The sequence below is a fragment of the Bacillus sp. AF23 genome (assembly GCF_020861455.1).
Lineage (GTDB): Bacteria > Bacillota > Bacilli > Bacillales > Bacillaceae > Bacillus > Bacillus halotolerans.
Genome location: NZ_JAJHVY010000011.1, coordinates 1 through 56854 on the forward strand (window position 1 = coordinate 1; position 56854 = coordinate 56854).

At 45.1% G+C, this 56854-nt stretch carries 63 protein-coding genes; 53 read left to right on the plus strand and 10 right to left on the minus strand.

Annotated features, from left to right (window positions below):
* Positions 1-73: 73 nt before the first annotated feature.
* Complete coding sequence (locus tag LNN34_RS02935; RefSeq protein WP_024122030.1) at positions 74-454, minus strand: rhodanese-like domain-containing protein; 381 nt, start codon at positions 452-454, stop codon at positions 74-76.
* Positions 455-644: 190 nt separating this feature from the next.
* Between LNN34_RS02935 and lipM the strand changes: the two genes are divergently transcribed.
* The 3 genes from lipM to LNN34_RS02950 all read left to right on the plus strand — a co-directional run bounded on the left by lipM (position 645) and on the right by LNN34_RS02950 (position 3012).
* The gene (gene lipM / locus LNN34_RS02940) at positions 645-1481 is read left to right on the plus strand and encodes an octanoyltransferase LipM (RefSeq protein WP_044154627.1); all 837 of its coding nucleotides are present in this window, start codon (positions 645-647) and stop codon (positions 1479-1481) included.
* A gap of 100 nt (positions 1482-1581) precedes the next feature.
* Positions 1582-2010 carry a transcriptional regulator MntR gene (mntR, locus tag LNN34_RS02945; protein WP_010334908.1) on the plus strand — a complete coding sequence of 143 codons (429 nt, stop codon included), beginning with the start codon at positions 1582-1584 and terminating at the stop codon, positions 2008-2010.
* A gap of 126 nt (positions 2011-2136) precedes the next feature.
* Positions 2137-3012, plus strand: coding sequence for a patatin-like phospholipase family protein (locus LNN34_RS02950; protein ID WP_024122028.1), 876 nt, complete (start codon positions 2137-2139; stop codon positions 3010-3012).
* On the opposite strand, the gene LNN34_RS02955 is transcribed toward LNN34_RS02950, so the two are convergent.
* Positions 3009-3404: an SA1362 family protein gene (locus LNN34_RS02955; protein ID WP_044154629.1), complete on the minus strand. Its 396-nt coding sequence runs from the start codon at positions 3402-3404 to the stop codon at positions 3009-3011. The two genes, LNN34_RS02950 and LNN34_RS02955, sit on opposite strands and share 4 nt — an antisense overlap.
* A gap of 39 nt (positions 3405-3443) precedes the next feature.
* Positions 3444-4397 carry a DUF1385 domain-containing protein gene (locus LNN34_RS02960; RefSeq protein WP_229042683.1) on the minus strand — a complete coding sequence of 318 codons (954 nt, stop codon included), beginning with the start codon at positions 4395-4397 and terminating at the stop codon, positions 3444-3446.
* Between the two features lie 231 nt (positions 4398-4628).
* Here LNN34_RS02960 and LNN34_RS02965 point away from each other — a divergent pair, with 231 nt between their 5' ends.
* The 27 genes from LNN34_RS02965 to spo0A all read left to right on the plus strand — a co-directional run bounded on the left by LNN34_RS02965 (position 4629) and on the right by spo0A (position 27417).
* Positions 4629-5162 (plus strand): YqhR family membrane protein, encoded by a 534-nt coding sequence (locus LNN34_RS02965; protein WP_044154633.1) that lies wholly within the window; start codon positions 4629-4631, stop codon positions 5160-5162.
* A gap of 86 nt (positions 5163-5248) precedes the next feature.
* A complete protein-coding gene (gene aroQ, locus LNN34_RS02970) occupies positions 5249-5689 on the plus strand; it encodes a type II 3-dehydroquinate dehydratase (protein ID WP_024122024.1) in 441 nt (146 codons plus the stop codon).
* Positions 5690-5691: 2 nt separating this feature from the next.
* Positions 5692-6753, plus strand: coding sequence for an aminopeptidase PapA (gene papA, locus LNN34_RS02975; RefSeq protein WP_229042685.1), 1062 nt, complete (start codon positions 5692-5694; stop codon positions 6751-6753).
* 24 nt (positions 6754-6777) lie between these two features.
* A complete protein-coding gene (gene efp / locus LNN34_RS02980) occupies positions 6778-7335 on the plus strand; it encodes an elongation factor P (protein WP_024122022.1) in 558 nt (185 codons plus the stop codon).
* Positions 7336-7478: 143 nt separating this feature from the next.
* A complete protein-coding gene (locus LNN34_RS02985; protein WP_010334901.1) occupies positions 7479-7760 on the plus strand; it encodes a YqhV family protein in 282 nt (93 codons plus the stop codon).
* 75 nt (positions 7761-7835) lie between these two features.
* Positions 7836-8759, plus strand: coding sequence for a stage III sporulation protein AA (spoIIIAA, locus tag LNN34_RS02990; RefSeq protein WP_044154635.1), 924 nt, complete (start codon positions 7836-7838; stop codon positions 8757-8759).
* Entirely contained in the window at positions 8753-9268 is a 516-nt protein-coding gene (spoIIIAB, locus tag LNN34_RS02995) for a stage III sporulation protein SpoIIIAB (RefSeq protein ID WP_024122020.1), read from the plus strand. The genes spoIIIAA and spoIIIAB overlap by 7 nt, the downstream gene beginning before the upstream one ends.
* A 22-nt stretch (positions 9269-9290) precedes the next feature.
* Positions 9291-9497 (plus strand): stage III sporulation protein AC, encoded by a 207-nt coding sequence (gene spoIIIAC / locus LNN34_RS03000; protein ID WP_003153142.1) that lies wholly within the window; start codon positions 9291-9293, stop codon positions 9495-9497.
* A gap of 12 nt (positions 9498-9509) precedes the next feature.
* Complete coding sequence (gene spoIIIAD / locus LNN34_RS03005; protein ID WP_081638335.1) at positions 9510-9905, plus strand: stage III sporulation protein AD; 396 nt, start codon at positions 9510-9512, stop codon at positions 9903-9905.
* Between the two features lie 18 nt (positions 9906-9923).
* Positions 9924-11123, plus strand: a complete 1200-nt coding sequence (gene spoIIIAE / locus LNN34_RS03010) for a stage III sporulation protein AE (protein ID WP_229042689.1) — start codon at positions 9924-9926, stop codon at positions 11121-11123.
* 13 nt (positions 11124-11136) lie between these two features.
* Positions 11137-11757: a stage III sporulation protein AF gene (spoIIIAF, locus tag LNN34_RS03015; protein ID WP_044154638.1), complete on the plus strand. Its 621-nt coding sequence runs from the start codon at positions 11137-11139 to the stop codon at positions 11755-11757.
* Positions 11750-12439 carry a stage III sporulation protein AG gene (gene spoIIIAG / locus LNN34_RS03020; RefSeq protein WP_010334895.1) on the plus strand — a complete coding sequence of 230 codons (690 nt, stop codon included), beginning with the start codon at positions 11750-11752 and terminating at the stop codon, positions 12437-12439. The genes spoIIIAF and spoIIIAG overlap by 8 nt, the downstream gene beginning before the upstream one ends.
* Positions 12440-13090 carry a stage III sporulation ratchet engulfment protein SpoIIIAH gene (gene spoIIIAH / locus LNN34_RS03025; protein ID WP_024122016.1) on the plus strand — a complete coding sequence of 217 codons (651 nt, stop codon included), beginning with the start codon at positions 12440-12442 and terminating at the stop codon, positions 13088-13090.
* Positions 13091-13241: 151 nt separating this feature from the next.
* Complete coding sequence (gene accB, locus LNN34_RS03030) at positions 13242-13724, plus strand: acetyl-CoA carboxylase biotin carboxyl carrier protein (RefSeq protein ID WP_024122015.1); 483 nt, start codon at positions 13242-13244, stop codon at positions 13722-13724.
* Positions 13725-13735: 11 nt separating this feature from the next.
* Positions 13736-15088, plus strand: a complete 1353-nt coding sequence (gene accC / locus LNN34_RS03035; RefSeq protein WP_059293619.1) for an acetyl-CoA carboxylase biotin carboxylase subunit — start codon at positions 13736-13738, stop codon at positions 15086-15088.
* A 20-nt stretch (positions 15089-15108) separates the two neighbouring features.
* Entirely contained in the window at positions 15109-15516 is a 408-nt protein-coding gene (gene yqhY / locus LNN34_RS03040; RefSeq protein WP_059293620.1) for a fatty acid biosynthesis protein YqhY, read from the plus strand.
* A 263-nt stretch (positions 15517-15779) separates the two neighbouring features.
* Complete coding sequence (nusB, locus tag LNN34_RS03045; protein WP_024122013.1) at positions 15780-16175, plus strand: transcription antitermination factor NusB; 396 nt, start codon at positions 15780-15782, stop codon at positions 16173-16175.
* An 11-nt stretch (positions 16176-16186) separates the two neighbouring features.
* Complete coding sequence (folD, locus tag LNN34_RS03050; RefSeq protein ID WP_024122012.1) at positions 16187-17038, plus strand: bifunctional methylenetetrahydrofolate dehydrogenase/methenyltetrahydrofolate cyclohydrolase FolD; 852 nt, start codon at positions 16187-16189, stop codon at positions 17036-17038.
* 138 nt (positions 17039-17176) lie between these two features.
* A complete protein-coding gene (gene xseA, locus LNN34_RS03055; protein WP_059335400.1) occupies positions 17177-18523 on the plus strand; it encodes an exodeoxyribonuclease VII large subunit in 1347 nt (448 codons plus the stop codon).
* Positions 18520-18774 (plus strand): exodeoxyribonuclease VII small subunit, encoded by a 255-nt coding sequence (locus LNN34_RS03060; protein ID WP_024122010.1) that lies wholly within the window; start codon positions 18520-18522, stop codon positions 18772-18774. The genes xseA and LNN34_RS03060 overlap by 4 nt, the downstream gene beginning before the upstream one ends.
* On the plus strand, positions 18764-19654 hold the full coding sequence (locus LNN34_RS03065; RefSeq protein WP_101864516.1) for a polyprenyl synthetase family protein: 891 nt from the start codon (positions 18764-18766) through the stop codon (positions 19652-19654). The genes LNN34_RS03060 and LNN34_RS03065 overlap by 11 nt, the downstream gene beginning before the upstream one ends.
* A gap of 177 nt (positions 19655-19831) precedes the next feature.
* The gene (dxs, locus tag LNN34_RS03070; protein WP_199397957.1) at positions 19832-21733 is read left to right on the plus strand and encodes a 1-deoxy-D-xylulose-5-phosphate synthase; all 1902 of its coding nucleotides are present in this window, start codon (positions 19832-19834) and stop codon (positions 21731-21733) included.
* Complete coding sequence (locus tag LNN34_RS03075; protein WP_229042691.1) at positions 21730-22575, plus strand: TlyA family RNA methyltransferase; 846 nt, start codon at positions 21730-21732, stop codon at positions 22573-22575. The genes dxs and LNN34_RS03075 overlap by 4 nt, the downstream gene beginning before the upstream one ends.
* A gap of 96 nt (positions 22576-22671) precedes the next feature.
* Complete coding sequence (gene argR, locus LNN34_RS03080; protein WP_010334883.1) at positions 22672-23121, plus strand: arginine repressor ArgR; 450 nt, start codon at positions 22672-22674, stop codon at positions 23119-23121.
* Between the two features lie 35 nt (positions 23122-23156).
* Positions 23157-24887: a DNA repair protein RecN gene (gene recN / locus LNN34_RS03085; RefSeq protein WP_229042693.1), complete on the plus strand. Its 1731-nt coding sequence runs from the start codon at positions 23157-23159 to the stop codon at positions 24885-24887.
* A 174-nt stretch (positions 24888-25061) separates the two neighbouring features.
* A complete protein-coding gene (gene spoIVB / locus LNN34_RS03090) occupies positions 25062-26339 on the plus strand; it encodes a SpoIVB peptidase (protein WP_059352386.1) in 1278 nt (425 codons plus the stop codon).
* Positions 26340-26613: 274 nt separating this feature from the next.
* Positions 26614-27417 (plus strand): sporulation transcription factor Spo0A, encoded by an 804-nt coding sequence (gene spo0A, locus LNN34_RS03095; RefSeq protein ID WP_010334880.1) that lies wholly within the window; start codon positions 26614-26616, stop codon positions 27415-27417.
* 579 nt (positions 27418-27996) lie between these two features.
* On the opposite strand, the gene LNN34_RS03100 is transcribed toward spo0A, so the two are convergent.
* Both LNN34_RS03100 and LNN34_RS03105 read right to left on the minus strand, forming a co-directional pair.
* The gene (locus tag LNN34_RS03100) at positions 27997-29115 is read right to left on the minus strand and encodes an NADH-dependent flavin oxidoreductase (RefSeq protein WP_059293833.1); all 1119 of its coding nucleotides are present in this window, start codon (positions 29113-29115) and stop codon (positions 27997-27999) included.
* Between the two features lie 72 nt (positions 29116-29187).
* Entirely contained in the window at positions 29188-29322 is a 135-nt protein-coding gene (locus LNN34_RS03105; protein ID WP_024122000.1) for a hypothetical protein, read from the minus strand.
* Positions 29323-29649: 327 nt separating this feature from the next.
* On the opposite strand from LNN34_RS03105, the gene LNN34_RS03110 reads away from it, so the two are divergent.
* The 9 genes from LNN34_RS03110 (at position 29650) to prpB (ending at position 38295) form a co-directional block, all read left to right on the plus strand.
* A complete protein-coding gene (locus LNN34_RS03110) occupies positions 29650-29943 on the plus strand; it encodes a hypothetical protein (RefSeq protein ID WP_099043402.1) in 294 nt (97 codons plus the stop codon).
* Positions 29944-29965: 22 nt separating this feature from the next.
* Complete coding sequence (locus LNN34_RS03115) at positions 29966-30586, plus strand: N-acetylmuramoyl-L-alanine amidase family protein (RefSeq protein WP_229042695.1); 621 nt, start codon at positions 29966-29968, stop codon at positions 30584-30586.
* An 89-nt stretch (positions 30587-30675) separates the two neighbouring features.
* Positions 30676-31419 (plus strand): glycerophosphodiester phosphodiesterase, encoded by a 744-nt coding sequence (locus LNN34_RS03120; protein ID WP_229042697.1) that lies wholly within the window; start codon positions 30676-30678, stop codon positions 31417-31419.
* 123 nt (positions 31420-31542) lie between these two features.
* Positions 31543-32724, plus strand: coding sequence for an acetyl-CoA C-acetyltransferase (locus tag LNN34_RS03125; protein ID WP_229042700.1), 1182 nt, complete (start codon positions 31543-31545; stop codon positions 32722-32724).
* A gap of 25 nt (positions 32725-32749) precedes the next feature.
* Entirely contained in the window at positions 32750-33616 is an 867-nt protein-coding gene (locus tag LNN34_RS03130; protein ID WP_059293629.1) for a 3-hydroxybutyryl-CoA dehydrogenase, read from the plus strand.
* Between the two features lie 28 nt (positions 33617-33644).
* The gene (locus tag LNN34_RS03135) at positions 33645-34784 is read left to right on the plus strand and encodes an acyl-CoA dehydrogenase (protein WP_044154656.1); all 1140 of its coding nucleotides are present in this window, start codon (positions 33645-33647) and stop codon (positions 34782-34784) included.
* Positions 34785-34815: 31 nt separating this feature from the next.
* The gene (gene mmgD, locus LNN34_RS03140) at positions 34816-35940 is read left to right on the plus strand and encodes a citrate synthase (RefSeq protein ID WP_229042701.1); all 1125 of its coding nucleotides are present in this window, start codon (positions 34816-34818) and stop codon (positions 35938-35940) included.
* Between the two features lie 14 nt (positions 35941-35954).
* On the plus strand, positions 35955-37373 hold the full coding sequence (locus LNN34_RS03145) for a bifunctional 2-methylcitrate dehydratase/aconitate hydratase (protein ID WP_059293632.1): 1419 nt from the start codon (positions 35955-35957) through the stop codon (positions 37371-37373).
* Positions 37374-37389: 16 nt separating this feature from the next.
* Positions 37390-38295, plus strand: coding sequence for a methylisocitrate lyase (prpB, locus tag LNN34_RS03150; protein ID WP_229042703.1), 906 nt, complete (start codon positions 37390-37392; stop codon positions 38293-38295).
* Positions 38296-38330: 35 nt separating this feature from the next.
* Here the strand turns inward: prpB and LNN34_RS03155 are convergent, their stop codons facing one another.
* On the minus strand, positions 38331-38573 hold the full coding sequence (locus LNN34_RS03155) for a DUF2627 domain-containing protein (protein ID WP_024121990.1): 243 nt from the start codon (positions 38571-38573) through the stop codon (positions 38331-38333).
* Positions 38574-38724: 151 nt separating this feature from the next.
* Here LNN34_RS03155 and LNN34_RS03160 point away from each other — a divergent pair, with 151 nt between their 5' ends.
* From LNN34_RS03160 to LNN34_RS03195, 8 genes are all read left to right on the plus strand, one after another.
* Positions 38725-40803, plus strand: a complete 2079-nt coding sequence (locus tag LNN34_RS03160; protein ID WP_044154662.1) for a sigma-54 interaction domain-containing protein — start codon at positions 38725-38727, stop codon at positions 40801-40803.
* Between the two features lie 124 nt (positions 40804-40927).
* Positions 40928-41827 carry a phosphate butyryltransferase gene (yqiS, locus tag LNN34_RS03165; RefSeq protein WP_229042706.1) on the plus strand — a complete coding sequence of 300 codons (900 nt, stop codon included), beginning with the start codon at positions 40928-40930 and terminating at the stop codon, positions 41825-41827.
* An 11-nt stretch (positions 41828-41838) separates the two neighbouring features.
* Positions 41839-42933, plus strand: a complete 1095-nt coding sequence (gene bcd, locus LNN34_RS03170) for a branched-chain amino acid dehydrogenase (RefSeq protein ID WP_044154665.1) — start codon at positions 41839-41841, stop codon at positions 42931-42933.
* Positions 42934-42956: 23 nt separating this feature from the next.
* Complete coding sequence (gene buk, locus LNN34_RS03175) at positions 42957-44042, plus strand: butyrate kinase (RefSeq protein WP_229042707.1); 1086 nt, start codon at positions 42957-42959, stop codon at positions 44040-44042.
* A 19-nt stretch (positions 44043-44061) separates the two neighbouring features.
* Complete coding sequence (gene lpdA, locus LNN34_RS03180; RefSeq protein WP_229042710.1) at positions 44062-45486, plus strand: dihydrolipoyl dehydrogenase; 1425 nt, start codon at positions 44062-44064, stop codon at positions 45484-45486.
* A 21-nt stretch (positions 45487-45507) separates the two neighbouring features.
* Entirely contained in the window at positions 45508-46500 is a 993-nt protein-coding gene (bfmBAA, locus tag LNN34_RS03185; RefSeq protein ID WP_044154670.1) for a 3-methyl-2-oxobutanoate dehydrogenase subunit alpha, read from the plus strand.
* A gap of 13 nt (positions 46501-46513) precedes the next feature.
* Positions 46514-47497, plus strand: a complete 984-nt coding sequence (bfmBAB, locus tag LNN34_RS03190) for a 3-methyl-2-oxobutanoate dehydrogenase subunit beta (RefSeq protein ID WP_024121983.1) — start codon at positions 46514-46516, stop codon at positions 47495-47497.
* Between the two features lie 21 nt (positions 47498-47518).
* Positions 47519-48784, plus strand: a complete 1266-nt coding sequence (locus LNN34_RS03195; RefSeq protein WP_059293637.1) for a dihydrolipoamide acetyltransferase family protein — start codon at positions 47519-47521, stop codon at positions 48782-48784.
* Positions 48785-48845: 61 nt separating this feature from the next.
* Here LNN34_RS03195 and LNN34_RS03200 read toward each other — a convergent pair whose 3' ends face one another.
* The 3 genes from LNN34_RS03200 to LNN34_RS03210 form a co-directional block, all read right to left on the minus strand.
* Positions 48846-49682, minus strand: coding sequence for a MerR family transcriptional regulator (locus LNN34_RS03200; protein ID WP_229042712.1), 837 nt, complete (start codon positions 49680-49682; stop codon positions 48846-48848).
* Between the two features lie 71 nt (positions 49683-49753).
* Positions 49754-50923, minus strand: a complete 1170-nt coding sequence (gene bmr, locus LNN34_RS03205) for a multidrug efflux MFS transporter Bmr (RefSeq protein WP_229042714.1) — start codon at positions 50921-50923, stop codon at positions 49754-49756.
* Positions 50924-51046: 123 nt separating this feature from the next.
* Positions 51047-51940 (minus strand): YegS/Rv2252/BmrU family lipid kinase, encoded by an 894-nt coding sequence (locus tag LNN34_RS03210; RefSeq protein WP_229042715.1) that lies wholly within the window; start codon positions 51938-51940, stop codon positions 51047-51049.
* A 161-nt stretch (positions 51941-52101) separates the two neighbouring features.
* On the opposite strand from LNN34_RS03210, the gene brxB reads away from it, so the two are divergent.
* The 6 genes from brxB (at position 52102) to LNN34_RS03240 (ending at position 56653) form a co-directional block, all read left to right on the plus strand.
* Positions 52102-52539: a bacilliredoxin BrxB gene (brxB, locus tag LNN34_RS03215; protein WP_024121978.1), complete on the plus strand. Its 438-nt coding sequence runs from the start codon at positions 52102-52104 to the stop codon at positions 52537-52539.
* A 269-nt stretch (positions 52540-52808) separates the two neighbouring features.
* Positions 52809-53576: an arginine ABC transporter substrate-binding protein ArtP gene (gene artP, locus LNN34_RS03220; protein ID WP_069487206.1), complete on the plus strand. Its 768-nt coding sequence runs from the start codon at positions 52809-52811 to the stop codon at positions 53574-53576.
* An 80-nt stretch (positions 53577-53656) separates the two neighbouring features.
* A complete protein-coding gene (gene artQ, locus LNN34_RS03225) occupies positions 53657-54316 on the plus strand; it encodes an arginine ABC transporter permease ArtQ (protein WP_014664528.1) in 660 nt (219 codons plus the stop codon).
* A complete protein-coding gene (artR, locus tag LNN34_RS03230; protein WP_024121976.1) occupies positions 54309-55031 on the plus strand; it encodes an arginine ABC transporter ATP-binding protein ArtR in 723 nt (240 codons plus the stop codon). The genes artQ and artR overlap by 8 nt, the downstream gene beginning before the upstream one ends.
* A 71-nt stretch (positions 55032-55102) precedes the next feature.
* Entirely contained in the window at positions 55103-56071 is a 969-nt protein-coding gene (locus LNN34_RS03235) for an aromatic acid exporter family protein (RefSeq protein ID WP_044156725.1), read from the plus strand.
* A gap of 51 nt (positions 56072-56122) precedes the next feature.
* Positions 56123-56653, plus strand: a complete 531-nt coding sequence (locus LNN34_RS03240) for a L,D-transpeptidase (protein ID WP_106293739.1) — start codon at positions 56123-56125, stop codon at positions 56651-56653.
* A 20-nt stretch (positions 56654-56673) separates the two neighbouring features.
* On the opposite strand, the gene prli42 is transcribed toward LNN34_RS03240, so the two are convergent.
* Positions 56674-56766 (minus strand): stressosome-associated protein Prli42, encoded by a 93-nt coding sequence (gene prli42, locus LNN34_RS03245; protein WP_003226489.1) that lies wholly within the window; start codon positions 56764-56766, stop codon positions 56674-56676.
* Between the last annotated feature and the right edge of the window lie 88 nt (positions 56767-56854).

Here is a 56854-nt window from a genome sequence, read left to right on the forward strand (position 1 = left end):
ATTGGCTGTATAAAAGGTGTTTTGATCCCTGTCTCAAAAACGGGGGTCAGTCCCATATCAGACAGCTGTTTTTTTAATTTTTGGCTTTGATTTTTCCGCCCCATTTTTTAAAGCCGCCCTTAAGGTTATAAATCTCAGTGCAGCCGTTTTTGCGCAGGGTTTGTGCCGCGCGTCCGCTGCGGACACTGTTCTGGCAGTACAGATAGACAGGCTTGTCCGGCCGGATTTCATTTTTTCTCTGTTTCAGCTGAGAAAGCGGAATGTTGCGGGCGCCTAAAATATGTCCGCCATCAAATTCATTCGGTTCACGAACGTCGATAAGCTGCGCTTTGCGGTAACCAGCGCGGAATTCTTCTTCCGAAAGTGTTTTCATAATTCGCTGCTGATAGACATATGAAGCAATCATATAGACGATAAACGCAGCAAAAATAATTAAAACGATCATATTAGACAATGTGATTCTACTCCTTTAACGTATAAAATCAAAACCCTGCTTCTTTAAACAAGGGCATAGAGACGTTTTCGACAAATACTATTATAGTAAAGCACGGCGCGATTGTCATCCATAATGGAACTAAAATATTTTTCATTTTCCCGGCAGTTTGTTAAACTGATTCTATTAAAACGGTAAGGAAGGTCTCAAAATGGAAAAAGAAACTTGGCGGTTTATAGACTCAGGAAATGCAAGCCCGGCTTTCAATATGGCGCTTGATGAAGCGCTTTTATATTGGCACAGTGAAAAGAAAATTCCTCCGGTCATCCGTTTTTACGGCTGGAATCCGGCGACGCTTTCTGTAGGTTATTTTCAAAATATTAAAAAGGAAATCAATTTTGAAGCAGTACATAAGTATAATCTTGGATTTGTCAGACGACCGACCGGAGGAAGAGGGGTGCTCCACGATCAGGAATTGACATACAGTGTAATCGTTTCTGAGGATCATCCGGAAATGCCGGCGACTGTAACCGAGGCATATCGGGTTATTTCAGAAGGCATACTCCAAGGCTTTAGAAATCTTGGTCTGGACGCTTATTTTGCCATTCCGAGAACCGAAAAAGAAAAAGAAAGCTTAAAGAACCCGCGCTCTTCCGTTTGTTTTGATGCGCCGTCCTGGTATGAGCTCGTTGTCGAGGGACGCAAGGTGGCGGGAAGCGCGCAAACGAGACAAAAAGGCGTCATTCTTCAGCACGGCTCCATTCTGCTTGATTTGGATGAGGACAAGCTGTTTGATCTGTTTTTGTATCCGAGTGAAAGAGTCAGAGAGCGGATGCAGCGCAATTTTAAAAATAAAGCGGTTGCGATTAATGAACTCACCGATCACCCGGTGACGATGGAGGATGCACGCAAGGCTTTTAAATCCGGATTTGAAACCGGTTTGAATATTCACTTGGAGCCGTACGAATTATCCCAGGAAGAGCTTGATTTTGTTCAGGACTTGGCAGAAACAAAATATGCTTCTGATGAATGGAATTATAAGCGGTAAAAAGGGCTTTTTGGCCTGCAGAGCATCCTTGTTTTTTCAAGTTCATTAGTGTAAACTTGTAATGATTTATAAAGTTAAGGTGCTTTTTGGGAGGGTTTCGATGACGACACCAAGTATGGAAGATTATATTGAACAGATTTATATGCTGATTGAAGAAAAAGGATATGCAAGGGTTTCTGATATCGCGGAAGCATTGGCAGTCCACCCCTCCTCTGTAACAAAAATGGTTCAAAAACTAGATAAAGACGAATATTTAATTTATGAAAAATATCGCGGTCTCGTGCTAACGTCTAAAGGAAAGAAAATAGGCAAACGGCTAGTATACAGACATGAATTGCTTGAGCAGTTTTTAAGAATCATTGGTGTTGATGAAGAGAAAATATATAACGATGTCGAAGGAATCGAGCATCATTTAAGCTGGAACAGCATTGATCGCATCGGTGATCTTGTTCAATATTTTGAAGAAGACGATGCGCGTAAAAAAGAGCTGAAATCAATCCAAAAGAAAACAGAACATCATAATCAGTAAAAAGGCGGGCCTCAAAGGAGGCCGCCTTTTTTTGATGAAATGCGCCCTGCTTCATTCATTGGTCTATTTCTTCGCGTTTTTTCTTAAAATGATAGTAAACCATTGGATGGAGGGGGAGGGTATGGGATGTATATTGACGGTGTGTTTTCTGGCGGAGGGGTAAAAGGCGTGGCGCTTGCCGGCGCTTATGAAGCGCTTGAGGAAAAAGGCTTCCGCTTTGCGCGGCTTGCCGGCACAAGCGCCGGCGCCGTTATTGCCGCTTTTATTGCATCAGGTTATTCAAGCAAGGAAATTCACGCTTTGATTGAAGAAGTGGACGGAGAGAGGCTGCTGGACCAGCGATACTCATTTCTCCCCTTAAAAATGCTCCAATGGGTGTCCATTTACTGGCGTTTGGGCTTGTTTAAAGGAGACACATTAGAAAAGTGGATCGCCGACCTTTTAAGAGCGAAAGGCGTACGCGTCTTTGGCGATTTGAAAAAAGGCTCTTTGCGGCTCATCGCTTCGGATCTGACAAACGGTACAATGATCGTGCTGCCGGATGACTTGGTCCGCTACGGGTTAAATCCGGATATGTTTCCGGTTGCCAGAGCGGTAAGAATGAGCTGCAGCATTCCCTATTTTTTTGAACCAATAAAATTAAAAACAGATACAGGAACTGCCACCGTAGTGGATGGGGGCGTTTTAAGCAATTTTCCCATATGGCTGTTTTCTAAAGAAAGAAAACGACCTGTTATCGGTGTGACGCTTGCGCCGAATGAAAGGGAGCGGCCGAAAAAAAATATCGGAAACGCTTTTGAACTGTTTGGCGCTCTGTTTGAAACGATGAAGGATGCGCATGACGCAAGACATATCGCGTCACGCTATGAGCAAAATATCATTTTTCTTCCGGTTGACAACGTGATGGCGACCGAATTTCATTTAACACAACAAAAAAAACTAGCCCTGATTGAGCTAGGTAAAAGTCGGACAGAGCAGTTTTTAAAGCAGTGGACCTATTAAAAAAGCGCTCTGTTTTTCTTTTTATTTTTTTTGCCTTCTATGACAGTCAGCTGCGTCTGGCTTTTTTTCTTGAGAATCATCGGCTTAGGTTTGCTGGCGCTCGGAACGCTTCGCAGATGGCTCACCCGGCCTTTATGCCCGGCGCGGTGCTTTGCTTTTTGTTCTTTCAGCCGGCGCCTCGATTGTTTGGCCGCTTTTTTAAAAGCCGCTCCTTCACTGCCAGTATTTCGCTTCATTACATATTTCACAATAAAATAAATAATGATACCTGCCAAGATGACGGTTATCGCCATTTTTGCCATTTCTCCGGGATTGGTTACCAGCACATAGAGGAAACCGAACGCTCCCAGCGCAATTAATACAGCAATAATAGGTTGTACACGATGATTCATAACTGTCCACCTCCGAAAGTAATAGCAGGGCAACGGATATTAGATGACGTTGTGAGAGGGCTGCTCTTTTTGTTCAGATCTTTCTTCGAGTCTGAGAAGCTCGTTAAAGCTTTCGATTGCAACTTCTACTTGGTCATCCTTAGGTTCTTTCGTCGTTAACAGCTGAAGCCAGAGGCCCGGGTACCCGAGACATTTCAAACCGGGAATATCACGCACTTTATTTGTCAGCTGCAGCACTTCAAAGGAAATCCCAAGTACAACCGGTATGAGAGCGACACGATCTATAACACGCAACCAAAGCGGATCTGTCGGAACAAGCAAGTATACAAACATACCGACAATAATGGTAAATAAAATAAAGCTGGACCCGCAGCGGTAATGAAGCCGTGATTGATTTTGAACGTTCTCTACAGTAATTGGCAAATTCTGTTCATAACAGTTTATGACCTTATGTTCGGCTCCATGATATTGAAACACTCTTTTAATCAGCGGTGTCATGGATAAAAAATAAATATAACCGAGCAGCAAAATCAGTTTGAATAGACTTTCAACTGCGATTTGCGCTGTGTCCGTTGGAAAAACCGGTCTTGTCAGTTCAGCTAAGAAAACAGGAACCAATGTAAATACGAATTTACTGAACAAAAATGATAAGACGCCGATCACTGCAAGGCTGAGATACATTGACAGCCCCGAGGTTTTTTTTTCTTCCTTAAGCGTCTCGTCCTCAGACGGATCAAGTCCGTAGCGTTCACTCGAGAAATTCAAATGCTTTGTGCCGTTAGCGCTCGCTTCAATAATAGCGGCGATCCCTCTTATAAATGGTATTTTTTTTACCCTGTTCAGCTTCGGATTGTGTTTCCGGGGAAGCTTGAAGAAATCAATGCTTCCGTCTGTTCTTCGTATGGCCGTAACGTAATTGTGTTTTCCGCCAAACATAACGCCTTCCACAACCGCCTGCCCGCCGTAAACGGGCGGAATTTTATGTTTTGACATATTCATCAACCTGCCTATTTCTTTAGGATTGCTAACTATTTCCTTTCACTCTATTGTACAGGAAACAGCGCGAAACCTCTAGATTGACGGGCTGAAAATTTGCCAGAGCCTTGCTTTTTCTACATGCAGTATACCCGTTATTTTCAAATTTTACTCGCTGCTGTCAAAATGTGTGAGCTTTTTTATTGACATTTCATTTTTTGGGCACACTTTAACAAGGAGGTGGCCGTTATGACTAGTGAAAAAAATACAGATCAAAACGAACAAACAAAAGAGAATCAGGGACCGCCTGTGCCAATGGGCGGCAGGGTAGCGGCGACGGGTTTTTGCGGAGGCGTATTATGGAGTTTCGTCGGTTATATCGCCTACTTATTTCATTTTTCCGAAATCAGCCCCAATATGATATTGCAGCCGTTTGTACTCGGAGAGTGGAAAAAACATGGTTTAGGAACGATTATCAGCATCATTGTGATTGGCATCATTTCGATTGGCGGGGCGTTTCTTTATTATCTTCTCTTGAAACGCTTGAAAACGATGTGGCCTGGTATGTTATACGGCTTGCTGCTTTGGCTGCTCGTGTTTTTTGTGTTTAATCCGATTTTCCAGGATGTGCGCGCCGTAACTGAATTGAAATCAGATACGATTATTACAACGATCTGCATCTATCTGCTTTACGGTCTGTTTGTCGGATATTCAATTTCATTTGAATATAATGAGCTGAACTCGGAAAAGCTGGCACGTGCGCTGGGAACACAGAGAGAATAGTGTATTATCCTTTTTTGTTATGATAAAATGTTCACGAGAAGTGAACATTTTTACATGAGAAACCCTCGCGAAAAGGAGAGAGCCATGTGCCTCATTTTTTGATTTTGAACGGCCCGAATGTCAATCGGCTGGGGAAGCGTGAGCCGGATGTATTTGGGCGTCACACACTGACAGATATTGAAACAGATCTTTTTCAATTTGCTGAAGCCTTACATATTCAGCTTACTTTTTTCCAGTCTAATCATGAAGGCGATTTGATAGACGCCATACACGAGGCTGAGGAACAATATGACGGAATTGTTTTGAATCCGGGCGCGCTGAGCCATTACAGCTATGCCATCAGGGATGCTGTTTCAAGCATCAGCCCTCCTGTGGTTGAGGTGCATTTATCAAATTTATACGCCAGAGAAGAATTCAGGCATCAGTCAGTGATCGCTCCTGTTGCGAAAGGGCAGATTGTCGGCCTCGGATCAGAAGGCTACAAGCTTGCTGTTCGCTATTTATTAAGCCGGCAAGGGGGAGAATAAAGATGAAACTTGAGAAATTAAGAAACTTGTTCGAACAGCTGGGGATAGACGGAATGCTGATTACAAGCAGCATCAATTTGCGCTATATGACCGGTTTTACAGGGTCAGCGGGCTTAGCTGTCATATCCGGAGACAGGGCTGCGTTTATTACAGATTTCCGTTATACGGAGCAGGCCAAGGTTCAGGTAAAGGGCTTTGAAATCATTGAGCACGGCGGCAGCCTGATTCAAACCACTGCCGACACAATTGAAAAGTTCGGCATCAAACGCCTCGGTTTTGAACAAAACAGTATGACCTACGGCACATACGCGTCTTACAACGCGGTTATCAGTGAGGCTGAATTAGTGCCTGTGGCTGAATCCGTGGAAAAGTTGCGCTTGATTAAGTCTAATGAAGAGATTAAGATATTAGAGGAAGCTGCGAAGATTGCAGATGATGCTTTCAGCCATATCTTGACGTTTATGAAACCCGGCATTTCTGAAATAGCTGTTGCCAATGAATTGGAGTTTTATATGAGAAGCCAAGGAGCGGACAGCTCTTCTTTTGATATGATTGTCGCCTCGGGCCTTCGGTCAAGCCTTCCCCATGGAGTGGCAAGTGACAAACTGATTGAAAGCGGGGATCTTGTTACGCTGGATTTTGGCGCTTACTATAAAGGATATTGTTCTGACATTACCCGAACGGTCGCTGTAGGCCAGCCTAGTGATCAATTGAAAGAAATTTATCAGGTCGTATTTGATGCTCAGGCACTCGGCGTCGAACATATTAAGCCGGGCATGACAGGCAAAGAGGCTGACGCCCTGACAAGGGATCATATCGCTGCAAAAGGCTACGGCGAGTACTTCGGCCATTCAACCGGGCATGGGCTCGGCATGGAAGTTCATGAGTCGCCGGGGCTGTCCGTCAGATCTTCAGCTACCCTTGAACCGGGCATGGTGGTTACAGTGGAGCCGGGCATTTACATACCAGAAACAGGCGGTGTCCGAATTGAAGATGACATCGTGATGACAGAAAACGGCAACCGGACAATTACCCATTCCCCAAAAGAACTCATTATTTTGTGATTGGAATATAGGAGGACATTAAACATGATTTCAGTAAACGATTTCCGTACAGGATTAACAATCGAAGTGGATGGCGGCATTTGGCGCGTCGTTGACTTCCAGCACGTAAAACCGGGTAAAGGTGCGGCATTTGTCCGTTCTAAACTTCGCAACCTGCGTACTGGCGCGATTCAGGAAAAAACATTCCGTGCTGGTGAAAAAGTGGCAAAAGCGCAAATCGAAACAAAAACAATGCAATACTTATATGCAAACGGAGACCAGCACGTATTCATGGATACAAGTTCATATGAACAGCTTGAACTGAGTGAAACTCAAATTGAAGAGGAATTAAAATATCTGCTTGAAAATATGTCTGTACACATCATGATGTACCAAGATGAAACACTCGGTATCGAACTTCCGAACACGGTTGAGCTGAAAGTGGTAGAGACTGAACCTGGTATTAAAGGTGATACGGCATCAGGCGGTACAAAACCTGCGAAAACCGAAACTGGTCTTGTTGTAAACGTGCCGTTCTTTGTCAATGAAGGCGACACTCTTGTAGTCAACACATCAGATGGTTCTTACGTTTCAAGAGCGTAAGGAGAAAAAAGAGGCCTGTTCCCAATTGGGAGCTGGCTTTTTTTGTGCGCAAAAACAGAATCTTTCTTTTATACGAAAATGGCAAGACTACTTCCGACAGCTAGAGCATATCATATAAAAAAATGGGAGGTTGGGAGAGTGCTATGAAATTTTTTCTTGGAAATATCAATTCTACTGTTTTGACAATGGCCGGATTGCGAGTTTTATCCTCTATGATCGAGCTGACGGCCGCGATTGTGATGCTTGTGACAAATGATGTCCGCAAAGCGGTTGTGGTCAACAGCATTCTTGCTATTGTCGGTCCGCTGATTTTTATCATCACCATGACTGTGGGAATCTACCAAATTGCCGGGCAGCTGTCATATGCAAAACTGATCTTGATTTTTACGGGTGTCGTGTTGATTTTAGCGGGTGTCCACAAATAAAGAGAGCCTTGTCATAAAGTCTGCCTCACATCATACATTTTAAAGAAGCCGATCGGTAGAAAGGAGGAGACTCTGTTGAATGAAATTGCTGACGTTCTCCCTGAATCCATGAAAAACGCCCTTTCTGAAATACCGGAACATCAATGGCTGGAAATCGAAGAAATCAGAATTCGGGTTAACCGCCCTGTTGAACTGATACGAAAAGGACAACCTCTTTTTTTGTCCTATGCGGGCACGGCCGAGGATGCCCACCTGATCCTCAGCCGGCTGAGCAATTATAGTATGTATACGCTAGAAGAAGAGCTGAAGAAAGGGTATGTCACCATCAGGGGCGGCCACAGAGTCGGACTTGCAGGCAGAGTCATTACAGAAAACGGAGGGGTGAAGGGCCTCCGCGACATTGCTTCTTTTAATATACGAATTGCCCGGCAAAAGCTTGGAATTGCAGAACCGCTGCTGCCTTATCTGCATCAAAACGGCTGGCTGAATACATTGATTATCGGTCCGCCCCAAACCGGTAAAACAACGCTGCTTCGGGATCTTGCCAGACTTGCGAGCAGCGGCAAGAACCGGATTCCGCCCGTAAAGACAGGTATTGTCGATGAACGGTCGGAAATTGCCGGGTGCCTGCGCGGCATTCCGCAGCATCAATTCGGACAGAGAATTGACGTGTTAGATGCCTGTCCGAAGGCTGAGGGGCTGATGATGATGATCCGGTCAATGAGTCCCGAGGTGATAATCGTTGATGAAATCGGAAGAACGGAGGATACAGAAGCACTTCTCGAGGCGCTGCATGCCGGTGTTTCGGTCATTGTATCCGCGCATGGCTGGAGTATTTCTGATCTGATGAAGCGGCCTTCATTAAAGCGTCTGTGGGAAGAAAAAGCCTTTGACCGCTATTTGGAATTATCCAGAACGAAGGGACCGGGCACGGTAAGCCGTATTTATGACAAAGACGGAAACGTGCTTTCGGGAACGAGGGACGTGAAAACATGCTGAAGCTGTTAGGCGCTGTATTCATTGTAGCTGCGACAACATGGACAGGTTTCGAGACGGCGAAAATTTATACAGAACGGCCAAGGCAAATCCGTCAGCTGCGTGCCGCGCTCCAATCTCTTGAGGCGGAAATTATGTACGGCCATACACCGCTTCACACCGCTTCGCAGCAGATCGCAAAACAGCTTGCACAGCCTGTTTCGGCTCTGTTTCTCAGTTTTAGCGAACAGCTGGAGAAAGGCAGTGATTCCGCTAAAACGGCATGGGAGCAAAGCTTAAAAAAAGTGTGGGACAACATGTCGCTGAAAAAAGCCGAATATGATGTGCTGAAGCAGTTCGGCGAGACGCTTGGGATTCACGATCGAATCTCACAGCAAAAACATATCAAGCTGGCACTTACACACTTAGAGGCATCGGAAGCGGATGCTGAGCAGGCCCAAGCGAAAAATGAAAAGATGATAAAAAGTTTAGGCTTTTTAGCGGGCTTGTTACTCATTCTTCTATTGATGTAAACGTGAGGGGAGCAAAAATAAAATGGGAGTAGACGTTAATGTCATTTTTCAAATCGCCGGAGTGGGAATCGTGGTCGCTTTTTTACACACGATTTTGGATCAGATGGGAAAAAAAGAATACGCCCAGTGGGTGACGCTGTTAGGTTTTATCTATATTTTATTTATGGTCGCCACTATTGTGGATGACCTCTTTAAAAAGATAAAAGCTGTGTTTTTATTTCAAGGATAGGGGGGCTTACAGATTGACATTGTTCAAATTGTAGGTTTAGGGCTGATCGCCACCTTCCTTTCTTTGATCGTAAAAGAACAAAAGCCGACATTTGCCTTTTTAATTGTCGTCTTTGCCGGATGTGTTATTTTTCTCTATTTGGTAGATCAAATCTACGACATTATCAGAATGATTGAAAAAATAGCCGTTAACGCCAATGTCAACATGGTATATGTTGAAACGATTTTAAAGATTATCGGAATCGCTTATATTGCTGAATTCGGGGCGCAGCTCACCAAGGATGCCGGTCAAGGGGCCATCGCCTCGAAAATAGAATTGGCGGGGAAAATTCTGATTCTCGTTATGGCTGTTCCTATTTTAACCGTGATTATTGAAACGATTCTCGGACTTATACCTTCCATGTCATAACCGAAAGGAGGCGGCAGATTGAAGCGTTTTCGATGGGCGTTGGTTCTTGCGGTGCTGCTCGTATTCGGCTGCACAGAAATTGTACAAGCAGCAGACGATTCGACCCAAACAGAAGAACATACCGAAACGCCGGAGCAATTGGCTGAAAAAACGGCAGAGTCGCTTGAAACAGACAAGATCGGTGAATTTTGGAATGACATAATGACGGAGTACGGCGGGCTTCTGCCGGAAAGTCAAAAAGGAAGTTTGCTTGAGTTTATAAACGGCGATAAATCCTTTTCACCGCAAGAATGGCTGAAGGCTCTCTTTTCTTATTTGTTTCATGAAGTGCTTGCCAATGGAAAGCTTCTCGGCACGTTGATTTTGCTGACGATTTTTTGCGTCATTCTTCAGCTTCTGCAAAATGCATTTCAGCAAAGCACAGTCAGCAAGGTTGCCTACGCAATTGTTTATATGGTGCTGATAATCCTGGCGCTGAACAGCTTTCATGTAGCGATCAATTATGCGACAGAGGCGATTCAGACGATGACCAGTTTTATTTTGGCTCTCATTCCTCTCCTGCTGGCACTATTGGCTTCCTCTGGAGGAGCTGTATCTGCGGCTTTCTTTCATCCTGTTATTCTCTTTCTAATGAATACGAGCGGTCTGCTGATTCAAAATATCGTCATGCCGCTGATTTTCTTATCGGCGATTCTGAGCATCGTCAGTACAATGACTGAACAATACAAAGTAACGCAGCTGTCCAATCTTTTCAGAAATATTGCCATCGGAGCGCTGGCAGTCTTTCTCACTGTGTTTCTCGGCGTCATTTCTGTGCAGGGTGCCTCGGCGGCAGTGACAGACGGCATTACGCTCAGGACGGCTAAGTTTATTACCGGCAACTTCATTCCTGTTCTTGGAAGAATGTTTACTGACGCAACAGATACAGTGATCAGCGCTTCCTTATTGCTGAAAAATACGGTGGGAATTCTGGGTGTCGCCATTTTGATTTGTATTGCGGCTTTCCCGGCAATCAAAGTGCTTTCTCTCGCTTTTATTTACAAGCTGGCAGCCGCGATTCTCCAGCCGCTCGGCGGCGGTCCGGTCATTACCTGTCTCGATGTCATCAGCAAAAGCGTCATTTATATTTTTGCGGCTCTCGCTATTGTGTCTCTCATGTTTTTTTTAAGCCTTACCGTCATTATTACTGCCGGAAACCTCACGATGATGATGAAATAAAGGAGGCTGACGGATGAGTTTTTTAACTGAATGGCTTACCAGCATCGTCTTATTTATCCTATTTGCAATCGTCATTGATATGCTGCTGCCGAGCTCCAGCATGCAAAAGTACGCAAAAATGGTAGTCAGCCTGCTGCTGATCGTCGTCATGCTTACTCCAATCTTTAAGCTTTTCAAAACAGACCCCGAAGTCATCTTTGAATACCTCACAAAAAACGGGCAATCGGAATCTGCCGAAATAAAAAATCAGATCAATTCAAAAAAAATAGAAATACAAGCTTCCCAGCGCGCATATATTTTAGAAGAAATGGCTGTCCAACTAAAAAAGAAAGCGGAGGAGATGTTCAGTCATGACGAATATAAAGTAGACCAAATCAAGATCACGGCAGGAGAAAAAGTAGATTCAGAAGAGGATATCAAAACAATCAGCGTGTATATGGCCCCGTCTTCTGAAAAAACGGTCCAAACGGTCGCGCCGATCGACATTAATACGGATCATGCATACGTCACGAAAGAAAAAGCGGAACAAAAAGAAGCAAAACAGATTGAGACAAAGCTTGCGGACATTTGGGAAATCGGCAGTGAGAAAATTACGGTTCATATGGAAGGCGGGGAGAGGATCGGCAATGAATAAAAACGGATTATGGAACGTATTGAAAAAGCAGTTTCTTCCGGGGCAATCGAAGGACGGCGAAAAACCGAAGCTGACCAAATATCATTACTTTCTGTTCGTTTTTGTTCTCGGCGTCTCCTTTATGCTTGTCAGTCAGCTCTTTTCTTCACCGGAGAAAACGGAAAACGCCCAGACCATAACAGCACCGGCATCAGCTGATTCGGCGGACAGCAAAGAGAAAACAGCCGAGGTGTTTAAAGCCTCTAAATCTGATGATCCTAAAAACTCTATTGGCGATTATGAAAAAGAATATGAAAACCAGCTGAAAGAAATTCTTGAAACCATTATCGGCGTGGAGGATGTCTCGGTTGTGGTCAATGTAGACGCAACGTCACTGAAGGTTTATGAAAAAAACAAATCAAGCAAAAATACAACAACTGAAGAAACAGACAAAGAAGGCGGAACTAGAAGTGTGACGGATCAAACATCAGAGGAAGAAATCGTCATGATCAGGAATGGGGATAAAGAAACCCCTGTTGTGGTTCAAACGAAAAAACCTGACATACGCGGTGTACTCGTTGTTGCTCAAGGAGTGGACAACGTTCAAATAAAACAAACCATTATTGAAGCGGTGACACGGGTCCTGGATGTTCCAAGCCACCGGGTTGCGGTTGCCCCTAAAAAAATAAAGGAGGATTCATAAATGCTCAAAAAACAAACCGTTTGGCTGTTAACAATGCTCAGTCTTGTTGTGGTGTTAAGTGTTTATTATATCATGTCACCGGAAAGTAAAAACGCGGTGCAGATGCAAAGTGAAAAAAGCCCGTCTGACAGCGGTGAGGTAGCAACTGAAAAAACACCTGCCAAGGAAGACACAAAGGAAAAAAACGGTGCTGAAACAGAAAAAGAAGACGGAACAAAGGGGACGAAAGATTCTTCATCAGACAAAGAAACTTCCGCTGAAGCGAGTGAAAAAGGAACAGTTGTGACCGAAACCGCCGATGATGATCTCTTCACAACGTACCGCCTTGATTTAGAGGACGCCAGAAGCAAGGAAAGGGAAGAACTGAATGCGATCGTATCCAGCGACGATGCAACAGCAAAGGAAAAGAGCGAAGCATATGATAAAATGACAGCCCTCAGTGAAGCGGAAGGAACAGAAAAACAGCTTGAAACACTGATTAAAACACAAGGCTATGAAGATGCCCTCGTAAATGCGGAAGGAGACAAAATCAACATCACGGTCAAGTCTGACAAACACTCCAAATCTAAAGCTACAGCCATCATAGACCTTGTTGCCAAAGAAATTAAAACGATGAAAGACGTTGCTGTCACATTTGAGCCTTCCAAATAGTTAATGAACAACCGCCCGCCGAAACGCGGGCTTTTTGCATGCCAATCATATTAGAGTTGAATTCAAAAGTCCGCTCCTGTAAGATAAACATAGTATGTACTTTTAGTAGTAACCTATAAAAAGAAATTTCAATACATAGGAGTGCGATGGAATGTTAAATATTAAAGAAATCCATGAGCTGATTAAAACAATTGACGAATCTTCAATTGATGAATTCGTATATGAAAATGAAGGTGTTTCCCTAAAACTGAAAAAACACGAAGCGGGTACAGTGCAAGTGATGCAGCAAGCACCGGCAGCACCTGTACAAGCAGCGGCTCCGCAAACGGCACAGCCGCAAGCGCAGCAAGCAGCGCCGGCACCTGCACAAGAGGCGCCGAAACAAGATGAAAACCTGCATCAAATCAAATCGCCGATGGTGGGAACATTTTATGCTTCTTCATCACCGGAAGCCGGTCCTTATGTAACTGCAGGCTCTAAAGTAAATGAAAACACAGTTGTCTGCATTGTGGAAGCAATGAAGCTATTCAACGAAATCGAAGCGGAAGTAAAAGGCGAAATCGTTGAAGTATTAGTTGAAAACGGCCAGCTGGTTGAGTATGGACAACCTCTATTTCTTGTAAAAGCAGAGTAAGGAGACTTAACATGATAAAAAAGCTATTGATCGCCAACAGAGGAGAAATTGCTGTCAGAATCATCAGAGCCTGCAAAGAGCTCGGCATTGAGACTGTCGCTGTTTATTCAGAAGCTGATAAAGATGCCCTGCATGTGCAAATGGCTGATGAGGCTTTTTGTATCGGACCGAAAGCATCAAAAGACAGCTATCTAAACGTTACAAATATCGTAAGTGTCGCCAAGCTTACCGGCACAGACGCTATTCATCCGGGATACGGATTTTTAGCTGAAAACGCCGACTTCGCGGAATTATGTGAAGAAGTGAATGTCACGTTTGTCGGACCTAGCGCTGAGGCCATTTCAAAAATGGGAACAAAAGACGTTGCGCGGGAGACGATGAAACAGGCGGGCGTGCCGATCGTTCCAGGTTCACAAGGAATTATAGAAAATGTGGAAGAAGCGGTTTCGCTGGCTAATGAAATTGGGTATCCTGTAATTATAAAAGCCACCGCAGGCGGAGGCGGAAAAGGAATCAGGGTTGCGCGCACCGAAGAGGAATTGATTAACGGCATTAAGATTACTCAGCAGGAAGCTGCAACTGCATTTGGAAATCCTGGAGTTTACATCGAAAAATACATAGAGGATTTTCGTCATGTTGAGATCCAAGTGCTTGCCGATAATTATGGAAATACCATTCATTTGGGCGAACGCGACTGCTCGATTCAAAGACGCCTTCAAAAGCTTTTGGAAGAATCACCATCTCCTGCGCTTGATTCAGAAATCAGAGAGCAGATGGGTGAAGCAGCGGTTAAGGCTGCAAAAGCAGTTGGCTACACAGGCGCGGGAACAGTTGAATTTATTTATGACTACAGAGAACAGCGCTACTACTTCATGGAAATGAACACAAGAATTCAAGTGGAGCATCCAGTCACAGAAATGGTGACAGGAACAGACCTGATTAAGGAACAAATCAGAGTCGCATCAGGAATGGAACTCACCCTCAAACAAGAAGATGTTCTATTTGAAGGCTGGGCCATCGAATGCCGAATTAATGCGGAAAACCCTAGCAAAAATTTCATGCCGTCACCTGGTGAAATCAAAATGTATCTGCCGCCGGGCGGTTTAGGTGTTCGTGTAGATTCAGCCGCGTATCCGGGCTATACCATCCCTCCGTACTACGACAGCATGATTGCGAAAGTAATCACATACGGAAAAACGAGAGATGAAGCGGTTGCCCGCATGAAGCGCGCATTAAGCGAATTCGTCATCGAAGGCATAGAAACAACAATCCCGTTCCACATCAAACTGCTTGAACACGAAACATTTGTCAGCGGAGAGTTTAATACGAAGTTTTTAGAAACATATGATGTAATGGGCTCATAATTTTTACGGAGGTGAATTGAATGAAAGACAACAGCTTGCTTAAAATGGATCAGGAAGACACGCATTTAGGTAAGGTTGAGATCGCGCCGGAAGTCATTGAGGTGATTGCGGGTATCGCAGCTTCTGAAGTTGACGGCGTTGCTGAAATGCGCGGGAACTTTGCGACAGGGGTCGTCGAGCGCTTCGGCAAAGTAAACCACGGCAAAGGCGTAAAAGTCGACTTGGCGGATGACGGAATTACGATCGATGTCTACTGTGTTGTCGCATTCGGCGTTTCCATTCCGAAAGTCGCTGCGGCCGTTCAGGAAAACATTCGTCAAACCTTATTAAATATGACGTCTCTTTCAATTAACGAGATCAATATTCACATCGTCGGCATTCAATTTGACACAAAAGCCCAGGAAGTCGAAATCGACGAAGAAATGTAAATGGCTTAACAGAAAACCAAGGGGAGGGCGGCCCTTTGGTTTTTTTACACGTTACCCTTTATTTCAAAGCATGAAGAAAGCCGGCTCGAGGCAGCCGATTTCTTCATGATCGTGAAATCCGAATGATCATATGAAGGTGTGTAAAAATATTCGGTAATAGGGTCGAAAAACCTTGATTTCAATATGCGGATACGAAAAAAATATGTTATGATCTCTTTATGGCTTAACGACAAGCGGATAAAGAGGATCAAAGGAGAAAGAAAATGAAAAGAAGAACAGCAAGAGAAAAAGCTTTGCAGGCACTATTTCAAATTGATGTCAGCGATATTGCAGTGAATGAAGCCATTGAACACGCATTAGATGAAGAAAAGACAGATCCTTTCTTTGAAAAGCTTGTATACGGTGTACTTGAACACCAGGTTCAGCTGGATGAAATGATTTCGAAACATCTGGTGAATTGGAAGCTTGACCGGATTGCCAATGTTGACCGTGCTATTTTGCGTCTGGCAGCATACGAAATGGCATATGCCGAAGACATTCCGGTAAATGTCTCCATGAACGAAGCGATTGAGCTGGCGAAACGGTTTGGTGATGACAAAGCGACAAAATTTGTAAACGGGGTTCTTTCTAACATTAAATCTGATATTGAACAATCATAGGAGGAAAGAAAATGACTGCAACAATCATCGACGGAAAAGAAACGGCAAAAGAAAAACGCGAACAATTGGCAAAAGAAGTAGAAGAGCTTAAAAAGCAAGGCGTCACTCCCGGCCTGGCGGTTATTTTGATTGGAGATGACCCAGCTTCTCATTCTTACGTGCGGGGAAAGAAAAAAGCAGCAGAAACAATGGGCATGAATTTTAAGCTTGATCAATTCGACAGCAGCCTCACAGAAGCTGAACTGCTTTCGATTATTGACAAATACAATGAAGACCCTGAGTTTCACGGAATTCTCGTTCAGCTTCCGCTTCCAGACCATATTTCTGAAAAAGCGGTGATTGAACGTATTTCTCCTGATAAGGATGTAGACGGTTTTCATCCGTTAAATGTAGGAAAAATGCTGCTAGGCGAAGATACATTTCTTCCTTGCACGCCGCACGGAATTGTTGAGCTTTTGAAGAAAACCAATATTGACCTTTCCGGTAAAGAGGTTGTTGTAGTCGGCCGAAGCAATATTGTCGGTAAACCTGTCGGCCAGCTTTTATTAAATGAAAACGCGACAGTGACATACTGTCATTCAAGAACAAAAGATATATCTGAACATACGAAAAAAGCGGACATCCTGGTGGTGGCGGTCGGTAAAGCCAACTTCATCACTGCTGACCAGATGAAAGAAGGCGCCATCGTTATTGACGTCGGCGTTAACCGTTTGGAAAGCGGAAAGCTTTGCGGAGACGTTGAGTTTGAAGGTGCGAAGGAAAAAGCATCCTTTATTACACCTGTTCCGGGCGGAGTCGGTCCTATGACCATCACGATGCTTGCGCATAATACTGTTAAATCTGCGAAACGTACGTTATCATAGATCTTTGGAGATATTCAGAGACAGGCTAAAACCCTGCCTCTGGATAATGAGCACGATACCCGCTTCTTCAGGCTCCTTAAGCCAGAGCGGGTTTTCTTTAGTTATGGTGCAGGAATGCTTACGAGAGGAGTTTGAGACATGGGTGAAACAGCGTATGTTACTGTCTCAGCGCTGACAAAGTATATAAAACGAAAATTCGATGTAGATCCTCACCTTGAAAATATTTGGATTAAAGGCGAATTATCGAATGTAAAGATACACACGAGAGGCCATATTTACTTCACGTTAAAAGACGAAAACGCCCGGATGCAGTCGGTCATGTTCGCCAGACAGAGCGAGCGTCTTCCTTTTAAACCTGAAAACGGTATGAAAGTGCTGGTGAGAGGCGGAATTTCCGTATACGAACCGAGCGGAAACTATCAATTATATGCAAAAGAAATGCAGCCTGACGGGGTCGGAGCGCTTTATTTAGCGTATGAAGAATTAAAAAAGAAGCTAGCCGGAGAAGGTTTATTTGACGAACGCTACAAAAAACAAATCCCCGCATTTCCAGCCACAATCGGGGTTGTGACATCACCCACAGGTGCTGCTGTCAGAGATGTCATTACAACTCTAAAAAGAAGATATCCCCTTGTAAAAGTCATTGTTCTTCCAGCGCTCGTTCAGGGTGAAAATGCGAGCAGATCAATCGTTAGGCGCATTGAAGAGGCGAATGAAAAACAGGCGTGCGACGTATTAATTGTCGGAAGAGGCGGCGGATCGATTGAGGAACTGTGGGCGTTTAACGAAGAAATCGTAGCGCGTGCGATCTTTGCCTCCAACATACCGATCATATCGGCAGTCGGGCATGAGACGGATTTTACCATCAGTGATTTTGTTGCGGATATCAGAGCGGCGACACCTACAGGAGCAGCTGAGATTGCAGTGCCCCATACCACTGATTTAATGGAACGGACGAAAACGGCGGAAGTCAGAATGACAAGAGCGATGCAGCAGCATCTCATCCAAAAAAAAGAACGGGTTCAAACACTTCAATCCTCATATGCATTTCGCTTTCCTAAGCGGCTGTTTGAGCAAAAAGAGCAGCAGTTTGACCTTGCATACCAGCAGTTTCAAGCTCAGCTTACCGCGCTGTTGGACCGGAAAAGCAGACAGCTTGAGCGCGAAACATACAGATTAGAGGCGCTGCATCCCCATGAACAGCTGAAACAGGCGAGAAAACGGTATGAGGATCAGACGAATCAGCTGAAAAAAAATATGAATATCCAAATGAAGCAGCTGCATTCTCAGTTTCAAACCGTTCTGGGCAAGCTGAACGCGCTAAGTCCCCTTCAAATTATGGAAAGAGGATACAGCTTGGCTTATAAGGAAGATGAACTCATAAAAAGCGTCAGTCAGGTAGAAGAGAAAGACCAGCTTGAGGTAAAGCTGAAGGATGGCGTGCTGACCTGTGAAGTATTAAATAAGAGAGGGGAAGAAAAATGACAGACATGAAAAAAAATGAAAGCATGACGTTTGAAGAAGCGATGAAAGGCTTAGAAAGCATTGTATCAAAGCTTGAAGAAGGCGATGTGCCTCTGGAGCAAGCAATTAACTACTTTCAAGAAGGAATGGCTCTTTCAAAAATGTGCCATGAAAAGCTTCAAAAAGTAGAAAAGCAAATGGACTTCATTTTAAAAGAAGACGGCGAACTGGCACCTTTTAGTGTTCAGGAGGAAGACGAAGGTGACAAATAAATTAGCTAGCTTTCTGGCGGAGCGTAAAAAAACGGTTGAAAAACAGCTCTTTGTATATACAGAAAACCTTAATATCCCGGATTTATTAAAAAAATCTATGCTGTATTCCCTTGAGGCCGGAGGGAAACGGCTGCGGCCTCTCATCGTGCTGGCGGTTTTGAATGCGTACGGAAAAAGTGAAAAAGACGGTATCCCAGTCGGGTGCGCTGTTGAAATGATTCACACGTATTCATTAATTCATGATGATTTGCCTTGCATGGATGATGATGATCTGCGCCGCGGAAAGCCAACAAATCATAAAGTATTTGGTGAAGCCACGGCTGTTTTAGCGGGAGACGGGCTGCTGACGGAAAGCTTTAAGCTGATTACGTCCCATGTGTCAGACGAAGTATCCGCAGAAAAGCGGCTGCGTCTTGTGAACGAACTGATTTCAGCAGCGGGAACCGAGGGCATGGTCGGGGGGCAGATCGCCGATATGGAAGCAGAAAACCGTCAGGTCACGCTTGAAGAACTTGAATCCATTCATGAACGGAAAACAGCCAAACTGCTCGGTTTTGGCGTCATCGCCGGCGCTATTTTGGCGGATGCGCCTGAGGAAGAAATTGAAACATTGCGCGTCTTCAGCAGCCACATAGGAATCGGTTTTCAAATCAGAGACGACATTTTAGATTTAGAAGGCAGTGAAGAGAAAATCGGCAAACGTGTCGGCTCGGATACAACGAACGACAAATCAACTTATCCGTCACTTCTGTCACTGGAAGGGGCCAAAAAGAAATTGGACGGTCACATAAAAGAAGCAAAGCGCTTGATCGACGGGCTCTCCCTTCAAAAAGACCTTTTGTATGAGCTTTGTGATTTAATTGCGGCAAGAGACCACTAAAACGATCCTTATTTGAAGCGGCTGCACGACATATGGTAGAATGTAAGCAGTTTCGATGAAAATCAAAAGGAAGAGCGCGTTTGTCTTTTTTTATGCCTGAGAAATGATCTGAGTTCAGCTCGGCATTTAAGACATATATCAATGCAGAAATTCATGCTGAAAGTGAGTTGATCCGCTTTGGATCTTTTATCAATACAGGACCCGTCGTTTTTAAAAAACATGTCCATTGATGAATTAGAGAAATTAAGTGATGAGATCCGTCAGTTTCTGATTACGACTTTATCGGCTTCTGGCGGTCACATTGGCCCTAATTTGGGTGTCGTTGAGCTTACCGTTGCATTGCATAAGGAATTTAACAGCCCGAAAGACAAGTTTTTGTGGGATGTAGGCCACCAGTCTTATGTCCATAAGCTGCTGACGGGCCGGGGAAAAGAATTTGAGACCCTTCGTCAGTATAAAGGGCTTTGCGGATTCCCGAAGCGGAGCGAAAGCGAACATGACGTATGGGAAACCGGTCACAGCTCAACTTCCTTGTCCGGTGCGATGGGGATGGCGGCCGCTCGCGATATTAAAGGAACGGATGAGTTTATCATTCCGATTATCGGTGATGGTGCGCTGACCGGCGGAATGGCGCTTGAAGCGCTGAACCATATCGGTGACGAGAAAAAAGACATGATTGTTATCCTCAACGATAATGAAATGAGTATCGCTCCGAATGTCGGTGCTATTCATTCCATGCTCGGACGGCTGCGAACAGCCGGGAAATATCAATGGGTGAAAGATGAGCTTGAATACCTGTTCAAGAAGATTCCGGCTGTTGGGGGCAAGCTTGCCGCCACGGCAGAACGTGTCAAAGACAGCCTAAAGTATATGCTTGTCTCAGGCATGTTTTTCGAGGAACTCGGATTTACTTATTTAGGCCCTGTGGACGGACACTCTTATCATGAGCTGATTGAGAATCTTCAATACGCTAAAAAAACAAAAGGCCCTGTCCTGCTGCATGTGATCACCAAAAAAGGAAAAGGGTACAAACCTGCTGAAACCGATACGACCGGTACGTGGCACGGAACCGGACCATATAAAATTAATACAGGTGACTTTGTAAAACCAAAAGCCGCAGCGCCTGCATGGAGCAGCCTTGTCAGCGGCACAGTACAGCGAATGGCACGTGAGGACGGGCGAATCGTGGCGATAACACCGGCAATGCCTGTCGGTTCGAAGCTTGAAGGCTTTGCGCAGGAATTTCCTGACCGAATGTTCGATGTCGGAATTGCAGAGCAGCATGCCGCTACAATGGCAGCTGCTATGGCATTACAAGGGATGAAGCCGTTTCTGGCTATCTATTCAACCTTCCTGCAGCGTGCATATGACCAGGTTGTTCATGACATCTGCCGTCAAAACGCCAATGTGTTTATCGGAATTGACCGTGCCGGATTAGTCGGTGCAGATGGCGAGACGCATCAAGGCATATTTGATATCGCGTTTATGCGCCACATTCCAAATGTGGTCTTAATGATGCCAAAGGATGAAAATGAAGGGCAGCATATGGTTCATACAGCGCTCAGTTATGACGACGGTCCGATCGCCATGCGCTTTCCGCGCGGAAACGGCCTCGGCGTCAAAATGGATGAACAGCTTAAAACAATCCCAATCGGCACGTGGGAGGTGCTGCGTCCGGGTAACGACGCGGTCATCTTAACATTTGGAACAACAATTGAAATGGCGCTTGAAGCTGCTGAAGAGCTGCAAAAAGAAGGCCTTTCCGTACGCGTCGTCAACGCGCGATTCATTAAGCCGATTGATGAAAAGATGATGAAGGATATACTAAATGAAGGCTTGCCGATTCTAACGATTGAAGAAGCGGTCTTAGAAGGCGGATTCGGAAGCGCGGTTTTAGAATTCGCTCATGATCAGGGGATGTATCATACGCCGATCGACAGAATGGGCATACCGGATCGATTTATAGAACATGGTAGCGTAACGGCGCTTCTTGAAGAAATAGGCTTAACGAAACAACAGGTGGCAGACAGAATTCGATTGCTGGCACCGCCGAAGACACATAAAGGAATTGGATCATGACGGCTAAGAAAGAACGATTAGATGTATTACTAGTGGAAAGAGGGCTTGCGGAAACGCGGGAAAAAGCGAAACGGGCCATTATGGCAGGGATCGTGTATTCGAATGAAAACCGCTTGGACAAGCCTGGTGAAAAAATTGACCGCGAGCTTCCGTTGACTATCAAAGGAAACCCGCTGAAATATGTGAGCAGAGGCGGCTTAAAGCTTGAAAAAGCGCTGAAAGAATTTCCTGTCTCTGTTCAGGACAAAATTATGATTGATATCGGTTCCTCCACCGGCGGCTTTACAGACTGTGCTCTGCAAAACGGCGCAAAACAGTCGTACGCGGTGGATGTAGGCTATAATCAGCTTGCATGGAAGCTAAGACAGGACGAACGTGTCGTCGTGATGGAACGCACGAATTTCCGTTATGCGACTCCGGCAGACTTCACAAAGGGCATGCCGGAGTTTGCTACGATTGATGTATCCTTTATTTCACTTCGGCTGATCCTGCCTGTTTTAAAAACATTGCTTGTACCGGGCAGCGATTGTATTGCGCTTGTCAAGCCTCAGTTTGAAGCAGGCCGGGAATCTGTCGGCAAAAAAGGCATTGTCAGAGATCCGAAGGTGCATGCAGATGTCCTGCGGCGTATGGTCAGTTTTTCGGCTGGCGAGGGCTATATCTGCAAAGGCCTGTCATTTTCTCCAATTACGGGAGGAGACGGAAATATTGAATTTCTCCTTCTTTTGCACTGGCTGGGAGAAAGTCAAGAAGGTGCAGGTTTGCCTGAGGAGGAAATCAGCCTTATAGTGGAAGAAGCACATAAGACGTTAAAAGAAAAAAAAGCAGATGTACCGGAATAATAGGGCGCTATTATTCCTTTTTTCTGCATTCATGTACTTTTTGCGGAGAATCATATACCATATAAGAACAGATAAGCTGGAAATAGAGGTGCTTACATGAACAAAGGCCAGAGGCATATCAAAATCAGAGAAATCATTACAAGCAATGAAATCGAAACCCAAGATGAATTGGTCGACATGCTGAAGCAGGATGGATACAAGGTGACACAAGCCACGGTTTCACGTGATATTAAAGAGCTTCACCTTGTGAAGGTGCCGACAAATAACGGCTCATATAAATACAGCCTACCGGCGGACCAGCGTTTCAATCCGCTGTCTAAGCTGAAACGGTCACTGATGGATGCTTTTGTGAAAATAGACTCAGCAAGCCATATGATTGTGCTGAAAACCATGCCGGGCAATGCCCAGGCAATCGGAGCGCTTATGGACAATCTGGACTGGGACGAAATTATGGGGACCATTTGCGGAGATGACACCATTTTAATAATTTGCCGGACTCCTGAAGATACCGACGGCGTAAAAAGCCGGCTCCTAGAGCTGCTGTAAAGGAAATCTAACAAAGATAAGAGGTGTAATGCTGTTTGTTAGCTGAATTATCGATTAAAAACTTTGCCATTATTGAGGAACTGACGGTTTCTTTTGAACGCGGGCTTACGGTTTTAACAGGAGAAACCGGAGCCGGCAAATCCATCATTATAGATGCCATTTCACTTTTGGTCGGTGGCCGCGGTTCATCTGAATTTGTCAGATATGGAGAAACAAAAGCCGAGCTTGAAGGGCTGTTTCTGTTAGATAGCGGCCATCCCGTTTTTGACGTCTGTGCTAAACAGGGGATTGACGTTTCAGATGAAATGATCGTCATGAGAAGGGATATCAGCACGAACGGAAAAAGCGTATGCCGGGTTAATGGCAAACTTGTAACGATTGCGTCACTTAGAGAAATCGGCAGGCTTTTATTAGATATTCACGGGCAGCACGATAACCAGCTGTTAATGGAGGACGAAAACCATCTTCAGCTTTTGGACAAGTTTGCGGGAGCCGAAGTGGAAAGCGCACTTCAAGCGTATCAGGAAGGCTATCAGCGATACATGAAGCTGCTTAAAAAGCTGAAGCAGCTTTCTGAAAGTGAGCAGGAAATGGCACACCGGCTTGATCTGATTCAATTTCAGCTGGAAGAAATCGAATCAGCAAAGCTTGAACTGAACGAAGATGAGCAGCTGCAAGAAGAGCGCCAGCAAATTTCAAATTTTGAGAAAATATTTGAATCACTGCAAAATGCTTATAACGCGCTGCGCAGCGAGCAGGGCGGTCTGGACTGGGTCGGAATGGCGTCGTCTCAGCTTGAAGATTTATCCGATATTAACGAACCGCTGCAAAAACTTTCTGAGAGTGTTTCGAACTCCTACTACCTTTTAGAGGACGCTACATTTCAGATGAGAAATATGCTGGATGAGCTTGAATATGACCCGGAGCGCTTGAATTTTATTGAGACTCGTCTTAATGAGATCAAGCAGCTGAAGCGGAAATACGGGGCAACCGTTGAGGATATTTTAGAATATGCTTCTAAAATTGAAGAAGAGATTGATCAAATTGAAAACAGAGACAGCCATCTGCAAAGCCTGAAGCAGGAGCTGGATTCGGTTGGTAAAGATGTTGCAGTGGAAGCGGCAAACGTTTCCCGAATCCGAAAAACGTGGGCGAAAAAGCTGGCTGAGGAAATCCATCGTGAACTGAAAAGCTTATATATGGAAAAGTCGACTTTCGATACGGAGTTTAAGGTCAGAACGGCGACCCGCAGTGAGGAAGCGCCGGTCGTAAACGGACAGCCTGTTCAGCTCACTGAACAAGGGATTGATCTGGTGAAGTTTTTAATTTCCACCAATACGGGCGAGCCGCTGAAATCTCTTTCTAAAGTCGCTTCCGGCGGAGAGCTGTCGAGGGTCATGCTTGCCATTAAAAGCATTTTTTCCTCACAGCAGGACGTAACCTCGATTATATTTGACGAGGTAGATACAGGCGTAAGCGGCAGGGTCGCTCAGGCTATTGCTGAAAAGATTCACAAAGTATCGATGGGATCACAAGTGCTATGCATTACGCACCTGCCTCAGGTAGCAGCCATGGCCGATACCCATCTTTACATTGCGAAAGAATTAAAAGACGGAAGAACGACGACGCGTGTAAAGCCGCTGACTAAACAAGAGAAGGTGACGGAAATCGGACGCATGATAGCAGGAGTTGAAGTTACAGACTTGACGAAACGCCATGCGAAAGAGCTGTTAAAACAAGCGGATCAAGTCAAAACAACTGGGTAAGCTGCGCGATATGCGCAGCTTATTTTTTTGTATACACATCCATTCGTTCATCAGTATATCCAATGTTTTTCTTTATAAGACAGTTATAAATAAGGGCTGAGAAGGCAAAAGTAATGATGTAGCAGCAATTCATAAAGAAGGTGTGGGGTAGGAGCGAGGAGAGTGAAGTAGTGAATGCGGGATAACATCAGAAAAGCAATAGGTTTAATTCTCCTTGTTTCGTTATTAAGTGTAGGTTTATGCAAACCATTAAAAGAGTATTTACTGATTCCAACGCAAATGAGAGTATTTGAAACCCAAACACAAGCCATTGAAACGAGTTTATCGGTAAACGCCCAGGAAAAATCATCAGAGGCGTTTACAGTTGAGAAAGACCCGCATGAAATCAAAGTCACAGGCAAAAAATCAGGCCAGTCAGAATTAGTATATGATCTTGCCGGATTTCCAATCAAAAAAACAAAAGTGCAAGTTCTTCCGGATTTAAAAGTTATACCGGGCGGGCAATCCATCGGTGTCAAACTTCATTCCGTGGGGGTCCTTGTCGTCGGATTTCATCAAATTAACACAAGCGAAGGGAAAAAATCCCCTGGTGAATCGGCTGGAATTACAGCAGGCGACATTATTATTGAGATGAATGGACAGAAAATTGAAAAAATGAATGATGTAGCCCCGTTTATTCAAAAAGCGGGAAACACCGGAGAGTCACTTGATTTGCTGATCAAACGTGATAAACAGAAGATCAAAACAAAGCTGATTCCTCAAAAGGATGAAGCTGAAGGCAAATACCGAATCGGTCTATATATCAGGGATTCTGCCGCAGGCATCGGCACAATGACCTTTTATGAGCCGAAAACAAAAAAATACGGAGCGCTTGGCCACGTGATCTCCGATATGGATACGAAAAAACCAATCGTCGTGGAAGATGGAGAAATTGTCAAATCGACTGTGACATCAATTGAAAAAGGGACAGGCGGAAATCCTGGAGAAAAACTGGCGCGATTTTCCTCTGAACGCAAAACGATCGGGGACATTAACAGAAACAGCCCATTTGGAATCTTCGGCACGTTACATCAGCCGATTAAAAACAAAATCTCAGATAAGGCGCTGCCGGTTGCCTTTTCAAATGAAGTGAAAAAAGGGCCTGCGGAAATCTTAACGGTCATTGATGATGATAAGGTAGAAAAATTTGATATCGAAATCGTCAGCACGACACCGCAAAAATTTCCGGCTACAAAAGGAATGGTCTTGAAAATTACCGATCCGAGACTGCTGAAGGAAACAGGCGGCATTGTACAAGGCATGAGCGGGAGCCCAATCATTCAAAATGGAAAGGTTGTCGGCGCTGTCACCCATGTGTTTGTCAACGACCCGACAAGCGGTTACGGTGTGCATATTGAATGGATGCTGTCTGAAGCAGGAATCGATATTTACGGAAAAGAAAAAGCAAGCTGACTGCCGGATCTCCGGCAGTTTTTTGCTTTTCCCCCTCTTCACTTCTCATCATACATACGTTAAAATGAACAAAAGAAGATTTTTCGACAAATTCACGTTTCCTTATTTGTCAAATTTCATTTTTAGTCGAAAAACAGAGAAAAACATAGAATAACGAAGATATGCCACTATTATTGTTAGTTATGATTTTTTTTAGAGGGTATATAGCGGTTTTGTCGAATATAAACATGTAGCAAGGTGGAATCCTGTTAACTACATTGGGGGAGGAAGAAACGTGGAGAAAATTAAAGTTTGTGTTGCTGACGATAATCGAGAGCTGGTAAGCCTGTTGAGTGAATATATAGAAGGACAGGAAGACATGGAAGTCATCGGAGTTGCGTATAACGGACAGGAATGCCTGTCGCTATTTAAAGAAAAAGATCCTGATGTGCTCGTCTTGGATATTATTATGCCTCATTTGGACGGACTTGCTGTTTTAGAGCGACTGAGAGAATCCGATCTGAAAAAACAGCCAAACGTCATCATGCTGACAGCCTTCGGGCAGGAAGATGTCACGAAAAAGGCCGTCGATTTAGGAGCGTCCTACTTTATTCTCAAACCGTTTGATATGGAAAACCTTGTCGGCCATATTCGCCAGGTCAGCGGAAATGCCAGCAGTGTGACGCATCGCGCACCGTCATCACAAAGCAGCATTATACGCAGCAGCCAGCCTGAACCAAAAAGGAAAAATCTCGACGCGAGCATCACAAGCATTATCCATGAAATCGGCGTCCCTGCACATATTAAAGGCTATCTCTATCTGCGTGAAGCGATCTCAATGGTGTACAACGATATCGAGCTGCTCGGCAGTATTACAAAAGTCCTCTATCCGGACATCGCCAAAAAATTCAACACAACCGCTAGCCGTGTAGAAAGAGCGATCCGCCACGCGATTGAAGTGGCATGGAGCAGAGGGAATATTGATTCCATTTCCTCATTGTTCGGCTATACGGTCAGCATGACGAAGGCAAAACCTACAAATTCAGAGTTCATTGCGATGGTTGCAGACAAGCTGAGATTAGAGCATAAGGCTTCTTAAGCATGATCAGCAAAAGCACTTAAATCAAACGTCTTTTATTTATTGGTTCCGCTGATAAATAGGAGGCGTTTTGTTTTTGGATAAATCTGTTATAATGAATGCGGCAGATGGGTGAATATTTGTTTATACGATTGGAGTGATCGAAAATGTGTGAAAAGTACGGGCTGTTGATGGCTATATTTATCCTTTCGCTTTGTGTCAATTCAAACATCATCGTGGAGTCACACAAAATAGACATGCTGATTGACTTCATTTCATTTGCTGCAATGGTCGTATGTATATTCGTTGGTTGGACCATGAGAAACAGAAAGTCAAAAACGGATTGACACCCTTTACGCTGTATGTTCGTAGTAAAAAGAGCAATATGAGGTATAAAGGAGACATAAAATGAAAAAGAGAAAAAAGAAAAACAGAAAACGTGACGGACTGCTGTTCGATTTTCTAACCGAAGGAATTGGTCAGCTTCTCATTTTGCCATTTAAATATGTGCACAAACTATTCGATTGACGAAAAGGACCCTTTCTTAAGGGTCTTTTTTTATAAAAAAGACTGCCGAAACATTCAGACAGTCACGTCAAATTAATCTTTATAAGGAACCCATCCAGGTGTGTTCACAATCGCTTGCCATAGCGGCTCAGGCAAGTGATATTTTTCTTTGTCTGTCCCTTTTATCACTGTTTCAATTTGTTTTTCGCGTCCTTCTTTTACTTTTACAGCCCAATCAGGATCAACTAAAATTTCACGCCCCATCGCCACCAGCGGAATACCGTTTTCAATCACAGCAAGCGCGTCATCAGCAGAATGGATGGAACCAACAGCAATCAGAGGCACCTTGTGTCCGACACGTTCATTCAATAAGTCCATGCGCGTACGTGTCGGGTCTGCCCCGCGGCGCGCTTTGGAGTTGACGTCCATCAATGAAATATGGAGGTAATCCAGTTCTTTTTCCACTAAGGCATCAACAAGCGTGAAGGTTTCTGTCATTGTCAGTCCCGGTGTATCTGGCTCTTCCGGAGACAGGCGGTAGCCGACTAAAAATGCACCCTTCGCGTGATCGGCAATTGCTTGTTTCACCTCATCCACAATAGCAAGCGGGAAGGCTAATCGTTTCTCATCGCTTCCTCCCCAGCGGTCTGTGCGCTGATTTGTTTTTGGAGAATAAAACTGCTGAATCAAGTAGCCGTTTGCACCGTGAATTTCGACACCGTCAAATCCGGCTTCAATGGCGCGTCTTGTCGCTTCTCCAAAAGCCTTTACAATGTTTTCAACCTCTGCTTCTGTCAAGGCGCGGGCCATTTGTTTACCGTTATCAGACACGTCACTTGGCGCGACAACATCCTGATTCGGAACGAGCTCAGCAGGGCATTCAATTCCGCCGTGATGAATTTGCACAATCGCTTTTGACCCTTGTGCTTGAATGGCTTGGGCTAATCTTTTTAGCCCGGCAATATGTGAGTCGTCATGGATGGCTGGCTGTCCGGAAAACGCTTTTCCATCAGGCGTGACGTTTGCGCATGCTGTAATCACCATTCCCATTTCTTTTGAACGGGGGATGATATAGTCCAGCTCCGCTTCAGAAATCGTACCGTCTTCATTGGAAGAATAATGGGTCATTGGAGCAACCGCGATCCGGTTGTCAATCGTAACGCCGCTTCGGAATGTAAATGATTCAAAGAGCGGTTTGTACTTTGGATTCATAAGATCATCTTCTTTCGTTTGGATTCGCACATATTCTAGCCTATATGTAAAATTTGATGCAATCAATCTGCTTCACCGGCTGAATATCTTGAGTGCCGAATGTGGTTTTCTTCGCTCTTTTTCGGGGCTTTTGTAGCCGCCTTTGATTTGATGGCCAATGGAGCAAGTGATGACCGCCGCGGCTAGCAGCAGAACGAATTTTTTCATGAGCTGTAACTTCTTTCTGTAAAGTAAATATTCTTTAAAGCTTACGCCTGCCCAACCCTTCCGTCAAACCATCTGCTCACCGTATTCATCAATTTTTTTTAAAATGAATATAAAGTTACTTCTTTCAGCTAATTTTTTCTAAAATGCTGCTCTTTTAGAGACATCCTCATAGACAGATCCGCTTGCTTTCTTTCTAACAACAGGAAATCAGCAGGTCAGATAGCCCTTTTGAAAATCATGGAAACGTTGTACCGGCTTTTGTGCAAGCTTTACAAATCCGCCATTCTGGTCAAAGATAAAAGCCAAACATCAGGAAGAGGTGATCATGTGAAACAAACTGGTCTATTTCTGTTTACTGTACTGCTGCTTTCCGGATGCAGTATTGCAAGCGCGGATGAATCAGCTCCGAGGTTTACAGAAGAGGGCAAATACATTGGCTCGGCCGATCCTCATACAATCGCTGTTTCCCTTAACGGAGAAGAAACCATGATACAAGTTCCGAGAGACAAGCGTGATGATTGTGAGGATCTGCCAGATCACACAAATGTCCAGGTGAAATATATAAAAAAAGAGAACGGAACCTTACAGCTGGAAGATATTCAGCAGCAAAAGAATTCGTAATGACAGACCGGAGGGAGAAACGTTGAGAATGTTATGGAGGAGTTTAGCGATATGCGGATTGGCTTTTATGCTCGCACCCTGTGCGCAAGCGGCAGAGCCGGTAGCAGGGAAGACGGTATATATTGATGCCGGCCATGGCGGCAAAGACAGCGGGGCAGTCGGAAACGGGCTCTTGGAGAAAAATATTAATTTGGCTGTCTCTCGTCATGTTGTGGACGAGCTGAAAGCGGAAGGAGCGAACCCTGTCACTACAAGGACAGATGACCATTTTCTGACCTTGGAGGAAAGAGTGGCAAAAGCAAGTGCAAACCATGCCGATCTTTTTGTCAGTATTCATGTGAATTCGGGCGTTTCCTCCGCTTCAGGCACGGAAACGTACTTTCAGTCTGATTATGAAGCGGAAAACAGTCAGCGGCTGGCATCGGATATTCAGTCAGAGCTGGTATCATCCTTGCAAACAAGAGACAGGGGTGTGAAAGAATCGGATTTTTATGTCATTACATATTCACAAATGCCGAGCGTGCTGGCTGAGCTTGGATTTATTACAAACAGCTCTGATGCGGACAAGCTTGGGAGTGAAGTATATCAGGAAAAAGCTGCAGACGCGATTGTCGCGGGGATCGATTCTTATTACGCGCAATAGTCTGAGTACAAGAAACCTTAATTCTAGAGTGACAAGGCCAAAATCAGTATAATGGAGAAAACGGGCAACTTTAGGCTTGAGGTGAAACAATGACAAAGGTTTTTGCCCATCGGGGGGCATCAGGTCATTATCCCGAAAATACAATGATTGCATTTGAAAAAGGGATTGAAGACGGAGCAGATGGAATAGAGCTTGATGTTCAGCTGACAAAAGACGGACGTATTGCTGTTATTCATGATGAAAGGCTCGACCGGACGACATCCTTAAAAGGTTTCGTAAAGGACACGGTGTACGATGTCTTGAAGACTGCGGATGCGGCTGCCGGTCATCATCAAACAGTGGGCGATGTAAGGGTGCCGCTGCTTGAAGACGTGCTCTCGTGGGCTGAAAAAAAGGATTTTCTGATTAACATTGAATTGAAAAACAGCGTGATCCGTTATGAAGGAATGGAAGAAAAAGTGCTTGAGGCAGTAAAGAGATTTAAAATAGAAGAAAGAACGATTCTGTCCTCATTTAACCATGAAAGCTTAGCGTTATGCGGCCGGTTGGCACCCCATATTGAGCGAGCGGTGCTGACCTCAGATGTGCTTTATCAGGCTGATCAATATGTAAAATCCATTCCGGCAGCCGGCTACCACCCAAAGCTGCATAGCCCGGCGGTAACGGATGAAGTGCTGCAGCAAATGCGGAACAGTTCGATTAAGGTAAGGCCTTTTACAGTCAATCGGCCAGACGATATGGAGTATTTGATGAAAATGGGAGCAGACGGCCTTTTCACAGATTTTCCTGAGCGGGCTCTTGCCATCGCTAAGAAATTGAATAGAAGAAATTAGTTTTCAAGAAGGCTGCCGGAGCAGCCTTCTTTTTTCATTCATTCATACCTGTTTCAAAGCATACATTCATAGAAGACATCAAGAAATGTAAGCGCTGTCTATCTTCTGATTTGAGGTGACACTATGAGGAAAACAGTTATTGTAAGTGCTGCGAGAACCCCGTTTGGTAAATTTGGCGGGGCATTAAAAGAAGTAAAAGCTGCTGAACTCGGGGGCGCTGCTATGAAAGAGGCGTTAAAGCGTGCCGGAGTCTCTGGAGATCAGGCGGAAGGCGCGGTCATGGGTATGGTTGTCCAAGCCGGTGCGGGCCAGATACCTTCCCGGCAAGCTGCCCGTATAGCCGGACTGCCTTGGAGTGTGCCATCGGAAACGCTGAATAAAGTTTGCGCCTCCGGCCTTCGCGCTGTCACTCTATGTGACCAAATGATTCGGGCGCATGATGCGGACATTCTTGTTGCCGGAGGCATGGAGAGCATGAGCAATATTCCGTATGCTGTTCCCGCTGGCCGCTGGGGCGCGCGGATGGGTAACGGTGAGCTAAGGGATTTAATGGTTTATGACGGATTAATGTGCGCCTTTGATGAAGTGCACATGGCCGTTCACGGAAATACGGCGGCCAAGGAATATGGAATTTCACGTAAAGAGCAGGATGAATGGGCCCTTCGAAGCCACAAGCGGTCGGCCGAGGCGGCCGATGAAGGAAAGTTTGATGAAGAAATTGTTCCTGTCAGCTGGCTTGGCCGGAAAGGAAAAACAAACATTGTTGACAAAGATGAAGCGATTCGCCGCGATACCACTCTCGTTCAGCTTGCGAAACTTTCTCCGATTTATTCAAGTGACGGATCCATTACAGCCGGCAATGCACCGGGAGTCAACGACGGAGCGGGAGCATTTGTATTAATGTCTGAGGAAAAAGCAGCTGAACTAGGAAAGCGTCCTCTTGCAACCATTCTTGGTTTTTCAACAGCCGGAATGCAAGCGCATGAGCTTGCGGCCGCTCCGGGATACGCAATAAACAAGCTGCTCCAAAAGACCGGTTTTACATTACAGGATATTGATCTTTTTGAAGTCAATGAAGCATTTGCTTCTGTTGTATTAACATGTGAAAAAATCGTCGGATTTGATCTTGAAAAAGTAAACGTAAATGGCGGAGCGATTGCGCTGGGCCACCCGATCGGCGCTAGCGGTGCGAGAATTTTGATGACACTTGTGTACGAATTAAAGCGCCGGGGAGGCGGACTGGGTATTGCTGCTATTTGCAGCGGGGCGGCTCAGGGAGACGCTGTCTTGGTTCAAGTTCATTAAAACATTGACGGAGAAGGGGATTTGAATGGAAATCAAACATATCATGGTAGCCGGCGCCGGACAGATGGGAAGCGGAATTGCCCAAACAGCGGCTGAAGCCGGCTTTTATGTGCGGCTGTATGATTTGAATCCGGAGGCAGCGGAATCGGGGTTTCAGCACATAAAAAAGCATTTGAACCGCGCTGCTGAAAAAGGAAGAAAGACGGAAGCTGAAGTGAAGGCTGTTATCAGCCGCATTTCGCTTTCCCCCGCGCTGGAGGAGGCGCAGCATGCGGATGTTGTGATTGAAGCAATTGCAGAAAACATGACGGCAAAAACTAAATTGTTCAAAAACCTTGATCATATTTGCCCGGCTCATACGCTTTTGGCCAGCAATACATCTTCCTTGCCTATAACAGAAATTGCAGCTGTCACAAATCGTCCAGAACACGTCATTGGCATGCATTTTATGAACCCCGTCCCTGTTATGAAACTGGTTGAAGTTATTCGCGGCCTGGCGACATCAGATGAAACGGCATTAACCATTACGGCATTAGCAGAAAAAATGGGGAAAACACCGGTGGAAGTCAATGATTTTCCCGGATTTGTCTCCAACCGTGTGCTTCTGCCAATGATTAATGAAGCCATCTATTGTCTTTATGAGGGGGTAGCTGAGCCAAACGCAATAGACCAGGTCATGAAGCTTGGCATGAATCACCCGATGGGCCCGCTGAAATTAGCTGATTTTATCGGGCTGGACACGTGTTTGTCGATTATGGAAGTCCTTCACTCCGGGCTTGGAGACTCCAAGTACCGTCCTTGCCCGCTGCTTCGTAAGTACGTCAAAGCAGGGTGGCTCGGCAAAAAGAGCGGACGTGGCTTTTATCATTACGGCGAGGAGAAGAATACCTGAAGTCAATTCCAATCCGGGGGTGGCCGAGTTGCATTTAACCCAAGAGCAAGTCATGATGCGAAAGATGGTGCGGGATTTTGCCCGAAAAGAAATTGCTCCTGCTGCGGAGGTCATGGAGAAAACAGATGAATTTCCATTTCAGCTAATGAAGAAAATGGGTGAACACGGCTTGATGGGAATACCAGTGCCGGAACAGTATGGCGGCGCTGGAGCGGACGTTGTTTCTTATATTTTGGCCATTCATGAGATTTCTAAAATCAGCGCGGCGGTCGGTGTCATTCTTTCGGTTCATTCCTCAGTGGGCACAAATCCGATTTTGTACTTCGGAAACGAAGAGCAAAAAGTGAAATATGTACCGAAACTCGCCTCAGGCAGCTATTTGGGTGCATTTGCGCTGACTGAGCCATACTCTGGATCGGATGCCGGGAGCCTTCGCACCACAGCAATCAAAAAGAACGGCAAATATATTTTAAACGGATCGAAAATTTTCATAACAAACGGCGGTGCCGCCGACCTCTATATTACGTTTGCTTTAACAGCCCCAGGCCAAAACAGGAACGGGATTTCGGCTTTTATCGTTGAAAAGAACACACCGGGTTTTACAGTCGGCAAAAAAGAAAGAAAGCTGGGGCTTCACGGGTCCAATACAACAGAGCTGATATTTGAAAATGCGGAAGTGCCGGAAGAGAATTTGCTGGGCGAAGAGGGCGATGGATTTAAAATCGCGATGGCGAATCTGAATGTGGGGCGCATCGGCATTGCAGCACAAGCGCTGGGAATCGCAGAGGCTGCCCTGGAATATGCGGTTGCTTACGCGAAACAACGTGTCCAATTCAACAGGCCTATCGCAGCCAATCAAGGCATATCGTTTAAGCTCGCCGATATGGCGACAAGAGCAGAAGCGGCAAGGCACCTTGTCTATCATGCGGCAGATCTCCATAACCGCGGCCTGGCCTGCGGAAAGGAAGCGTCCATGGCTAAACAATTTGCTTCCGATTCAGCGGTGAAGGCTGCCCTTGAGGCAGTCCAGATTTATGGAGGATATGGTTATATGAAGGATTATCCGGTCGAACGGCTGCTTAGGGATGCAAAGGTAACACAAATTTATGAAGGCACAAATGAAATTCAAAGACTCATTATTTCCAAGCACCTGCTTGGCGCAATCTGACAGATAATAACGCAAAGCGGAGGTTGAGAATATGGATGGTAAACAGCATTTTTCTCCAGGTCTGGACGGGGTCGTCGCGGCAGAAACGGATATTTCTTATCTTGACACACAGTACAGCCAGATATTGATTCGAGGCTATGATTTAATTGATCTTTCAAAAACCAAAAGCTATCTAGAACTGGTGCATCTATTGCTGGAGGGGAGGCTGCCGGATGAAAATGAAACGGAAACGGTCAAAAGGAAGGTCAACAGCGCTTCAAACCTGCCGGCTGACCTTGTCCGTCTTCTTGAGCTGCTGCCTGAACATACTCATCCGATGGATTGTCTGCGAACCGGGGTATCGGCTCTTGCCGGCTACGACCGCCAAATTGACGATCGGTCGCCTTCTGCAAACAAGGAGCGCGCCTATCAGCTTTTAGGGAAAATGCCTGCGCTCACAGCAAGCAGCTATAGAAAGATAAATAAAGGAAAACCGATTCCTCCGCTTCAGCACCTTTCCTACAGTGCGAATCTCCTATACATGATGACAGGGAAAATACCGTCCGCATTGGAAGAGCGGATCTTTGACCGTTCACTCATTCTGTACAGTGAGCATGAGATGCCGAATTCAACCTTTACGGCCAGGGTGATCGCTTCAACACAATCGGATCTTTATGGCGCATTGACAGGAGCTGTAGCTTCTTTGAAGGGGAATCTTCATGGAGGCGCAAACGAAGCGGTCATGTATATGCTTTTGGAGGCAAAAACAAAGGCTGATTTTGAACAAATCCTGTTATCAAAACTGAGAAGAAAAGAAAAAATCATGGGCTTCGGCCACCGGGTGTACATGAAAAAAATGGACCCGAGAGCGCTTATGATGAAAGATGCGCTTCAGCAGTTATGCGATCAAGCCGGAGATCACCGTTTATACGAAATGTGTGAAGCAGGGGAGCAGCTGATGGAGCGGGTAAAAGGGCTTTATCCAAATTTGGATTATTACGCCGCCCCGGTATATTGGATGCTGGGTATACCAATTCCATTGTATACACCTGTCTTTTTCAGTGCGAGAACGGCAGGCTTATGCGCACATGTGATTGAACAGCATACCAATAACCGCTTGTTCCGCCCGCGTGTCCGCTATACAGGTCCGCGATATGAGAACAAATCCAACTCATGAAAGGAATGGGGCGAATGCTGAAAACGGATCATGTCATTGAAGAAATAACAGACTATGTGCTTGAGAAAGAGATTACGAGTTCAGAAGCGTTTACAACGGCAGGTCACGTTTTGCTGGATACACTCGGCTGCGGGATTTTAGCGCTCCGCTATCCCGAATGCACCAAGCTGCTCGGCCCGATTGTCCCCGGAACCATTGTGCCAAACGGAAGCAGAGTGCCGGGAACGTCATATGTTCTTGATCCTGTACGGGCGGCATTTAACATAGGATGTATGATCCGCTGGCTTGATTACAACGATACGTGGCTTGCGGCGGAGTGGGGGCATCCGTCAGATAACTTGGGGGGCATTCTTGCGGCGGCTGATTATGTATCAAGAGTGAGGCTGTCTGAAGGAAAAGAGCCATTAACGGTTCGCGACGTCCTTGAAGCGATGATCAAGGCTCACGAAATTCAAGGTGTACTGGCTTTAGAAAACAGCTTAAACCGTGTCGGGCTTGATCATGTGTTGTTTGTCAAGGTGGCAACGACGGCTGTAGCCGCAAAGCTGCTGGGCGGCGGGAGGGAAGAAATCAATCACGCGCTTTCGAATGCTTGGATTGACAATGCAGCCTTGAGGACATACCGGCATGCGCCTAATACAGGCTCGCGCAAATCGTGGGCCGCAGGAGATGCGACCAGCAGGGGCGTTCATCTCGCACTGATGGCGTTAAAAGGCGAAATGGGTTACCCGACAGCTTTGACCGCTCCGGGCTGGGGCTTTCAAGACGTCTTATTCAACAAGAAAGAGATCAAGCTCGCCCGCCCGCTTGACGCTTATGTCATGGAAAATGTGTTGTTCAAAGTCTCTTATCCTGCGGAATTCCACGCCCAGACAGCGGCAGAGTGTGCCGTCATTCTTCATCCGCATGTCAAAGACCGTATCGATGAAATTGACCGTGTTGTTATCAAAACGCATGAATCAGCTATCCGCATCATTGATAAAAAAGGCCCGCTGCATAATCCCGCGGATCGCGATCATTGTCTGCAATACATCACAGCGATTGGTTTGATATTCGGTGATATCACTGCACAGCATTATGAGGCTGATACGGCAAGTGATTCAAGAATAGATAAACTTCGAGAAAAAATGGAAGTGACTGAAAACAAAGCATATACGGAAGATTATCTCAAACCAGATAAACGCTCCATTTCAAATGCCGTTCAGATTCATTTTAAAGACGGAACGAGTACAGAGATGGTTGAATGTGAATTTCCGCTGGGCCATCGTTTTCGAAGAGACGAGGCTGTGCCAAAATTGTTAGAAAAGTTTTCTGGGAATCTTAAAACCCATTTTCCAGAGAAACAGCAAAAACATATTTACAAGCGCTGCACCAGCTCTGAAACATTACAAACGATGCGCGTAAACGATTTTGTCGATATGTTCTGTATGTGAAAGGAGGACTCATATCTTGTCTTGGATCGTCAATGAGCAATCGTCACAAGAAGAACTTGCTGAACGCTTCCGCAAACTGATGTGTGCGCCGGAAATATTGCAAATTCCCGGCGCTCATGACGGGATGGCCGCCTTGCTTGCGAAGGAGGCCGGTTTTTCTGCCTTATACTTATCGGGTGCGGCTTATACGGCCAGCAGGGGGCTGCCTGATCTTGGAATTGTTACGTCGGCAGAAATGGCCGAACGGGCAAAAGATCTTGTCCGCGCAGCAGACCTGCCTTTGCTTGTTGATATCGATACGGGCTTTGGCGGGGTATTAAACGCTGCCCGCACCGCCCGCGAGATGCTGGAAGCAAGGGTGGCAGCAGTGCAAATAGAGGACCAGCAGCTTCCGAAAAAATGCGGGCATTTGAATGGCAAACAGCTTGTCCCGGCTCAGGAATTGGCGCAAAAAATAAAAGCCATGAAACAAGCGGCACCATCACTTGTGATTGTCGCCCGTACAGATGCAAGAGCGCAGGAAGGACTTGAATCCGCAATAAAACGCGCTTTGGCATACATTGAGGCGGGAGCGGACGCAATTTTCCCTGAAGCGCTTCAAACGGAAAACGAATTTCGCCAGTTTGCTGAACAGATCCCTGTCCCGCTTCTTGCCAATATGACTGAGTTTGGGAAAACGCCGTATTATCATGCAGATGAATTTGCTGCTATGGGGTTTCGGATGGTGATCTATCCGGTCACCTCGCTCAGAGCTGCGGCAAAGGCTTATGAACGGATGTTTAGCTTGATAAGGGAGCGCGGATCGCAAAAAGAAGGGCTTGATGATATGCAGACGCGTAAGGAGCTGTATGAAACGATTTCTTATTATGATTATGAAGCGCTGGACAAAACGATTGCCAAGACCGTCTTGCCTGATAAATAATGCGAACAAAAAAGCCGGAGCATTCTCCGGCTTTTTTACATCTTTTGTTTTCTGAATCGCGGACTGACTTGATTGCGTTTTCTGTCTCTGTACAAAATGAACCCGGCCAGCACATACAGGCCGAAAACGAAAAAGATTAATCCTGATAAACCTTGGAGCCAAAGAGAAGAAAATGGCTTTACCGTATGGCCGAAAAGCATATCTCTCATCAGTTTAATGCCTAAAGCAGAAATGGCGCCGGGGAGCACTAAAATCAAAAGCGCAAGAAGTCGGCTCATGTTCAGAAAACCCCTTTATTTTTCATTTCCTTTATTGTCCAGCGGAAAAAATATTTTGTCAAGAGAAGAAAACGTGGTAACATAGGGTTGTGCAAATTATTGCAACGGAAAAAACAGGTATGCAAATTTTTTCATACAAAGGGGTATCGGGATGCAGAAGGTACTGATCGTAGGTGCCGGTAAAAGGGGAACGGCGTTATTACAAATTCTCATTAAAACAGCCATCATAGACATTATTGCCGTGGTTGACAAAAACCCCGAAGCGCCGGGATTAAAAGAAGCAAAACATTATGGAATTGCCGTTTCATCTGATTGGAAACCATACATACAACAAAAGCCGGATATCGTTATTCATACAACGGGTGAACAAGCTGTACTTGACGAACTCCTTCAGGAAAAACACGAGCAGACCATTGTTATGCCGGGAAAGATGGCTTACATTGTGTTTCAGCTTATGGAAGAAAAACAGCAGCTGATTCAAATGCTAAAAGAACAAACATACAAACATGACCGAATCTTTAATTCCACCCACGACGGAATGATTTTTATTGATATCAATGAAGAGATCATTCTGTTTAATCATATGGCTGAAAATATGGTGGGAAAACAACGTGAGGAAGTCATTGGACGCCCGATCAAAGAAGTCATCCCGAGCACAAAGATGCCTCGGATTTTAAAAACGAGAGAGCCTGAATACAATCAAAAACAGCTCTTGGGTGAAAATTTGCAAATTGTAACAACAAGGCTGCCGATCATTGATGAAGGCGGACGTCTGCTCGGAGCACTCAGTGTATTTAAGGATATTACAGATGCGGTCGAGCTGGCGGAGGAAGTGACAAATCTAAAACAGGTGCGCACGATGCTGGAGGCGATTATACAATCCTCCGACGAGGCGATTTCTGTCGTTGATGAAAACGGCATTGGCCTGTTGATCAATAAAGCATACACAAAAATGACTGGGCTTTCTGAAAAAGAAGTCATCGGCAAGCCGGCGAGCACTGATATTTCTGAAGGGGAAAGCATGCATTTAAAGGTGCTTGAGACAAGACGCCCAGTGCGCGGCGTCAGAATGAAGGTCGGCCCGAATGAAAAAGAGGTCATCGTCAATGTAGCGCCGGTGATTGTGGATGGCATTTTAAAAGGCAGTGTCGGCGTGATCCATGACGTGTCAGAAATTAAAATGCTGACCGCGGAGCTTAACAGGGCCAGGCAGATTATCCGCACGCTCGAAGCGAAATATACCTTTGACGACATTATCGGCAAAAGTGAGCAAATGCTGGTAGCGCTTGAACAGGCGAAGCTTGGAGCGAAAACGCCGGCAACGATTTTGCTGCGCGGAGAATCGGGCACAGGCAAAGAGCTGTTTGCCCATGCCATCCATAACGAAAGCGACAGGAAATACAATAAATTCATCCGCGTAAATTGCGCCGCTCTTTCAGAAAATCTTCTGGAATCAGAACTGTTTGGCTACGAGGAAGGCGCGTTTTCGGGAGCGAAGCGCGGCGGCAAGAAGGGCTTATTTGAAGAAGCCAATAACGGCAGTATTTTCTTAGACGAAATCGGCGAGCTGACGCAAAATATGCAGGCGAAACTGCTGCGCGTCCTTCAAGAAAAAGAGATCGTCAGAGTGGGAGGCACGAAGGCAATCCCTGTTAATGTGAGAATTATTGCAGCCACAAATGTAAATATCGAAAAAGCAATGGCGGATGGGACGTTCCGTGAAGATCTGTACTACCGCATCAATCGCTATCCCATCTCTATCCCTCCTTTGCGTCACCGGATTGAAGACATTGAAGCGCTCAGTGAAAGGCTCATTCAAAAAATTAACCGCGATTACGGCCGGAATGTAAAGGGACTGACCCAGCAGGCTTTGCGGGCATTGTCGGCTTACCATTGGCCGGGAAATGTCCGCGAGCTGGAAAATGTCCTTGGACGAGCAATGATTTTTCTGAAGCCGCACATGGAATGGATTGAAAAAGAGCATTTGCCTGTATTTGAAATAGAACAAAAAGAAAGCAGCGCAGAACAGGGAGCCGGTTTTGATTTTCCTGACATCGAAGGCGAAAAGCTGTCTAAGGCCGTTGAAAAATTTGAAGCGCACTTGATTCAGCAAACGCTGGAAAAGCATCATTTTAACCGTACGAAAACAGCGAAAGCCCTCGGCGTCAGCATTCGAAATTTATATTACAAAATGGATAAATACGGCCTTGCAAATGAAGGCATGCAATAACTTGCAGAATAAGCGCAAATGTCTGCACGAATCTTTCTTCGCATCCATCATGACAGCATCGCACCGAGCTGGCATAGAACTTGCATAATAAAAAGCGGAGTCGAGACAAGAAAGGTGGTAACTGATGAAGCTGAAAGATTTGATCGGCAAAGCGTCGATGTACAAAAACAAGACCATTGCGGTTGCTCATGCTGAGGATGAGGAAGTGATCCGGGCTGTGAAACTGGCAGCCGAGCATTTGTCCGTCCGTTTTTTATTAGTGGGCGACAGCAAAAAACTGAACGACCTGACATTCTCCATGCAAGGGCATCAAGTGGAAATCATGCATGCCAATACGCCGGAGGAATCGGCGAAGCTAGCGGTTCGCGCTGTTCATCAAAAAAAAGCAGACGTCTTAATGAAAGGGAATGTGCCGACTTCTGTTTTGCTTAAAGCGGTATTAAACAAACAGGAAGGGCTGCGGAAATCCCGTGTCCTTTCTCATGTGGCCGTGTTTGATATTCCTGACTTTGAGAGACTCATGTTTGTGACAGATTCGGCTATGAATATTGCCCCTTCGCTGGAGGAGCTTCAGCAGATTCTTCAAAATGCTGTTCATGTGGCGCGTGCAGTAGGGAACAATATGCCAAAAGCGGCTGCCCTTGCGGCGGTAGAAACGGTAAATCCGAAGATGGAAGCGACGGTCAATGCAGCTGCTCTCGCCCAAATGTGCAAAAGAGGGCAGATTAAAGGGTGCATTGTAGATGGACCGCTTGCCTTGGATAACGCAGTATCGCAAATTGCCGCGGCTCAGAAAAAGATTTCGGGAGACGTAGCGGGCAGCGCCGATATCCTTCTTGTCCCTTCGATTGAAGCGGGAAATATTTTATATAAATCACTGATTTATTTTGCGAAAGCACACGTGGCGGCTGTCATTACGGGGGCCAAAGCGCCGATTGCATTAACGAGCAGAGCGGATTCCGCTGAAAACAAACTGTATTCGATCGCGCTGGCATTATGCGCATCTGAAGAATACACACTTTAGGAGGAACTGATATGGAACTTTTTAAATATATGGAGCAATACGATTATGAGCAATTGGTTTTCTGCCAAGACGAACAATCAGGATTAAAGGCAATTATCGCAATTCATGATACAACATTGGGACCAGCGCTCGGCGGAACGAGAATGTGGACGTATGAAAATGAAGAAGCTGCGATTGAAGACGCACTGAGACTTGCAAGAGGCATGACTTATAAAAACGCGGCGGCAGGCTTAAACCTGGGTGGCGGAAAAACGGTTATCATCGGCGATCCGCGCAAGGATAAAAATGAAGAAATGTTCCGCGCGTTCGGCCGTTATATTCAAGGGCTTAACGGCAGATACATTACGGCTGAGGATGTCGGCACAACGGTTGAGGATATGGATATCATTCATGATGAAACAGATTTTGTCACAGGTATTTCTCCTGCATTCGGCTCTTCAGGAAATCCGTCTCCTGTTACGGCTTACGGGGTGTATAAAGGCATGAAGGCTGCCGCTAAAGCTGCATTCGGCACGGACTCTCTTGAAGGAAAAACCATCGCTGTACAGGGTGTTGGCAACGTGGCTTACAATCTATGCCGCCACCTTCATGAAGAAGGAGCAAGCTTAATCGTTACGGATATCAACAAGCAATCAGTTGAACGTGCGGTACAAGATTTTGGTGCACGTGCGGTTGATCCAGAAGATATTTATTCACAAAACTGCGATATTTATGCGCCGTGTGCTCTTGGTGCAACCATTAATGACGATACTATTAAGCAGCTGAAAGCTAAAGTGATTGCAGGCGCGGCTAACAATCAGCTGAAAGAAACTCGCCACGGCGATCAAATTCACGAAATGGGCATTGTTTACGCACCGGACTACGTCATCAACGCGGGCGGCGTTATCAACGTGGCGGATGAGCTTTACGGCTATAATGCGGAACGTGCACTGAAAAAGGTTGAGGGCATTTACGCCAATATTGAACGCGTCCTTGAAATTTCCCAGCGTGACGGCATTCCGACGTATTTAGCGGCTGACCGCTTGGCTGAAGAACGAATTGAACGCAATCGCCGCTCAAGAAGCCAGTTTTTGCAAAATGGCCACCATATATTAAGCAGACGCTAAGAAATTGATCTGGAGGTTTTGAAATGCTACATGATGAAAAACGCATTCTCACCATTAATCCAGGCTCAACTTCAACGAAAATCGGTGTTTTTCATAATGAACGCAGTATTTTTGAAAAAACACTGAGACACAACATAGAAGAGCTGCAGCAGTTCGACCATATTATTGACCAGTATGAGTTTCGAAAAAAGCATATCCTCGAAACGCTTCATGAACAGGGCATCAATATTTCAAAATTTGATGCTGTCTGTGCCAGAGGTGGTCTTCTCCGTCCGATAGAAGGCGGGACATATGAAGTGAATGACGGCATGATTGAGGACTTGAAAAGCGGTTATGCAGGACAGCATGCCTCCAATTTAGGAGGCATTATCGCAAGAGAAATTGCTGACGGCCTCAACATTCCATCTTATATTGTAGACCCTGTTGTAGTTGACGAAATGTCAGAGCTCGCTAAAATATCAGGCATGCCGGAAATTGAACGGAAAAGCATCTTTCATGCGTTAAACCAAAAAGCTGTCGCCCGTAAGGCGGCAGCCTCTCTTGACAAACGATATGAGAATATGAAAATGATCATTACTCATTTGGGCGGCGGCATTACAATAGGTGTACATGACCGGGGCCGGGTGGTGGATGTCAACAACGGCCTTCACGGAGAGGGGCCGTTCAGTCCTGAACGCGCAGGAACAGTGCCTGCGGGGGATCTCGTCAATTTATGCTTTTCAGGAGAATATACAAAAGAAGAAATGATGAAAAAACTGGTGGGAACCGGCGGACTCTCCGGTTATCTCGGTACAAATGACGCTGTGAAAGTAGAACAAATGATTCAGGAGGGCGATGAAAAAGCCCGCTTAATTTTTGACGCCATGGCGTATCAGGTAGCGAAGGAAATCGGAGCAGCAAGCGCCGTTTTAAAAGGCGAAGTCGAGGCCATTGTTCTGACAGGAGGTCTGGCTTACGGCAAAAGCTTTGTTTCCAGCATCAGATCATACATAGATTGGATTTCGGACGTTTTAGTATATCCGGGAGAAAACGAACTGCAATCTCTGGCCCAGGGAGCGCTCAGGGTATTGCAGGGCGAAGAGCAATCCAAACAATATCGCATTGAATAGACAGACAGGAGTGAGTCAGATGGCAACTGAGTATGATGTAGTCATTCTGGGCGGCGGTACAGGCGGTTATGTCGCGGCGATCAGAGCGGCGCAGCTCGGCTTAAAAACAGCCGTTGTAGAAAAAGAAAAGCTCGGCGGAACATGCCTGCATAAAGGCTGTATTCCGAGTAAAGCGCTGCTGAGAAGCGCGGAAGTGTACCGGACAGCCCGTGAAGCCGATCAATTCGGAGTCGAAACGTCCGGCGTTTCCCTCAACTTTGAAAAGGTACAGCACCGTAAGCAGGCTGTTGTTGATAAGCTTGCAGCAGGCGTCAATCATTTAATGAAAAAAGGAAAAATTGACGTGTATGACGGATATGGGCGCATCCTCGGACCGTCTATTTTCTCTCCGCTGCCGGGAACGATTTCTGTTGAGCGGGGAAATGGCGAAGAAAATGACATGCTGATCCCGAAGCAGGTCATTATAGCTACAGGCTCAAGGCCAAGAATGCTTCCGGGGCTGGAAGCGGACGGAGAGTTTGTTTTGACCTCGGATGAAGCTCTCCAAATGGAGAAGCTTCCAAAATCGATGATCATCGTCGGCGGAGGGGTCATTGGAATCGAATGGGCATCCATGCTTCATGACTTTGGCGTAAGCGTAACGGTTATTGAATATGCGGACCGGATATTGCCGACTGAAGACCAGGACATTTCAAAAGAGATGCAAAGCCTTCTTACGAAAAAAGGAATTCAGTTTGTCACAGGAGCTAAAGTGCTGCCTGATACGTTGAAAAAATCGTCAGGCGAAATCAGCATACAAGCGGAAAAAGACGGAGAAACCGTTACCTACTCTGCTGAAAAAATGCTCGTTTCCATCGGCAGACAGGCAAATATCGAAGGAATTGGGATAGAAAACACCGATATTGTCACTGAAAATGGCGTCATTTCAGTAAATGAAAGCTGCCAAACGAAGGAATCTCATATTTATGCAATCGGAGACGTAATCGGTGGCCTTCAGCTAGCTCATGTTGCATCGCATGAAGGAATCATTGCCGTTGAGCATTTTGCGGGTCTCAATCCGCATCCGCTTGAGCCAACACTTGTACCGAAGTGCATTTACTCAAGCCCTGAAGCTGCCAGTGTCGGCTTAACAGAAGATGAGGCAAAAGCGAAAGGGCATAATGTCAAGATCGGCAAGTTCCCATTTATGGCAATTGGAAAAGCGCTTGTATATGGAGAAAGCGACGGATTTGTAAAAATCGTGGCGGACCGTGAAACGGATGATATTCTCGGCGTGCATATGATAGGCCCGCATGTCACTGACATGATATCAGAGGCAGGTCTTGCAAAAGTGCTGGATGCGACGCCATGGGAGGTCGGACAAACGATCCACCCGCACCCGACGCTGTCTGAAGCGATTGGAGAAGCAGCGCTTGCTGCAGATGGCAAAGCCATTCATTTTTAAAAGCATAAAGGAGGCGCTTGAATGAGTACAAACCGACATCAAGCATTAGGGCTGACTGATCAGGAAGCCGTTGATATGTATAGAACCATGCTGTTAGCAAGAAAAATCGATGAAAGAATGTGGCTGTTAAACCGTTCTGGTAAAATCCCGTTTGTTATCTCTTGTCAAGGACAGGAAGCAGCACAAGTAGGAGCAGCTTTCGCCCTTGACCGTGAAACAGACTATGTGCTGCCTTACTATAGAGACATGGGTGTCGTGCTTGCGTTTGGCATGACCGCGAAGGACTTAATGATGTCCGGATTTGCCAAAGCAGCAGATCCAAACTCAGGAGGCCGCCAAATGCCGGGGCATTTCGGTCAAAAGGAAAACCGGATTGTGACGGGGTCATCTCCGGTAACAACGCAAGTGCCGCATGCGGTCGGCATTGCGCTGGCTGGACGCATGGAGAAAAAAGATATCGCGGCTTTTGTCACATTTGGAGAAGGATCTTCAAACCAAGGCGATTTCCATGAAGGGGCAAACTTTGCCGCTGTTCATAAGCTTCCGGTTATTTTTATGTGTGAAAACAATAAATACGCGATTTCGGTCCCTTACGATAAGCAAGTGGCATGTGAAAATATTTCAGATCGTGCCGTAGGCTATGGAATGCCTGGCGTAACTGTGAATGGAAACGATCCGCTCGAAGTTTATCAAGCGGTGAAAGAAGCGCGTGAACGGGCGAGCAGAGGAGAAGGCCCTACCTTAATTGAGACGATTTCTTACCGCCTGACACCGCATTCCAGCGATGACGACGACAGCAGCTACAGAGGCCGTGAAGAAGTAGAGGAAGCGAAAAAAAGTGATCCCCTGTTTACTTATCAAGCTTACTTAAAGGAAATAGGCCTGCTGACCGAAGAGATAGAACAAACCATGCTGGACGAAATCATGGCAATCATAAACGAGGCGACAGATGAAGCGGAGAACGCTCCTTATGCAGCTCCTGAGTCAGCGCTCGATTATGTGTATGCGAAGTAGGGAGGAAGTACAAATGTCAGTAATGTCATATATTGATGCGATCAATTTGGCAATGAAAGAAGAAATGGAACGAGATTCACGTGTCTTCGTTCTTGGGGAAGATGTAGGAAAAAAAGGCGGGGTATTTAAAGCCACAGCCGGTCTGTACGAACAATTTGGAGAAGAGCGTGTCATGGATACGCCGCTTGCTGAATCAGCGATCGCCGGAGTCGGTATCGGAGCGGCTATGTACGGCATGAGGCCGATTGCTGAAATGCAGTTTGCTGATTTTATAATGCCGGCGGTAAACCAGATTATTTCCGAGGCTGCTAAAATCCGCTACCGCAGCAACAATGACTGGAGCTGCCCGATCGTTGTCAGAGCGCCGTACGGTGGCGGCGTGCACGGAGCGCTTTATCATTCTCAATCAGTCGAAGCGATTTTCGCCAATCAGCCCGGACTGAAAATTGTGATGCCTTCAACGCCATATGACGCGAAAGGACTCTTAAAAGCCGCAGTTCGTGATGAAGACCCGGTGCTGTTTTTTGAGCACAAGCGCGCGTACCGTCTGATCAAAGGAGAGGTTCCGGCAGATGATTATGTACTTCCTATCGGCAAGGCTGATGTAAAAAGGGAAGGCGATGACATCACGGTGATCACATACGGGCTTTGTGTCCACTTTGCTTTACAGGCTGCAGAACGTCTCGAAAAAGACGGCATTTCTGTACATGTGGTGGATTTAAGAACGGTATACCCGCTTGATCAAGAAGCGATCATCGAAGCCGCATCCAAAACCGGAAAGGTCCTTTTGGTCACAGAAGATACAAAAGAGGGCAGTATCATGAGTGAGGTGGCTGCCATTATATCCGAGCATTGTCTGTTCGACTTAGACGCGCCGATCAAACGGCTTGCAGGTCCTGATATTCCGGCTATGCCTTATGCGCCGACAATGGAAAAATACTTTATGCTCAACCCTGATAAAGTAGAAGCGGCGATGAGAGAATTAGCGGAGTTTTAAAGACGTAAGGAGGATACGATCATGGCAATAGAACAAATGACGATGCCGCAGCTTGGCGAAAGCGTAACGGAGGGCACAATCAGCAAATGGCTTGTCGCCCCTGGAGATAAGGTGAACAAATACGATCCAATTGCGGAAGTCATGACAGATAAGGTAAACGCGGAGGTTCCGTCCTCTTTTACCGGTACAATAACAGAGCTTGTGGGAGAAGAAGGCCAGACCCTGCAAGTCGGAGAAGTGATTTGCAAAATCGAAATAGAAGGCGCAAAGCCGGCTGAACAAAAACAAGATCAGACGGAAGTGCCAACTGCCGGGCAAGCTGCTCCTGAAAGCAACACTGAAGCAGCCAGCCAGGCCAATAAGAAACGTTTTTCTCCAGCTGTACTTCGTTTGGCCGGAGAGCACGGCATTGATCTTGAGCAAGTGACAGGAACGGGCGCCGGAGGAAGGATTACGAGAAAAGATATTCAGCGTATCATTGATTCAGGCGGTGTTTCCGAACGGACTGAGGAGCCAAAAGCAGCTGCTCCTGCACCAGTGCAAAAACAGGAGACGAAAGAAGATGTTTCTCATCCTGCTTCAGCAGCCGGTGATAAAGAAATTCCTGTCACAGCTGTTAGAAAAGCGATCGCTTCAAATATGAAACGAAGCAAAACAGAAATTCCTCACGCTTGGACGATGATGGAAGTCGATGTCACAAACATGGTGGCATACCGAAACAGTATAAAAGATTCCTTCAAGAAAACAGAAGGCTTTAATTTAACTTTTTTCGCTTTTTTCGTAAAAGCGGTCGCTCAGGCGTTAAAAGAATACCCGCAAATGAACAGCATGTGGGCGGGGGACAAAATCATTCAGAAAAAAGATATCAATATTTCAATCGCGGTTGCCACGGAAGATTCTTTATTTGTTCCGGTGATCAAAAACGCTGATGAAAAAACAATTAAAGGCATTGCGAGAGAAATTACCGACCTTGCCAAAAAGGTAAGAGACGGAAAACTGTCAGCAGACGATATGCAGGGAGGAACGTTTACCGTCAACAATACAGGTTCTTTCGGATCTGTTCAGTCGATGGGAATCATCAATTATCCTCAGGCTGCGATTCTTCAAGTGGAATCGATCGTCAAACGCCCGGTTGTCATGGATCACGGCATGATTGCAGTCAGAGATATGGTCAATCTGTGCCTGTCTTTAGATCACAGAGTGCTTGACGGCCTCGTGTGCGGAAGATTCCTGGCGCGTGTCAAAGAAATTTTAGAATCTATAGATGAGAAAACCTCTGTCTACTAAACAAACAGAAAGAGCATTTTTTGAATGATAACTTCAAAAAATGCTCTTTTTCTATGTATCATTATTCTGCGATTCGAATTTTCATCTCAACCCGATATTCTTCTTGTTTTTTCGGCGAATAATGAATCGGTATGATTAACTCGTATACATCACTGATAACCGTTAATTGATGGTCCGCGATATACTTAATCAGCTTCTGTAAGTTGAGAAAATAATGCTCCGGCGAGAAATTATAAGCGATACAAACATATTTGCCTTTTGGTATCGTTGTGATTTCCATATCCGGCGTAATCGAAGAAATTTGTTTATTCGTTAAGACAGGCGTGAAAATATGACGGTAAGTCATTTCATCAATGTTGTTGTACGGCTGAAACGAGAAAGTAGCACCGTAGCTATTGTTCGTAAAACCATCAGCTGATTCGATAAAGGTTTTTAGTTTGCTGTATGAAGCGTTGAGCACGTTTTCAGGCCCGATTCCCTCTGCCTCTGTCTGTATAATCCGTATTTCTCCTTCATCTAGAACAAACACCTCACCGAGCGCAGGATATTCCATCTGCCGCTTCATTCGCTTTTTCACCAGAGCAATGGTCTGCTCCAATGTTGATAAAAAATCTAATTTCTCCTTGATTTGCTTTTCCTGCTCTGTATAAAAAGAAAACAGTTCTTCCATCTCTAATTCCTGTGCCTTTTTCATCTCTTCTAAAGGTGTGCCGATATATTTTAATGATTTAATCAAATCAAGATGATAGAGCTGGGAGTCTGTATAAAAGCGGTATTTGGTATCCGGGTCGACGTAGGCGGGTTTAAATAAATCAATCTTATCGTAATACCGAAGCGCTTTAATCGACACATTTGCCAGTTTTGAAACTTCTCCAATTGAGTAAAACGAGTCCTTCATGCCATCACTCCCCTTATGATCAGTATAATAAAAAAGCGCATCCTTTGCAGTACACAAAGAATACGCTTTTTTTACATGCTGGCGTTTATATGGGCAGGGGCTTTCCAGGCAATGGTCAGCGCAATGCCAATGGCTAAAGCTGCTGTTGCAAAATAGAATGGATAGTTTAAGTCAATATCGAATAGCATTCCCCCGATAATGGGGCCGAACACATTGCCGATGCTCGTAAACATTGAATTCATCCCGCCGGCAAACCCCTGTTCATTTCCCGCAATTTTTGACAGATAGGTTGTTACGGCCGGCCGCATAAGATCGAATCCGACAAATACGGTGAAGGTAACTAATAAAATCGCAGCATATGAATTTACGATGGTCAGCAAAAACACAAGACTAGTTGAGAGAATTAAGCTGTAGCGGATTAAACGGATTTCCCCAAACCACCTTGTAAAGCGGTCGAATAAGACGACTTGCGTGATGGCTCCGACAATTGCTCCCCCAGTTATCAAAATGGCAATGTCACTGGCCGTAAATCCGAATTTATGATCAACAAATAACGCAAATAAAGATTCAAACGATGCTAATCCAAAAGACGATATTAAAATGATGAGAAAAGCAATGAAATACATAGGTGCAAAGATCCGCTTGAATCCAGTCTTTTGGCCCTCTATTTTCTCATTCTCAGGATTTCGCTCCGGTTCCCGAAGCGTCAGCATCGATAAAATGGCTGCTATTAACGCAAAGGCTGCCGCAAAGAAGAAAGGCAGACGGGAATGGATTTCCGCTAAAAATCCGCCAATGCCGGGGCCGATAATAAAACCTGTTGAAATAGCGGCTGACATATAGCCGAGCGCTTTCGGCCGTGTTCTAACAGTAGTGATATCGGCGATAAAAGCCGTGACCCCGGGCATAATGAAAGCAGCACTGATACCGCCAAGCATACGGGATATAAATAAAATGTCAACTGTTTTTCCGATGCCGAATAAAAACTCTGAAACACTAAAAAACAACAGGCCAATCACGATCATAATTTTGCGTCCGAAGCGGTCAACCCAGCGTCCGGCGATTGGTGACACAATAAGCTGCGTAACAGCGAAGCATGCAACCATATAGCCGACCGCGGTACCGGATAAATGCAATTCATTCATAATCGCGGGTGTTACCGGAATCACAAGCCCGATCCCTAAAAAAGCAATGAATAAATTGGTTAATAATATAGCTAATGTGATGTTCTGTTTCTTCATGTGACTTCCCCTTTTTACGAAAGTGTATCCCTTATACTGTAAGACCTCCTCTTAGGGGAGAGTCAACGGATTTCTTTCTATGAAGCTGTTCTCACTTTATAAACGTCCATGACCAGCGGACAGTTATTCATTGCGGGGAATAAGCATGTCAATGTGCTGCGGAAGGACTTGAATCACAGTGGGTGTATGTGTATACACTTCTCCATCTGTATCAGCCTTTTTAACAGTATCCGTTTCAATTTCGACGCGAGAGGCCTGAACATAGGAAAGCTCTCCGGTGAATCGCTCTATTGTACCCTGTTCCATATTCATCAGCTCACGCAAAGCGGAGAGATTGGTGCTGCGGCAAATGAGGATATCAAGTAATCCGTCACATATACTGGCATCCGGCAGGGGAATTCGATTCGTTCCGATGTACTGTCCGTTCATGACAAGCAGCATAACGGCTTCATCTTTTATCTCTTGCCCATCGATTGTCAATGAAATAGGAAAAGATTCAACAGATGAGACGGTCCGTAACGCGCTTGTAAAATAGCTGATTTTTCCTAATAGGGCTTTTTCCGTTTCGTTGATTTGATTCGATGTTTCTGCGATCAGGCCGATCCCCCAGAAATTCAAAAAATAACGATCGTTCATCTGGCACACATCAACCTTGGATTTTTTTCCTGCCACAAGTGCTTCGGCTGCCTTTGCAAGATTTTGAGGAATGCCCAGCACTCTTGAAAAGTCATTGCACGTTCCGCCGGGCAGAATACCGACAGCTGGCCTTCTTTCTAAAGTACTGATGCCGTTGATGCATTGATGGACTGTACCGTCGCCGCCGAGAATAAAGACAGTCTCGATAGAATCATCTATTGAACGGCAAAAATGATAGGCATCGTCTTTTTTCTTTGTCTGTTTAATGATCACCTCATCTAACGATTGTGATAAAACCGGCACAACAGCTCCCAATGCTTTTTCTATATTTTTGTTGCCGGCGTTTCCGTTATGAATAAGTAAAGCTTTCCTGTGGCTCATACAAAACTGCTCCTTTATTTATACATCTGATCATATAATTCCCTTTTCTTGTAAGCAGTAAACGGAAAGCAAAAAATCCTCCGATATAAGCGGTGGCATTTGCCGATAAGGCGGTTTCCTTGCTATCATAGGAACAGATGATGAAAAAGGAGAGGTCTTCATTGAACATGGACTTTAATTTATTTATGAATGATGTTGTCCGCCAAGCGAGACAAGAAATTACGGCTGCCGGATATACCGAGCTGAAAACAGCTGAAGAGGTGGACGAGGCACTTACGAAAAAAGGAACGACGCTTGTCATGGTCAACTCTGTCTGCGGATGCGCGGGCGGGATCGCAAGACCGGCTGCATACCATTCCGTTCATTATGACAAAAGACCTGACCAGCTCGTGACTGTGTTTGCGGGACAGGATAAAGAAGCGACGGCAAGAGCGCGCGAATATTTCGAAGGATATCCGCCATCCTCTCCGTCATTTGCTATTCTAAAAGACGGGAAAATCATGAAAATGGTGGAGCGTCATGAAATTGAAGGCCATGAGCCGATGGCAGTTGTCTCAAAACTGCAGGAAGCCTTCGAAGAATATTGCGAAGAAGTATAAGATAATAAAACCCCGGATGCCCGAGCGGCACGGGGGTTTTTTGTGCATAAAATTCCAAGTGATAATGAATAAATATTAGAGTTTATTCAATAGCTACGCTACAGAAGATGTCCTTTTATATAGTAATATGAAAAGAGATTGCTGGAAAAATAAGCTTCGAGATAATTTTTAAAAATAGTATTGCATAAAAATAAGAAAGTGTTTAAAATACAAATTAACGAATAAATATTCAAATATGATAAAAGTAATGAATATGGGGGAAATGGATCATGAAAAAATGGCTCTTATTACTGATAGCTGCGTGCATCACCTTTGCATTATCTGCTTGCGGCTCAAGCAGTTCAGGTTCAGAAAGCGGCAAGAAAAAATTAGTTATGGGAACTTCGGCGGATTACAAACCGTTTGAATATAAAGATGGCGATAACATTGTCGGTTTTGATGTAGATTTGGCAAAGGCCCTTGCGAAGAAAACCGGCTACGAAATTGAAGTGCAGGATATGGACTTTAACAGCTTAATTACAGCACTGAAATCAAAACAAGTGGATTTGGTTTTGTCAGGAATGACACCGACGCCTGATCGTAAAAAACAAGTTGATTTTTCGGATGTATATTACACAGCGAATCATATGATTGTCAGCAAAAAAGACAGCGGCATTAAGTCTTTAAAAGATCTGAAAGGAAAAACAGTCGGCGTTCAGCTTGGCTCCATTCAGGAAGAGAAGGGGAAAGAGCTTTCTCCGGAATATGATTTTAAAACAGAAGACCGCAACAGAATTTCTGATTTGGTGCAGGAAATCAAATCTGACCGCTTTGACGCCGCGATTATTGAAGACATGGTGGCAGAAGGGTATTTCAAATCAAATGATGACCTGCAGGGCTTCGTGATTCCTGATGCGAAAGCGGAAGAAGCCGGTTCTGCGATTGCTTTCAGAAAAGACAGTGAACTGACGGCCAAATTCAATAAAGCGCTCAAAGAAATGCAAGATAACGGAGAGCTCGAAAAATTGAAGAAAAAATGGTTCACTGGCGAGAAGTAAAAAAAGCGGCTCAACTTTTTCGTTGAGCCTTTTTATTGAATAGGAAATCTTTTTTCCTGTAAGAAAAGGAGACAAAGGCTATGAATTTGGATTTTTCAGCAACGATCCCCCAAATTCCTTTTATATTAGAAGGCTTAGCAATCACATTAAAAATTGTTGTTGTATCTGCTATTATCGGACTTATATTAGGGATTGTGCTAAGCTTATGCAAGATCAGCACATTCCGCCCGCTGATCTGGATTGCTGATTTTTACACATCAGTATTTCGCGGCACGCCTTTAGTGCTGCAGCTTATGATTGTTTATTTTGGGCTCCCGCAGCTGCTCGGCTTTCAAATTGACCAGTTTTGGGCGGCGGTTGTCGCATTGTCACTGAATTCCGCTGCTTATGTATCGGAAATTATCAGAGCGGGAATCAACGCAATTGATAAAGGGCAAAAAGAGGCTGCTGTCGCACTGGGTGTTCCGTACGGCAAAATGATGAAGGATCTGCTTTTGCCGCAGGCCTTCAAAAATATATCACCTGCCATTGTAAATGAATTAATTACGTTAACAAAAGAATCAGCGATCGTTACAGTTATTGGTCTTGGCGATGTTATGAGACGCGCGTATCAAGCTGGCGCCGCCACTTACAATTACCTTGAGCCGCTGATTATCGCCGGATTGATTTATTATGTGCTTGTCCTTATTTTAACGTTTATCGGCAAGGCTGTAGAAAGGAAGCTGAAATCCAATGATTAAGGTTGAAAAGCTGTCAAAATCATTTGGGAAACATGAAGTATTAAAAAACATTTCAACAAACATCGCTGAAGGTGAGGTTGTTGCCGTCATCGGCCCTTCAGGCTCAGGCAAATCAACATTTCTTCGCTGTTTGAATCTCTTGGAGAAACCTAACGGCGGAACCATCACAATTAAAGACAAAGAGATTACGCAGCCGAAAACCAATACATTAAAGGTACGGGAAAACATCGGAATGGTATTTCAGCATTTTCATCTTTTTCCGCACAAAACGGTTCTCGAAAATATCATGTACGCACCTGTAAATGTCAAAAAAGAATCCAAGCAGACTGCACAGGGAAAAGCCGAAGAGCTGCTGCGCAAAGTCGGATTGTTTGAAAAGCGAAATGACTATCCAAACCGTTTATCAGGCGGACAAAAGCAGCGTGTCGCCATCGCTCGTGCTTTGGCAATGAATCCTGAAATCATGCTGTTCGACGAGCCGACATCCGCGCTTGACCCTGAGATGGTCAAAGAAGTGCTCCAGGTCATGAAAGAACTGGTCGAAACCGGTATGACCATGGTAATCGTTACACACGAAATGGGCTTTGCAAAAGAAGTGGCCGACCGCGTGTTATTTATGGATGAAGGAATGATTGTCGAGGACGGCAATCCGAAAGAATTTTTTCTTTCGCCAAAATCCAAAAGAGCGCAGGACTTTTTAGAAAAAATATTATAGAATATAGGGAAAAAGGAGAAGGCTTGTGCTTCTTCTTTTTTGTTGAAGAAACAAATAGAATGGAGTCCGACATGTTTAAAATTGGTTACCGCACAATAAAGACAGCACTTGGAACAGCTCTGGCTATTTATATAAGCCAGCTATTGCATTTGCAAAACTTCGCATCAGCAGGAATCATCACCATTTTGTGCATACAAATCACACAAAAACGGTCGCTTCAAGCGTCATGGGCCCGATTTGCAGCATGCTGTCTGGCAATTCTCTTTTCCTATCTCTTTTTCGAACTGATTGGTTATCATCCGTTTGTCATTGGATTGCTTTTGCTGATTTTCATCCCAACAACAGTTGTATTAAAAATCAACGAAGGCATCGTCACCAGCTCTGTTATTATCCTTCATCTGTATATGTCCGGCGGCATTACGCCCCAATTCATCTGGAATGAAGTCCAGTTAATTACGGTGGGAATCGGCGTCGCTCTTTTAATGAATCTGTATATGCCGAGCCTTGACCGAAAGCTGATCGCCTATCGAAAAAAGATAGAGGACAATTTTGCTGTCATTTTCGCAGAAATCGAACGGTATTTATTAACTGGTGAGCAAGATTGGACAGGAAAAGAAATTCCGGAAACACACCAGTTAATCACTGAAGCCAAAAACCTGGCGTACAGAGATGTACAAAACCACATACTGCGCCACGAAAATCAGCACTATCATTATTTTAAAATGAGAGAAAAACAATTTGAAATCTTCGAGCGCCTTCTTCCTAAAGTGACATCCATCTCCATTACGGTGGATCAGGGAAAAATGATTGCTGAATTTCTTCGCGATCTGCGGGAAGCAATTCACCCGGGGAATACAGCCTACAAATTTTTGAAAAGACTTGCTGACATGAGAAAAGAATTCGAAGAGATGCCGCTTCCTGCGACAAGAGAAGAATTTGAAGCGAGAGCCGCACTCTTTCATCTTCTTGGGGAAATGGAGCAATATTTAGTGATCAAAAGTTATTTCAAAGGAATCAAACAAGAAAAATCGCTCGCTTAACTCGCATGAGCTCATCCTACATTGGTCAACCTAATGGAAAAGGAGGAGCTTATGCGTTTTTTCTTATGTTCAATATTGATGATTATTTCTCCGATATGGCCTCTTGGCGAAAATCCGCTTCCGGGTGACCCGTATGTCATCGTCAACAAGAAAACAAATGAGCTTGCTGTCATCATCGACAACAAAATTGAAGGCGTTTATCGTGTGGCAACCGGAAAGTCGGATGATTTGACGCCCGAGGGAGAATTTTCGATTACAGTAAAAGCGGCGAATCCTTATTACAGAAAGAAAAATATTGAAGGCGGAGCTTCTGAGAATCCGCTTGGGGCAAGATGGATTGGGTTTGATGCGAGAGGGACAGACGGCCGGATCTACGGTATTCACGGGACAAACCGGGAAGAATCTATCGGTCAATTTGTATCTAACGGCTGTATACGTATGCATAACGATGAAGTTGTCCATCTGTTTCAAGAGATTCCGGTGGGGACGAGAGTGCTGATCACGAAAGACTCCCGGTCTTTTGAGGAGATTGCCATTGAGCATAAAGCCCTGATAAAAAAGCAGGATGTTCCCGTTCAATAAGGCCGCCTGCTTTTTTATCATTATAAAAACATAACGATTCCTGAGAGTACTGTTGAAAGAATAAAAACTCCCAAAATCACGATTAAAACGCTTTTCATCAGTTTTTGAGACATGGTTTCACTCCTTAGACAATCTGATTATATTTTAACGTGTTTTGTATGGGCGGACAAGCGATATCTATTGCCGGAAAGCAGGGATGAA

Coding starts and splice junctions, on each gene's coding strand:
- LNN34_RS03130 (WP_059293629.1), top strand. CDS start 32,750: ATGGAAATCAAACATATCATGGTAGCCGGCGCCGGACAGATGGGAAGC.
- LNN34_RS02960 (WP_229042683.1), bottom strand. CDS start 4,397: ATGTCAAAACATAAAATTCCGCCCGTTTACGGCGGGCAGGCGGTTGTG.
- nusB (WP_024122013.1), top strand. CDS start 15,780: ATGAAAAGAAGAACAGCAAGAGAAAAAGCTTTGCAGGCACTATTTCAA.
- LNN34_RS02965 (WP_044154633.1), top strand. CDS start 4,629: ATGACTAGTGAAAAAAATACAGATCAAAACGAACAAACAAAAGAGAAT.
- spoIIIAC (WP_003153142.1), top strand. CDS start 9,291: ATGGGAGTAGACGTTAATGTCATTTTTCAAATCGCCGGAGTGGGAATC.
- LNN34_RS03075 (WP_229042691.1), top strand. CDS start 21,730: ATGACGGCTAAGAAAGAACGATTAGATGTATTACTAGTGGAAAGAGGG.
- spoIIIAH (WP_024122016.1), top strand. CDS start 12,440: ATGCTCAAAAAACAAACCGTTTGGCTGTTAACAATGCTCAGTCTTGTT.
- LNN34_RS03100 (WP_059293833.1), bottom strand. CDS start 29,115: ATGAATCCAAAGTACAAACCGCTCTTTGAATCATTTACATTCCGAAGC.
- bcd (WP_044154665.1), top strand. CDS start 41,839: ATGGAACTTTTTAAATATATGGAGCAATACGATTATGAGCAATTGGTT.
- LNN34_RS02985 (WP_010334901.1), top strand. CDS start 7,479: ATGAAATTTTTTCTTGGAAATATCAATTCTACTGTTTTGACAATGGCC.
- lipM (WP_044154627.1), top strand. CDS start 645: ATGGAAAAAGAAACTTGGCGGTTTATAGACTCAGGAAATGCAAGCCCG.
- folD (WP_024122012.1), top strand. CDS start 16,187: ATGACTGCAACAATCATCGACGGAAAAGAAACGGCAAAAGAAAAACGC.
- LNN34_RS03210 (WP_229042715.1), bottom strand. CDS start 51,940: ATGAGCCACAGGAAAGCTTTACTTATTCATAACGGAAACGCCGGCAAC.
- artQ (WP_014664528.1), top strand. CDS start 53,657: ATGAATTTGGATTTTTCAGCAACGATCCCCCAAATTCCTTTTATATTA.
- LNN34_RS03125 (WP_229042700.1), top strand. CDS start 31,543: ATGAGGAAAACAGTTATTGTAAGTGCTGCGAGAACCCCGTTTGGTAAA.
- LNN34_RS03160 (WP_044154662.1), top strand. CDS start 38,725: ATGCAGAAGGTACTGATCGTAGGTGCCGGTAAAAGGGGAACGGCGTTA.
- artP (WP_069487206.1), top strand. CDS start 52,809: ATGAAAAAATGGCTCTTATTACTGATAGCTGCGTGCATCACCTTTGCA.
- LNN34_RS03155 (WP_024121990.1), bottom strand. CDS start 38,573: ATGAGCCGACTTCTTGCGCTTTTGATTTTAGTGCTCCCCGGCGCCATT.
- LNN34_RS03120 (WP_229042697.1), top strand. CDS start 30,676: ATGACAAAGGTTTTTGCCCATCGGGGGGCATCAGGTCATTATCCCGAA.
- spoIVB (WP_059352386.1), top strand. CDS start 25,062: ATGCGGGATAACATCAGAAAAGCAATAGGTTTAATTCTCCTTGTTTCG.
- bmr (WP_229042714.1), bottom strand. CDS start 50,923: ATGAAGAAACAGAACATCACATTAGCTATATTATTAACCAATTTATTC.
- LNN34_RS03200 (WP_229042712.1), bottom strand. CDS start 49,682: ATGAAGGACTCGTTTTACTCAATTGGAGAAGTTTCAAAACTGGCAAAT.
- LNN34_RS02950 (WP_024122028.1), top strand. CDS start 2,137: ATGTATATTGACGGTGTGTTTTCTGGCGGAGGGGTAAAAGGCGTGGCG.
- lpdA (WP_229042710.1), top strand. CDS start 44,062: ATGGCAACTGAGTATGATGTAGTCATTCTGGGCGGCGGTACAGGCGGT.
- LNN34_RS03105 (WP_024122000.1), bottom strand. CDS start 29,322: ATGAAAAAATTCGTTCTGCTGCTAGCCGCGGCGGTCATCACTTGCTCC.
- accC (WP_059293619.1), top strand. CDS start 13,736: ATGATAAAAAAGCTATTGATCGCCAACAGAGGAGAAATTGCTGTCAGA.
- prli42 (WP_003226489.1), bottom strand. CDS start 56,766: ATGTCTCAAAAACTGATGAAAAGCGTTTTAATCGTGATTTTGGGAGTT.
- accB (WP_024122015.1), top strand. CDS start 13,242: ATGTTAAATATTAAAGAAATCCATGAGCTGATTAAAACAATTGACGAA.
- bfmBAB (WP_024121983.1), top strand. CDS start 46,514: ATGTCAGTAATGTCATATATTGATGCGATCAATTTGGCAATGAAAGAA.
- LNN34_RS03240 (WP_106293739.1), top strand. CDS start 56,123: ATGCGTTTTTTCTTATGTTCAATATTGATGATTATTTCTCCGATATGG.
- LNN34_RS03145 (WP_059293632.1), top strand. CDS start 35,955: ATGCTGAAAACGGATCATGTCATTGAAGAAATAACAGACTATGTGCTT.
- spoIIIAF (WP_044154638.1), top strand. CDS start 11,137: ATGAGTTTTTTAACTGAATGGCTTACCAGCATCGTCTTATTTATCCTA.
- LNN34_RS02955 (WP_044154629.1), bottom strand. CDS start 3,404: ATGAATCATCGTGTACAACCTATTATTGCTGTATTAATTGCGCTGGGA.
- efp (WP_024122022.1), top strand. CDS start 6,778: ATGATTTCAGTAAACGATTTCCGTACAGGATTAACAATCGAAGTGGAT.
- artR (WP_024121976.1), top strand. CDS start 54,309: ATGATTAAGGTTGAAAAGCTGTCAAAATCATTTGGGAAACATGAAGTA.
- papA (WP_229042685.1), top strand. CDS start 5,692: ATGAAACTTGAGAAATTAAGAAACTTGTTCGAACAGCTGGGGATAGAC.
- LNN34_RS03235 (WP_044156725.1), top strand. CDS start 55,103: ATGTTTAAAATTGGTTACCGCACAATAAAGACAGCACTTGGAACAGCT.
- yqhY (WP_059293620.1), top strand. CDS start 15,109: ATGAAAGACAACAGCTTGCTTAAAATGGATCAGGAAGACACGCATTTA.
- LNN34_RS03195 (WP_059293637.1), top strand. CDS start 47,519: ATGGCAATAGAACAAATGACGATGCCGCAGCTTGGCGAAAGCGTAACG.
- mntR (WP_010334908.1), top strand. CDS start 1,582: ATGACGACACCAAGTATGGAAGATTATATTGAACAGATTTATATGCTG.
- buk (WP_229042707.1), top strand. CDS start 42,957: ATGCTACATGATGAAAAACGCATTCTCACCATTAATCCAGGCTCAACT.
- LNN34_RS03060 (WP_024122010.1), top strand. CDS start 18,520: ATGACAGACATGAAAAAAAATGAAAGCATGACGTTTGAAGAAGCGATG.
- yqiS (WP_229042706.1), top strand. CDS start 40,928: ATGAAGCTGAAAGATTTGATCGGCAAAGCGTCGATGTACAAAAACAAG.
- argR (WP_010334883.1), top strand. CDS start 22,672: ATGAACAAAGGCCAGAGGCATATCAAAATCAGAGAAATCATTACAAGC.
- bfmBAA (WP_044154670.1), top strand. CDS start 45,508: ATGAGTACAAACCGACATCAAGCATTAGGGCTGACTGATCAGGAAGCC.
- spoIIIAG (WP_010334895.1), top strand. CDS start 11,750: ATGAATAAAAACGGATTATGGAACGTATTGAAAAAGCAGTTTCTTCCG.
- xseA (WP_059335400.1), top strand. CDS start 17,177: ATGGGTGAAACAGCGTATGTTACTGTCTCAGCGCTGACAAAGTATATA.
- mmgD (WP_229042701.1), top strand. CDS start 34,816: ATGGATGGTAAACAGCATTTTTCTCCAGGTCTGGACGGGGTCGTCGCG.
- spoIIIAB (WP_024122020.1), top strand. CDS start 8,753: ATGCTGAAGCTGTTAGGCGCTGTATTCATTGTAGCTGCGACAACATGG.